This is a genomic window from Thalassolituus sp. UBA2009, assembly GCF_002335285.1.
Lineage (GTDB): Bacteria > Pseudomonadota > Gammaproteobacteria > Pseudomonadales > Oceanobacteraceae > Venatoribacter > Venatoribacter alkanivorans.
The window spans coordinates 19103-74760 of sequence record NZ_DDCJ01000141.1 but is presented as its reverse complement, the minus strand read 5'-3'; the positions used below and the strand labels follow the sequence as shown (position 1 = coordinate 74760).

61 protein-coding genes (1 of these 61 cut by a window edge) are annotated in these 55658 nt (G+C 53.4%); 28 read left to right on the top strand and 33 right to left on the bottom strand.

All coding sequences use genetic code 11. The features are described from left to right. Positions 1-537, top strand: the 3' end of a protein-coding gene (locus tag B3P58_RS17090) for a beta-ketoacyl synthase (RefSeq protein WP_286719271.1). The gene continues 1179 nt to the left of window position 1, outside the view; the window shows 537 of its 1716 coding nt (coding positions 1180-1716); the start codon falls outside the window, past its left edge; the stop codon is at positions 535-537. Between the two features lie 88 nt (positions 538-625). On the opposite strand, the gene B3P58_RS17085 is transcribed toward B3P58_RS17090, so the two are convergent. Next, entirely contained in the window at positions 626-1585 is a 960-nt protein-coding gene (locus tag B3P58_RS17085) for an NAD(P)/FAD-dependent oxidoreductase (RefSeq protein ID WP_286719269.1), read from the bottom strand. Between the two features lie 144 nt (positions 1586-1729). Between B3P58_RS17085 and B3P58_RS17080 the strand changes: the two genes are divergently transcribed. Continuing rightward, positions 1730-2200, top strand: a complete 471-nt coding sequence (locus tag B3P58_RS17080; protein WP_286719268.1) for an RrF2 family transcriptional regulator — start codon at positions 1730-1732, stop codon at positions 2198-2200. A gap of 15 nt (positions 2201-2215) precedes the next feature. On the opposite strand, the gene B3P58_RS17075 is transcribed toward B3P58_RS17080, so the two are convergent. The 14 genes from B3P58_RS17075 to B3P58_RS17010 all read right to left on the bottom strand — a co-directional run bounded on the left by B3P58_RS17075 (position 2216) and on the right by B3P58_RS17010 (position 18237). Beyond that, entirely contained in the window at positions 2216-3025 is an 810-nt protein-coding gene (locus B3P58_RS17075; RefSeq protein WP_286719266.1) for a glutathione S-transferase family protein, read from the bottom strand. Positions 3026-3246: 221 nt separating this feature from the next. Next, positions 3247-3636, bottom strand: coding sequence for a DUF3127 domain-containing protein (locus tag B3P58_RS17070; RefSeq protein WP_145468309.1), 390 nt, complete (start codon positions 3634-3636; stop codon positions 3247-3249). A 105-nt stretch (positions 3637-3741) separates the two neighbouring features. Further along, positions 3742-4158 carry a hypothetical protein gene (locus B3P58_RS17065; protein WP_286719264.1) on the bottom strand — a complete coding sequence of 139 codons (417 nt, stop codon included), beginning with the start codon at positions 4156-4158 and terminating at the stop codon, positions 3742-3744. Positions 4159-4183: 25 nt separating this feature from the next. Then, entirely contained in the window at positions 4184-4753 is a 570-nt protein-coding gene (locus B3P58_RS17060; RefSeq protein WP_286719263.1) for a nucleotidyltransferase domain-containing protein, read from the bottom strand. A 135-nt stretch (positions 4754-4888) separates the two neighbouring features. Further along, positions 4889-5446 (bottom strand): DUF6933 domain-containing protein, encoded by a 558-nt coding sequence (locus B3P58_RS17055; RefSeq protein ID WP_286719261.1) that lies wholly within the window; start codon positions 5444-5446, stop codon positions 4889-4891. Positions 5447-5598: 152 nt separating this feature from the next. Further along, entirely contained in the window at positions 5599-7455 is a 1857-nt protein-coding gene (locus tag B3P58_RS17050) for a 3'-5' exonuclease (RefSeq protein ID WP_286719259.1), read from the bottom strand. Positions 7456-7513: 58 nt separating this feature from the next. Beyond that, the gene (locus B3P58_RS17045) at positions 7514-8227 is read right to left on the bottom strand and encodes a M48 family metallopeptidase (RefSeq protein WP_286719257.1); all 714 of its coding nucleotides are present in this window, start codon (positions 8225-8227) and stop codon (positions 7514-7516) included. Then, positions 8227-11340: a type I restriction endonuclease subunit R gene (locus tag B3P58_RS17040; RefSeq protein WP_286719255.1), complete on the bottom strand. Its 3114-nt coding sequence runs from the start codon at positions 11338-11340 to the stop codon at positions 8227-8229. Before B3P58_RS17040 ends, B3P58_RS17045 begins: the two co-directional genes overlap by 1 nt. A gap of 191 nt (positions 11341-11531) precedes the next feature. Beyond that, positions 11532-12602, bottom strand: a complete 1071-nt coding sequence (darG, locus tag B3P58_RS17035) for a type II toxin-antitoxin system antitoxin DNA ADP-ribosyl glycohydrolase DarG (protein WP_286719253.1) — start codon at positions 12600-12602, stop codon at positions 11532-11534. Further along, positions 12602-13246, bottom strand: coding sequence for a type II toxin-antitoxin system toxin DNA ADP-ribosyl transferase DarT (gene darT / locus B3P58_RS17030; protein ID WP_286719251.1), 645 nt, complete (start codon positions 13244-13246; stop codon positions 12602-12604). The genes darG and darT overlap by 1 nt, the downstream gene beginning before the upstream one ends. Before the next feature lie 4 nt (positions 13247-13250). Then, positions 13251-13841, bottom strand: coding sequence for a DarT ssDNA thymidine ADP-ribosyltransferase family protein (locus B3P58_RS17025; protein ID WP_286719249.1), 591 nt, complete (start codon positions 13839-13841; stop codon positions 13251-13253). Between the two features lie 9 nt (positions 13842-13850). Then, entirely contained in the window at positions 13851-15323 is a 1473-nt protein-coding gene (locus B3P58_RS17020; RefSeq protein WP_286719247.1) for a restriction endonuclease subunit S, read from the bottom strand. Then, positions 15320-17830, bottom strand: coding sequence for a type I restriction-modification system subunit M (locus tag B3P58_RS17015; RefSeq protein ID WP_286719246.1), 2511 nt, complete (start codon positions 17828-17830; stop codon positions 15320-15322). Before B3P58_RS17015 ends, B3P58_RS17020 begins: the two co-directional genes overlap by 4 nt. A gap of 26 nt (positions 17831-17856) precedes the next feature. Further along, complete coding sequence (locus tag B3P58_RS17010; RefSeq protein WP_286719244.1) at positions 17857-18237, bottom strand: helix-turn-helix domain-containing protein; 381 nt, start codon at positions 18235-18237, stop codon at positions 17857-17859. A gap of 308 nt (positions 18238-18545) precedes the next feature. Between B3P58_RS17010 and B3P58_RS17005 the strand changes: the two genes are divergently transcribed. Beyond that, positions 18546-18743 carry a hypothetical protein gene (locus tag B3P58_RS17005; RefSeq protein ID WP_286719242.1) on the top strand — a complete coding sequence of 66 codons (198 nt, stop codon included), beginning with the start codon at positions 18546-18548 and terminating at the stop codon, positions 18741-18743. An 81-nt stretch (positions 18744-18824) separates the two neighbouring features. On the opposite strand, the gene B3P58_RS17000 is transcribed toward B3P58_RS17005, so the two are convergent. Further along, positions 18825-19724 (bottom strand): restriction endonuclease, encoded by a 900-nt coding sequence (locus B3P58_RS17000; protein WP_286719240.1) that lies wholly within the window; start codon positions 19722-19724, stop codon positions 18825-18827. 110 nt (positions 19725-19834) lie between these two features. Further along, positions 19835-20575: an SDR family NAD(P)-dependent oxidoreductase gene (locus B3P58_RS16995; RefSeq protein WP_286719239.1), complete on the bottom strand. Its 741-nt coding sequence runs from the start codon at positions 20573-20575 to the stop codon at positions 19835-19837. Positions 20576-20687: 112 nt separating this feature from the next. On the opposite strand from B3P58_RS16995, the gene B3P58_RS16990 reads away from it, so the two are divergent. Both B3P58_RS16990 and B3P58_RS16985 read left to right on the top strand, forming a co-directional pair. Then, entirely contained in the window at positions 20688-20969 is a 282-nt protein-coding gene (locus B3P58_RS16990) for an antibiotic biosynthesis monooxygenase family protein (protein WP_145468287.1), read from the top strand. Positions 20970-21522: 553 nt separating this feature from the next. Then, on the top strand, positions 21523-21990 hold the full coding sequence (locus B3P58_RS16985) for an REP-associated tyrosine transposase (protein ID WP_286719237.1): 468 nt from the start codon (positions 21523-21525) through the stop codon (positions 21988-21990). 122 nt (positions 21991-22112) lie between these two features. On the opposite strand, the gene B3P58_RS16980 is transcribed toward B3P58_RS16985, so the two are convergent. The 6 genes from B3P58_RS16980 to B3P58_RS16955 all read right to left on the bottom strand — a co-directional run bounded on the left by B3P58_RS16980 (position 22113) and on the right by B3P58_RS16955 (position 28895). Next, the gene (locus B3P58_RS16980) at positions 22113-23495 is read right to left on the bottom strand and encodes an NADPH cytochrome P450 oxidoreductase family protein (RefSeq protein WP_286719236.1); all 1383 of its coding nucleotides are present in this window, start codon (positions 23493-23495) and stop codon (positions 22113-22115) included. Between the two features lie 2 nt (positions 23496-23497). Then, entirely contained in the window at positions 23498-24325 is an 828-nt protein-coding gene (locus B3P58_RS16975) for a DUF4198 domain-containing protein (RefSeq protein WP_286719235.1), read from the bottom strand. 13 nt (positions 24326-24338) lie between these two features. After that, positions 24339-24878 carry a DUF2271 domain-containing protein gene (locus B3P58_RS16970; protein WP_286719233.1) on the bottom strand — a complete coding sequence of 180 codons (540 nt, stop codon included), beginning with the start codon at positions 24876-24878 and terminating at the stop codon, positions 24339-24341. Positions 24879-24888: 10 nt separating this feature from the next. Further along, positions 24889-25512: a PepSY-associated TM helix domain-containing protein gene (locus B3P58_RS16965; RefSeq protein ID WP_286719231.1), complete on the bottom strand. Its 624-nt coding sequence runs from the start codon at positions 25510-25512 to the stop codon at positions 24889-24891. 232 nt (positions 25513-25744) lie between these two features. Continuing rightward, positions 25745-28108: a TonB-dependent receptor domain-containing protein gene (locus B3P58_RS16960; protein ID WP_286719229.1), complete on the bottom strand. Its 2364-nt coding sequence runs from the start codon at positions 28106-28108 to the stop codon at positions 25745-25747. Between the two features lie 151 nt (positions 28109-28259). Beyond that, a complete protein-coding gene (locus B3P58_RS16955) occupies positions 28260-28895 on the bottom strand; it encodes an alpha/beta fold hydrolase (RefSeq protein WP_286719227.1) in 636 nt (211 codons plus the stop codon). Positions 28896-29266: 371 nt separating this feature from the next. On the opposite strand from B3P58_RS16955, the gene ccoN reads away from it, so the two are divergent. The 12 genes from ccoN to ttcA all read left to right on the top strand — a co-directional run bounded on the left by ccoN (position 29267) and on the right by ttcA (position 40576). Beyond that, positions 29267-30700 (top strand): cytochrome-c oxidase, cbb3-type subunit I, encoded by a 1434-nt coding sequence (ccoN, locus tag B3P58_RS16950; protein WP_145468273.1) that lies wholly within the window; start codon positions 29267-29269, stop codon positions 30698-30700. A 16-nt stretch (positions 30701-30716) separates the two neighbouring features. Beyond that, positions 30717-31322: a cytochrome-c oxidase, cbb3-type subunit II gene (gene ccoO / locus B3P58_RS16945; protein WP_222428554.1), complete on the top strand. Its 606-nt coding sequence runs from the start codon at positions 30717-30719 to the stop codon at positions 31320-31322. Positions 31323-31327: 5 nt separating this feature from the next. Next, positions 31328-31504 carry a cbb3-type cytochrome oxidase subunit 3 gene (locus B3P58_RS16940; protein ID WP_145468270.1) on the top strand — a complete coding sequence of 59 codons (177 nt, stop codon included), beginning with the start codon at positions 31328-31330 and terminating at the stop codon, positions 31502-31504. Positions 31505-31506: 2 nt separating this feature from the next. Beyond that, complete coding sequence (gene ccoP, locus B3P58_RS16935) at positions 31507-32430, top strand: cytochrome-c oxidase, cbb3-type subunit III (protein ID WP_230330925.1); 924 nt, start codon at positions 31507-31509, stop codon at positions 32428-32430. A gap of 209 nt (positions 32431-32639) precedes the next feature. After that, entirely contained in the window at positions 32640-34046 is a 1407-nt protein-coding gene (gene ccoG / locus B3P58_RS16930) for a cytochrome c oxidase accessory protein CcoG (protein WP_145468266.1), read from the top strand. Positions 34047-34182: 136 nt separating this feature from the next. Beyond that, positions 34183-34683 (top strand): FixH family protein, encoded by a 501-nt coding sequence (locus B3P58_RS16925; RefSeq protein ID WP_186435854.1) that lies wholly within the window; start codon positions 34183-34185, stop codon positions 34681-34683. Beyond that, on the top strand, positions 34680-37124 hold the full coding sequence (locus B3P58_RS16920; protein ID WP_286719223.1) for a heavy metal translocating P-type ATPase: 2445 nt from the start codon (positions 34680-34682) through the stop codon (positions 37122-37124). Before B3P58_RS16925 ends, B3P58_RS16920 begins: the two co-directional genes overlap by 4 nt. A 3-nt stretch (positions 37125-37127) precedes the next feature. Further along, complete coding sequence (gene ccoS / locus B3P58_RS16915; RefSeq protein ID WP_145468260.1) at positions 37128-37322, top strand: cbb3-type cytochrome oxidase assembly protein CcoS; 195 nt, start codon at positions 37128-37130, stop codon at positions 37320-37322. Beyond that, on the top strand, positions 37319-37981 hold the full coding sequence (locus B3P58_RS16910) for a sulfite exporter TauE/SafE family protein (RefSeq protein WP_225692545.1): 663 nt from the start codon (positions 37319-37321) through the stop codon (positions 37979-37981). Before ccoS ends, B3P58_RS16910 begins: the two co-directional genes overlap by 4 nt. A gap of 85 nt (positions 37982-38066) precedes the next feature. Further along, the gene (gene fnr, locus B3P58_RS16905) at positions 38067-38834 is read left to right on the top strand and encodes a fumarate/nitrate reduction transcriptional regulator Fnr (RefSeq protein WP_145468256.1); all 768 of its coding nucleotides are present in this window, start codon (positions 38067-38069) and stop codon (positions 38832-38834) included. 272 nt (positions 38835-39106) lie between these two features. Continuing rightward, positions 39107-39601: a hypothetical protein gene (locus B3P58_RS16900; RefSeq protein ID WP_145468254.1), complete on the top strand. Its 495-nt coding sequence runs from the start codon at positions 39107-39109 to the stop codon at positions 39599-39601. Positions 39602-39724: 123 nt separating this feature from the next. Further along, positions 39725-40576: a tRNA 2-thiocytidine(32) synthetase TtcA gene (gene ttcA, locus B3P58_RS16895; protein ID WP_286719219.1), complete on the top strand. Its 852-nt coding sequence runs from the start codon at positions 39725-39727 to the stop codon at positions 40574-40576. Positions 40577-40616: 40 nt separating this feature from the next. Here ttcA and B3P58_RS16890 read toward each other — a convergent pair whose 3' ends face one another. Further along, entirely contained in the window at positions 40617-41111 is a 495-nt protein-coding gene (locus tag B3P58_RS16890) for a hypothetical protein (RefSeq protein ID WP_286719217.1), read from the bottom strand. 65 nt (positions 41112-41176) lie between these two features. Continuing rightward, positions 41177-41725, bottom strand: a complete 549-nt coding sequence (gene greB / locus B3P58_RS16885; protein ID WP_230330919.1) for a transcription elongation factor GreB — start codon at positions 41723-41725, stop codon at positions 41177-41179. Positions 41726-41867: 142 nt separating this feature from the next. Here greB and B3P58_RS16880 point away from each other — a divergent pair, with 142 nt between their 5' ends. The 3 genes from B3P58_RS16880 to B3P58_RS16870 are packed head-to-tail and all read left to right on the top strand — an operon-like array spanning position 41868 to position 43833. After that, entirely contained in the window at positions 41868-42134 is a 267-nt protein-coding gene (locus B3P58_RS16880) for a PGPGW domain-containing protein (RefSeq protein ID WP_286719214.1), read from the top strand. A 38-nt stretch (positions 42135-42172) separates the two neighbouring features. After that, on the top strand, positions 42173-42793 hold the full coding sequence (locus B3P58_RS16875; RefSeq protein WP_286719212.1) for a DNA-J related domain-containing protein: 621 nt from the start codon (positions 42173-42175) through the stop codon (positions 42791-42793). Beyond that, positions 42790-43833, top strand: coding sequence for a polysaccharide deacetylase family protein (locus B3P58_RS16870; protein ID WP_260996528.1), 1044 nt, complete (start codon positions 42790-42792; stop codon positions 43831-43833). The genes B3P58_RS16875 and B3P58_RS16870 overlap by 4 nt, the downstream gene beginning before the upstream one ends. 266 nt (positions 43834-44099) lie before the next feature. Here B3P58_RS16870 and B3P58_RS16865 read toward each other — a convergent pair whose 3' ends face one another. Next, a complete protein-coding gene (locus B3P58_RS16865; protein ID WP_286719209.1) occupies positions 44100-44711 on the bottom strand; it encodes a M48 family metallopeptidase in 612 nt (203 codons plus the stop codon). Between the two features lie 131 nt (positions 44712-44842). On the opposite strand from B3P58_RS16865, the gene B3P58_RS16860 reads away from it, so the two are divergent. Beyond that, entirely contained in the window at positions 44843-45418 is a 576-nt protein-coding gene (locus tag B3P58_RS16860; RefSeq protein WP_260996530.1) for a YecA family protein, read from the top strand. A gap of 74 nt (positions 45419-45492) precedes the next feature. Here B3P58_RS16860 and B3P58_RS16855 read toward each other — a convergent pair whose 3' ends face one another. The 3 genes from B3P58_RS16855 to B3P58_RS16845 form a co-directional block, all read right to left on the bottom strand. Beyond that, positions 45493-46857, bottom strand: a complete 1365-nt coding sequence (locus tag B3P58_RS16855) for a phosphate ABC transporter substrate-binding/OmpA family protein (protein ID WP_286719207.1) — start codon at positions 46855-46857, stop codon at positions 45493-45495. Between the two features lie 113 nt (positions 46858-46970). Next, entirely contained in the window at positions 46971-47633 is a 663-nt protein-coding gene (locus tag B3P58_RS16850; RefSeq protein WP_286719205.1) for an START domain-containing protein, read from the bottom strand. Positions 47634-47791: 158 nt separating this feature from the next. Further along, on the bottom strand, positions 47792-48088 hold the full coding sequence (locus tag B3P58_RS16845; protein ID WP_260996533.1) for a BolA family protein: 297 nt from the start codon (positions 48086-48088) through the stop codon (positions 47792-47794). 122 nt (positions 48089-48210) lie between these two features. Here B3P58_RS16845 and B3P58_RS16840 point away from each other — a divergent pair, with 122 nt between their 5' ends. Beyond that, on the top strand, positions 48211-48834 hold the full coding sequence (locus B3P58_RS16840; RefSeq protein WP_286719203.1) for a hypothetical protein: 624 nt from the start codon (positions 48211-48213) through the stop codon (positions 48832-48834). Positions 48835-48921: 87 nt separating this feature from the next. Here B3P58_RS16840 and B3P58_RS16835 read toward each other — a convergent pair whose 3' ends face one another. Next, positions 48922-49113, bottom strand: coding sequence for a hypothetical protein (locus tag B3P58_RS16835; RefSeq protein ID WP_260996535.1), 192 nt, complete (start codon positions 49111-49113; stop codon positions 48922-48924). Positions 49114-49319: 206 nt separating this feature from the next. Here B3P58_RS16835 and ylqF point away from each other — a divergent pair, with 206 nt between their 5' ends. Beyond that, positions 49320-50231, top strand: a complete 912-nt coding sequence (gene ylqF, locus B3P58_RS16830) for a ribosome biogenesis GTPase YlqF (RefSeq protein ID WP_286719201.1) — start codon at positions 49320-49322, stop codon at positions 50229-50231. Here ylqF and B3P58_RS16825 read toward each other — a convergent pair. Together B3P58_RS16825 and B3P58_RS16820 are read right to left on the bottom strand one after the other, a co-directional pair. Further along, on the bottom strand, positions 50194-50631 hold the full coding sequence (locus B3P58_RS16825; protein WP_225692536.1) for a DUF695 domain-containing protein: 438 nt from the start codon (positions 50629-50631) through the stop codon (positions 50194-50196). The genes ylqF and B3P58_RS16825 overlap by 38 nt on opposite strands. An 82-nt stretch (positions 50632-50713) precedes the next feature. Further along, positions 50714-51601, bottom strand: a complete 888-nt coding sequence (locus tag B3P58_RS16820; RefSeq protein WP_286719199.1) for an MBL fold metallo-hydrolase — start codon at positions 51599-51601, stop codon at positions 50714-50716. Positions 51602-51701: 100 nt separating this feature from the next. Here B3P58_RS16820 and B3P58_RS16815 point away from each other — a divergent pair, with 100 nt between their 5' ends. The 5 genes from B3P58_RS16815 (at position 51702) to B3P58_RS16795 (ending at position 55131) form a co-directional block, all read left to right on the top strand. Then, positions 51702-52058, top strand: a complete 357-nt coding sequence (locus B3P58_RS16815; RefSeq protein WP_145468222.1) for an ArsR/SmtB family transcription factor — start codon at positions 51702-51704, stop codon at positions 52056-52058. Beyond that, positions 52045-53751: a SulP family inorganic anion transporter gene (locus B3P58_RS16810; protein WP_286719196.1), complete on the top strand. Its 1707-nt coding sequence runs from the start codon at positions 52045-52047 to the stop codon at positions 53749-53751. Before B3P58_RS16815 ends, B3P58_RS16810 begins: the two co-directional genes overlap by 14 nt. A 17-nt stretch (positions 53752-53768) precedes the next feature. After that, complete coding sequence (locus tag B3P58_RS16805) at positions 53769-53954, top strand: hypothetical protein (RefSeq protein WP_145468220.1); 186 nt, start codon at positions 53769-53771, stop codon at positions 53952-53954. Positions 53955-54030: 76 nt separating this feature from the next. After that, complete coding sequence (locus B3P58_RS16800) at positions 54031-54513, top strand: DUF2489 domain-containing protein (RefSeq protein WP_145468218.1); 483 nt, start codon at positions 54031-54033, stop codon at positions 54511-54513. 45 nt (positions 54514-54558) lie between these two features. Beyond that, positions 54559-55131, top strand: a complete 573-nt coding sequence (locus B3P58_RS16795) for a YceI family protein (protein ID WP_286719194.1) — start codon at positions 54559-54561, stop codon at positions 55129-55131. Between the two features lie 39 nt (positions 55132-55170). Here B3P58_RS16795 and B3P58_RS16790 read toward each other — a convergent pair whose 3' ends face one another. Then, a complete protein-coding gene (locus tag B3P58_RS16790) occupies positions 55171-55392 on the bottom strand; it encodes a phosphatase (RefSeq protein WP_145468215.1) in 222 nt (73 codons plus the stop codon). Positions 55393-55658 lie beyond the last annotated feature (266 nt).

Sequence of the window (55658 nt, the reverse complement as noted above, 5' to 3'; positions counted from 1 at the left end):
CATATTTTCAGCGAACTGGCCGGCGCCTTTAATATCCAGAACTGGCCGGTAACCGCCGTTAAAGCACACCTCGGCCACTCCATTGCCGCCGCCTCCGCCGACCAGTTATTGATGAGCCTCGGCAGCTGGGCTAACCATATGATTCCCGGCATTACCACGACCACCGAAATTGCCGACGATGTGCACCAGCAGGGGCTGAATATTCTGCTGCAGCACCAGCCGATTAATGCCGAAAAAATGCCGTTAGCCTTTATTAATGCCAAAGGTTTTGGCGGTAATAACGCCTCCGGATTTTTTGTCAGCCCGCAGCAAACGCATAAATTACTGGCACATAAGTACGGTCCGCAGCGCTGGAAAGACTATCTGTCACGCAATGAATTTATTCAGCAACAGGCGCAGGATTACGATCAGAATATGACCGCCGGGAAGATTAAACCGCGCTACTGCTTTGGTGAAAATGTATTGGAACCGCAAGATCTGCAGATTTCCGACAGCGAAATCCGTATTAAAGGCTGGGAGCAGGCCGTCAGTCTCTGACGGCTGCTCTGCTTTTAATCGTGCGGTATAAACTTTATTTAAATAACGGTGCACCGCTACTTTTTAAACATTAAGCAGCGACAAGCCGTTACTGGTTAAAAATTAAGTAGCGATGCGCCGCTACTCCGGCCATCACACCGGATGCGGAAGCCAGCGTGGCATTATGCATTGGCATTGCCGTATCACCGGCGGCAAACACACCTGGCACGCTGGTCTGGCGCATGGCATCGGCGCTGATCATCAGCCCGGTGGGTGCCTCTTCGGTAGCGAGCCCCAATTGCTCAACCAGTGCCTGCGCAATCTGAGTTTGCGGAGCAACATAAACGGCGCCGACCGCAATACGGCGACCATCGGCCAGACGTACAGCTGACACCGCATCACCCTCTCCTTCAATAGCAACGATCGGCGTGCGCTCAATGACGACGCCACGCCGTATCAGAACCGGCAGAAGGTCATCGTCCGGCTCGAAATCGCCCTGCGTGAAATACGTAGTCGGCCCCCAGTCCGGCAACATCGCGGCCTGCATCGCCGAATGCGCTGAACCGGCCAGAACGGCTATCGGCTGACCACGCAGTTCATAACCGTGGCAGTAGGGGCAGTGAATTACGCTTTTACCCCAGCGCTCTTTCAGGCCGGGAATATCCGGCAGCTGATCGGCCACACCCGTCGCCAGAATTAAGGTTCGCCCTTTTACCTCCTGGCCATCGTCACTTTGCAGCACAAAGCCCTCTTCGTTCTTGCGTGCCGCCGTGACGCGGGTCTGACGCAGGCTGACCGTTGGGTAGGCCAGCAAGGGTTCAAGCGCGCGCTGACGTACCTCGGCCGGAGAGACACCATCGAGGGTGAAAAAGCCGTGGGATGCTTCGGCAAAACGGTTGCGTGTTTCCCCGGCATCAAGAATCAGCACCTGACGCTGGCCGCGGGCCAGTTGCAGCGCCGCCGATAAACCGGCAAAGCTGCCGCCGATGATCAGGCAGTCATAGATGTCCGGCGTACGGGTCTGAATGTTAAAGGTATGGCTGTTTTGTGGGTGAGTTGCGTGCGTCATGACATTTCCTCCGTTTCATTCACTCACGAAACAATATAAGTTACTTAAGATGGAAAAATCAACTCATGATACTTTTAATGTGTCATGATAAAACCGCGTAGAATATGCGCCATCAGCCATCGCCACTCACATCACGGATACATCATGAGAAAAGACAGCCGCCTGTCACGCATGCTGCACGTACTGGTTCATATGCATTACCAGACCGCTCCGCTGACATCGGACCAGATTGCGCAGATGCTGCACACCAACCCGGTGGTGGTAAGGCGCACCATGGCGATTCTGAAAGCCGAAGGCTATGTAAGCTCGGGCAAAGGCCACGGTGGTGGCTGGCAACTGGCCACACCGCTGGCCGACATTACGCTGCAGGATATTCACCGCGCACTGAAAGAAAGCTCGTTATTTACCATCGGTCTGACCGACGAACACACCGCCTGCCCGATAGAACAGGCGGTAAACGGCGCGATTACCGATGTATTGCAGGAAGCCGAAGCGCTGGTACTGGAGCGCTTCAGCCAGGTGACACTGGATCAGCTGGCCGTGGGGTATTCGCCCGACGGGCGCTTGCCCGCAGCTACTGACAAAGCCACCGACAAAGCAGCCAACCCAGAGTGACAGAAGCAGTAAAACTTAAGCAGCCTTAGCCGGCAATTTTGCCCATACCTTACCGCGGTGTTCTGCATAGATATCACGCACCCACTGCAGCGCCGGACTGTCAGCCCATTGCTGTGCCGGCCCGGCCATTTTGGTGCGGAATTCTGCTTCACCGTAAATAGGATGTTCGCGCGGACACGCCAGTGGCGCCAGAATGGAGGCTGCGGCAATATCGGCAAATGAAAACGCATCGCCTACCAGATAACGAAATTTCCTTTCCTGCTCCCCTTGCTCCAGCTCCAGCTGCTGCAGCCGCTGCTCCAGCCAGCGGATTTCAGCGTCAATCAACTGCTCTGCCTGCGTCACCGCACGCGGATAAATACGCAATTTAATTCTGAATGCCGGTTTAATCAGCGGGTACGCCAGCGTAATAAAACGCCGCTCCCAGGGTTTTGCAAACTGCGTCCAGATGGTGCGAATTAAGGCATCATGGGCAAAACCCGGCAGATATAAATAACGCGCAATGGGCTTACCAATGGCATCAAAACGCTGCTGCACCGCCAGTATCTCCTGCTGTTTTTCGCTGGGCATACTGTCGAGCGGACTGTGATGCCCGGCCAGCCAGTTAACAATGCGCGGGCTGTCCTGAATGCAGGTTTTACCGCTTTGCAGTAACGGCACCGTGGTCTGCGCGCGCCGCCCTTTCAGCCACATCGGTACAGTATGCAGCGCCGGCGTCAGCGCAATTTCCTGATAGGGAATCTCTTCATAGTCGAGCAGCCAGCGGATTTTCTCGCTGTAATGCGACATATTAATGGTGAATAACGTCAGCGCCCTGTTTGCCATACAACCACTCCGGCAGAAAAGCGGCCATTGTGCGCACGCCCGTACACCGGGGTAAGGTTCAAACCGGAGAGAATAAAGGCCGGAAAACCCCTGTCGGTGGCGTAGTTGGCAAAAAACTGAAGGCTGACAGGCAATACACTGCCAACAGCAAGAGGTTAAAAAAAAGCGCAGCCAAATGGCTGCGCTTTTTCAGATTCGTTTATTCAGCGGGAGGCCGATACTCAGAACGGCACATCATCATCGTAGTTTGGCATGGTCTGCGCGAACTGATCATAATCTGCCCCAGCCGACGGAGCAGAACCTTCAGCACCGGCACGCTCAATACGCCATGCCTGCAGGCTGGTAAAGCATTTTTCCGGGTTACCCGGCTTGGCCCACAGACGACCGGACAGATTGAAATGCACCACCACCTCTTCGCCAACGCGGTAAGCATCCATCAGTGCACACTTGTCTTTCAGAAGCTCCAGCGCGACGTAATTAGGGTACTCCGGCTTCTCGCCATCGCCGGTCAGCTTGATCACAAACTCACGTTTGGTAAAACCATTGGCACCGTAAGAACGGGTTTCGTCGATGGAATGGATGATTCCCTGAGCTTCGAAGTTTTTGGACATGGGGGTTCCTGAATAATGAGTTAAATCAGATCTTGTATTGGGAGCGATCATAACATTGATGGTACAAGGGTTGGAGCCTGAAGCGACTCCGCACCTGCAATGCTTCTAGACGACCGGGGGTAAAGCTTTCACCAACCTCTGTAATGTCTGAGTAATGCTGATTAACTCCCGCAGAAGCTGAGGATTAACATCAAGATGCCCCTCATATTCGGCCAGATTCCGCATATTGTGGCATTTATCCAATACACGCCACTCAGCCATGCTGAGATTTACCGTATGTTGCAAACACTGAAAAACTAAATACCGGCTATCCGAGCGATAACCATGCCAGCGTAAAGCAGCCAATGAAAAAGCGTGAGCCGCACCATACGCCAGAGAAAACTGGCTGTCGTCGCTCAGCCCGTTGATCTGGCAATCTTTAAGCTTGATGTCACCCGCTTGCACCATGCCCGCAAATTCCTTTGCATCCACAGGTTCTTGTTTCAGCTTGTTGATTTTGACTAAATTATCCAGTTCTTTCATAACGCTTCCTGCGTTTATTAATCTATTAATCCAGTAAATTAATCCGGGGTTGCTCCATTACCTTAGTAAGAAAATTCTGACCTGTCGCCAGGCGTTCTGCAAACTCCTGTGGGGAATACAATGTTGGATTAATCGGACGCTGTAATTGCTGCTCCGCATCAGCGAATAATGCCATTGTCTCGCTGTAGCTCAGATCAGATCCGACCAGCATAACATCCACGTCACTGCCGCTGTGTTCTTCTCCTTTGGCGACCGAGCCATAAATAAAGGCTTTTTCCAAACCCGGCACCAAGGGGCGGATGGCCTCTTTGAGTACACCGGCAACGCCAAAGGTTTTTTTAACCAAACTCAGCAATTCTTCATAAACAGGCGATAACGCATTGGCCTGATAGTGGCTCTGATTCCCCTGTCTGACGACCGTCAGTAGCCCAGCTTCCGTCAACCTGGCGAGTTCACGGGAAATAACCCCCTTGCCCATATCGGCAATCCGGGCCACCTCGTTAAGATAAAAGCTCCTGTCCGGCTGACCAAACAACAAGGACAAAACCCTTTGCTGTGCCTTAGTAAACAAGGCATCACCCACACTGATCGTCATAGTTTTTACCCGCCCTGACCTCTGCGAAAACAGACTGCGCCAAAAGTCCCAAAAAGGGAACGATGAGACCCAATTTGGGAACTGTAGAGGGAAGAAGCCGTTATGTCCAGCACCTGAGGAATACCGCTGCAGCGGTCAGCCGCCTCGTTCCAGCAGCTCCAGCATCGCCCGATCCGGCCAGATCATGCCCTTGCCTTTAATATTACGCGGCGTATCCGACAGCCAGGCACCAACGCTGTAACCCGTGACTTCAGCTAAATCGACCGGCTCATCCTCCAGCATGCATTCAACCTCAAACTTCATCCGCTTAAGGGTGCCCTGCACCGAACGGTTGCACTGAGTATCGACCTGCAACGGGCGCAGGTACTGCTGTGCTGCGGTCATATGACGCTCATCGGCCCCGCACTTCAGCAAGGTATTCATAAATACATCGATAAAAAGATCATTCAGCTCAGCAAAATCAGGCTTGGTTAACGCCGGCAAAAACAGCGAGAAACGTGTTTCGTCATGAACAAAAAACACACAGTCATAACCATCAAAATCGACCAGATGACCATGCCAGCCACTTAACGGATTATTATCCAGCGCTGTCTGTTGATAGAGCGACTGAGTGTTTGGGGTCAGATAAAGCATACCGTCTTCGTTCAGCGGCAGCTTTTCAAACAGCTTTTTTGAGGCGTGGAGGCGGATCATTAAATTAACCTTAACAACAGCGTCACGCCGAAAAGCGCGGCTGAAAAACAGAATCAAGCATTCTGCCTGATGGGCAGCAAAGCCGCCAAATAGGCTGCATCAGAAACCGGCCAGGTATCTGCACCTTTCAGCACTTATCATGCACTCAACCATCATGCACTTTGCCATCGCAGGGTAAGCGGCGTTTCTTGCGATACCGTTAATTGCAAATATCGCTGCGCTCGGGTCATTCCTACATACAACAGCCGTACACTCTGCTCTAACTGCTCATCGGCATTCAGCGCATCGGCACCAGTAACGATCACCGCAGGAAATTCCAACCCTTTGCTGGAATGTATCGCCATAATGGCGACCTGATCTTTCAATGGATCGTAAGATTTTTTGTATTCCGAAGTACCCAGCCAATACGCCGGAATACACGCCTCTTTTAACACCCGCGCCAGCGCACCGCCCTGAAATTTATTGGCGTATAACACCGCCATTTCATTCCAGGCCATGCCCTGCTCATGCCAGGCTTTTAAAGCCGAAACCGTATAAGCAAGCTCATCGGCCCAGGCCGATACCCGAACCACTTTAGGCTCTGGCCCGTGATTTCCAGCCGACTCCGGCAGTAATAACGGAATATGGTCGTCGTCGCTGTCTGCCGCACCCAACACATCGGCCGCAAACTGATACGCAAACGCCAGAATTTCACGGGTATTGCGGTAATTCAGGCGTAAAATCGTAGTACGCCCCTGCGCTTTAATGCCCACACTCGACAATGAGAATCCCAGTCCGGAACGCCTGTTATAAATCGACTGTGCATCGTCGTACAGCAACAACAAAGAATCGGATTCGGGGTCGATCATTTGAGTAATCAGCTTCAGCCATTCCGCTTCAAAGTCATGGCCTTCATCAATCAACACCGCACCATATTGAGCGCGTGGAATATGCCCCGCTTCTACACCCTGAATAACCGACGTAACTTGCTTCTCCCAATGCGGTGCATCGCCCGGCACCAAATCCACGAAATAAGTTTTCAATTGCAATCCACACCAATCGTGAAAGTGCATAACAGAAACACGTTCGGCTAACCCCTTTGCATTGATAATGGCGATCAGTTTTCGCGCCAGCGAAATGTTGTAGCACAAAATCAGAATCGGCTTACTACAGGCAGCGGCTAACAACTCCGCACGATACCCCAGAATCAGCGTTTTTCCAGAACCCGCAACCCCATGAATAACCCGATGCCCCATTCCCAGGCTGCGCGCCAGTTGCTCCTGCTGCACGTCCATAATGCGGATAATATCGGGAAACTCTGTTACGGCCTCCTGAGCTGTACCATTATCGGAGCTGGCATCACCCCCAAATAAATCATCCTGCAACCGGATACGCACTTCAGGAAATAAATGCCAGCGGATACGATCAATCTGCGGCAGGCTGAGTTTTTCGCCGAAACGGAACTGGAACATATCCCACAGGCGTTGCTGAAAGGTTTCGGCATCGGCCGATTCGGTCATTTCGTCTTTGTAAATCACCTTAGTGTCGGGCAACACTAATTCCCGATTAGCATCACTGACGCCCGATTGAATCTGCTTGCGGGTGATATTGGTAAACACCGCGCCATAGCCATAGGGCATACAGATTTTACCGGCAAAGGGACTGCCCTCAGCAAACAGCATCTGCGGGTCTTGCTTCAGCCGGTTCACCACCTGAATCATACACTGACGCGCCTGCTCCAGCGGGTTAGCCACCTTTTTTAATCCATCCGCCACCTGCAGCTGTGCCTGATGTTTATCCAACCCGACCAGCGTTTCCGGCTTCCAGTCCTTCACCTCAATAAACAACAAGCCACGGGCCGGATGTAAAATAATAAAGTCCGGATAACGGCGCTCACGCCCTACAGGAATGTCATACCACACCAAATAATCGTCTTCGAGCAGGTCTTTTAAGCGCTGAGCAAAGCGCTTCTCACCCGCGGTCATGCGAGCGAGGACTTCTTTGGTTAAGGCGGGAATTATTTCAGCCATGCAAATTCCGTTTAATTCGTAATTACTGATCAGGTTGTCGCAATCGATCTCAGTATTGCTAATACGCCCAGGAGTCGTGAGCCAACGGTGAGCTGTTCAGCAAATTCCGGCGTTCACGCCAATCAGGTAGGTACTTATCCATAAGCATCATAAAACGCTCGTTATGATGCCGTTCATGCAGGTGCACCAGTTCGTGCACCACAATAAATTCCAGACATTCAGGTGCTTTGCGGGCAAGGTCGAGGTTCAGCCAGATACGGGCTGCTTTAATATTGCAGCTACCCCATTTGGTTTTCATGCGCTTAACGCCCCAGCCATCAGCCTGCACACCTAACACAGGTTGCCAGTATTCCATCAACCGGGCTGTCTCTTCTTTCATCTGCGCCCGGTAATACTCATTCAGCAGCACCATGCGGTTGTCGCGACTGGTACCGGGCTGAACAAATAAGGTGACTTTGGTTTTGCTGACCTTAACTTCGTGCTTGCCAGCACGTTCACGAATATCCAGCCGTAAGCGTTTACCCCAGAGGTAGTGAGTTTCGCCATTCACCATTTCGCGTTCGGACTGGCGCGGCTGGCTGGCAAAACTCTGCTGCTGCTTACGAATCCATGGAATACGTGAGATTACGGCCATACGAATGGCGGTATCGCTCATTTGCTGTGGTGCCGACACCCGCACCTTGCCGTCCGGCGGCAACACATTGATGTGCAGGTTCTTAATGGCTTTGCGCTGCAGAGTCAGCGTCAGCTCTCCGATGCGGAGTTCTGTCACTATTCGTATTCCTTCTGCGCTTTGGCTAAATCCATCACTTGCTGAATATCCACCTCATAACCCGCCGCTTCCTCGCGGATAGCATTGGCTATTTCACGCTCCTTAAAGCGGTCGCCTTTCCAGTCGGCTTTTTTTGTGTAACGAATGGCAGTATCAATACGGGCGGCCAGAACCTCGTCACGACCGAGGTTATCGTACAAAGCGCGCTTCGCTCCGGTATCCATGGTTGGTGGATAAGTGACAGCTGATGTGCCTTCCGGGCGTTTTACCATACGGGCTAGTTTGGCGATTTCTTCCAGATACTTTTTATACTCAATCGCCTTTTCACGGCGCAGAGTAATCAGCTCATCCAACAAGGCAGACATTTTTTCGTAGTAACGCGGGTTAACCGGGTTTTCATCAATGATGGTTTTACGCACGTTGTTTTCGATGGCTTCGGCCATGGCTTCGTCATTTTTGCGCATAGATTCCGGCAGCTGTTCCAGGCCATCCACGCCTTTCTGCACCACCAGTTCAATCAAGCCCAGCTCTTCGAAATCCATCAGCTTTTCGCTGTCATCAGCGCGGATGTACATATCCAGCAGATGACGCATAGCCGGCTCAAAGCGCTTCATTTCCAAATTATCGCGACTTGATAACTTAATTTCTTCGCGCAGCTTTTCGTAATGCGCCACTTCGGCGCGAATGGCGTCTATCTGTTCGCGTGTATAACCCGCATCCTGCATTTCGTTGGCGATATTGGCATAAGCACGGATCAGCTTGGCAACGGATTGATACAGGGTTAAGCGCAAGGCTTCGCGCTCAGTCAGTTCATCGGCATTGTTACCCGACTCACCGCAAAAATAATGCTGATATTCCAGTAAGCCACGCGGGGCTTTCACGTCTTCGCACAGCGCACGCACCACTTCCAGTGCGTTATCTAGGTCTTCTTTTGCCTGCACCAGGCGATCTTTCAGCAGGCCGGCAACGTCTTCCTGATCGTAGCCATCAAAGGCTCCGGCGGTGTAATCCTTAATGGCCTTATCCAGCGAGCGGAACAGGTCTTTATAGTCGATGATGTAGCCATATTCTTTATCGTCGCCATCCAGCCGGTTGACCCGGCAAATAGCCTGGAACAGGTTGTGGTCGGCCATCTGTTTGTCGATATACAGATACGTAGCCGAAGGCGCATCAAAGCCGGTCAGCAGTTTGTCTACAACAATCAGCAGGCGCATTTGCCCCGGCTCTTTGATAAAGCGTTTTTTAACGTCTATCTCAAACTCATCCACGCGGCTGGCGGCTTGTTCTTCCGTGGTTTCAAAATAATCGGCCAACATACGGCGATAAATATCGTACTTGAACAGTTTTTCCGTCAGGCCTTCACCGGTTTCTTCGCCTTTAATGCTGGCGGCCGTTGGCTGAAAGCTGGTAACAATAGCAACCTTGCCGGCCAGATCGGTCTGATTAAACATCTCATAGGCTTTGCACGCCTGATACACGCTGGCACACACCAGCATGGCATTACCACGACCATCCATTAAGCGCGGGCGGGTTTCCATATCCAGCAGAATATCGTTCACAATCTGCTGCAGACGCGACTTGCTCGACAGCACCTTCTGCATGGTGCCCCATTTCTGCTTTAGCTGGGTTTTGGCCAACCCGGACAGTTCGCGGGTTTTAGCCTCAAACCATTCGTCGATCTTTTTCTGCGAGGTAATGTGCTGGTCGATATCACGCGCTTCGTAGCGCAAATCCAGCACCACGCCATCGGCCACCGCCTGATCGAACTTATAGGTATGAATAAAGGGGCCGAACACTTCGATGGACTTTTTCTTGTCCTTCTTCATCAGCGGCGTGCCGGTAAAACCAATAAACATCGCCTGCGGCAGAATGGTTTTCATGGCGTCGTGCAATTTGCCCGACTGAGTACGGTGGCACTCGTCCACAAACACAAACAGGTTGCCCTTGGCCTGAAAATCAGCCGGTAGCGAGGCCTTCAGCTCGGCAATAAACTCGGCGGCGTGTTGTTCGTTGTCATCATCGTCATCACCAAAACGGCCAAACTTATGCACCAGCGAACACACCAGCCAGGGTGTGGGCTTATTCAGGCTATCAATCAGGTCAGCACCGCTTTTAGTGCGGTAAATCTGCTCCTGCACACCACTGAATACTTTCTCGATCTGCTCATCCAGCTCGCTGCGGTCGGTAATAATCAGCACGCGCGCATTGGGCTGATTTTCACGAATCCACTTCGCCAGCCACACCATGGTTAAACTTTTACCCGAACCCTGGGTGTGCCAGATAATGCCACCCTCGCGGCGGGCAATGTGCTTTTTAGCCGCCTGAATACCGAAATACTGGTTGTGCCGGCAGGTTTTCTTAACCCCGGCATCAAACACCATAAAATCGTGAATCACTTCCAGAAAGCGGGCTTTATGGCACAGGCGGGTTAAGTGGTAATCCAGCAGGTTGCCTTCCGGCAGGGTTTCGTCGTCTTTCCATTCCAGATAATGCTTTTCCGGGGTTTCGATGGTGCCGTAACGCAAGCCCTGAGTATCGTTTCCTGCCATCACCAGCTGCAGGGTGGTGAAGAAATTGCGGATAAAGTCTTTCTTCTGATTATCCAGATTCTGGTGAATACCCTCGGTCACACTGACTGACGAACGCTTGAGTTCAATCACGCCCAGCGCAATGCCGTTTACATACAACACCAAATCCGGGCGTTTGGTTTTGGCCGATTGCGCCGTGCCTTTTACCGTTACTTCTTCGGCAATGGCAAAGTCGTTGGCTTCGGGGTTTTTCCAGTCGATCAGCCATACCGTCTGGTTTTGCTCGCCCGCGCCTTCTTTGTCTTTCACGCCGTAACGCAGCAGGCTGTACACCTCCTGATTGGCGTAATACAGGGTTTTGCCTTCGCCCAGTGCGGCAGCGGTATCCAGCTGGCGCATCACACGCTTGATCAGCGCCTCACTGATGCCGCGCTTCTGCAGCCAGGGCACCAGCAAGTCAGGCACCACATTGCGGTTGTCGGACCGGTCGTTCCAGTCGCCCAGATAGCGATACCCCAGCTCATTGCGGAATAACTCCACCACCCGGTTCTGTGTTGCGCGTTCGCGCTGGCCTACTACCGACATACTTCAATCCCTTAAAAGCTATTCCAGTCCAATACCCATCAAACAACAAGCAAAGACCTTTACTGGCTGAAAACCGATTCCAGTCAACCAATTTAGTCCAATAAAATCAGGAACTTAGAGATAAAACCGAGAACAACCCCAGCCAAATACCTAAACTCAGTCAACGAAATATCAAACAACGATCAAACCAATCACGCTGCCTGGTACTGGGCCAGACGCTCAATCGCAATATGCAGGCTGTTGTCATCAAACAACTGATTCTTACGCTGCGCCCAACGCGCTCCCGCTGGCCAGTGCTGCAATGCCGCCCGCACATCGGCCACATTGGCATTAACACCCTCGCGGGTTAACAACCAATCGACGGTTGCCAGCAGCTCCATGCCATAAGGGCTTTCAAAGCCTTCAATCATGGCCGAAGCCATTTCCAGTGCGGGCACATAATCTTTGGCGGCCGAATTAAGATAGGCCTGCACCTTGTTGCGGGCTTCGTCACGAAACCAGATCACATCCAGAGGGTCGCTGTCGGGAATGCGCTTTTCGGCTTTCAGATAGCTGCCATCCAGCGCATTCAGCAGATGATCGAGGTTATTGGCGTAAGGGCCGTAGTTATTAGCAACAAAATTAAGCTGCAGCTTATCGGGCAGGCCCTGCAACTGAATGGCGCGTTGGAGGAACCAGGCCAGTTTCTGAATTTCCAGCAGGCTGCAATCAATACCCAGCAACCAGTAACGCCGCACCAGTTCAGCGACTAAGGCCCGTGCTTCGGTCAGGTTTTGCACGCCGGTACGCTTGGCCACGTTCAGGTAAGCAGCGGTTGGTTCGTACACCAGCACCTGCACACCGGGTATATCACCCAACGCCGCCTCGATACGGGGTTTTACATCCGCCCAGCTCAGGCCTCCATTGCCTGCTCCCAGCGGTGGAATGGCTATCGACTGCACCTGCTGCTCAACAATAAAGCGCCGTAAATCCTGCAGGCCAGACTCCACCCACTCCATGCGGGAGTTACCGCGCCAGTGCTGTTTGGTGGGAAAGTTAACAATCCAGCGCGGGCCCATCAGCTCACCGGTTTCGGTAATAAACATATGCCCGGTCTGAACCTGCTTTTGTTTACAGGCCTGAGCATAGGCCTGCATATTGGCCGGAAAGCGCTCTTTGAACATCAACGCAATGCCCTTACCCATAACACCCACGGTGTTAACGGTGTTTACCAGCGCCTCAACCGGCGCTTCCAGCAAGTTGCCCTGTGTGTATTCAATCATCAGAAGTACCATCCCGGCCGGGCTTCAACCTGAAGCCCCAGCCCTTGTGCTGTTACCTGAGCCTGAACATCGGCCCGGACTGTGTCGTTATGGGTGATGATACCGATCAGCGCTGTAACAGGACAATGCTGATAAACCAGCGCCTCGGCCTGATAACGCTCGATCTTGCCCGGATCATCGAAACTGCGTGCAAAGTCGCGCCGCTGCAGTAAAAGCCAGTCGATCTTATCCAGATGCGCGGCATCGCTATAAAAATTCGCCCATTGGTAATAGGCATGGCTGTCGGTAAAAACGTAGGGCAAGCCTGCCTGTTGCAAGCGATGAATGCTGGACACCAGAATCACAATCTCGTCATTGCTGCGGCGGGTAATGCCGCCCCAGCCGGTCTGAATATTGCGCAACATGGGCGAAAATGGCGTGAAGTAAAACGGCACATAATCATTTAACACGCCAAATGGCGACACCGGCACCGGATGACAGCCACGCTTAGTGATCAGCTCGGGGTTGCCAATGGATACCCAGCTGGCGGAGTGCTGCGCATGATTTCCGGCATACAAACCATTGGCCAGAATCCACGGCAAGTTGTCGCGATGCACAATACGCCAGATCAGGGCTTTCTGAGGATTCAGGCTGGTATATAGCATGGCATCACCTTGCAAACATCCGCGGAGCCACGTTGACATGAAGCGACAAACCAGCTTCTTTCAGGTGCGCCAGAACCGTCGCCCTGTCTGTGTCAGTTTTTACGTAGATAGAATGAAGTTTCGCAGCAGCAACAGTATCCGGCGACAGGCATTCCGCCATACAGGTCTGTTTGTAGTCCTGATCTGTCGCGTAACTATGTGTTTCGCTGTGCATTAAATCCCAGTTAACGGCATTAAAGCCCACGTCATAATCCATAATGTCCGGGGCGGCACCACACAACGGATGACTGGGCACAATCTTCCAGTTATTGGCTTTTGCCAACTCACGATGAACCGCTAAAACAACAAAGGGGGTCGTTGGGTGATTATGCATGACTGCATAGTCAAATGGGGTGCGTGAGAAAAAGTGAAACGGCACATGCTCTTCCAGCCCTTTGCTCTTACGTGACTCCAGAATGCTGTGATCCGCCACATCAGCAAAACCCGCACCCGACAACGCGGTACGTGACTGCAGCCCATTTTTTAAAATCGACGGCAAATTTTCCATTGCCGTGAGGTGATAGAGCAGCTTCTGATTTTTATAATTTTTTGCCATATTATGTCCTTATACCAATCGGGTTCTGCCGGTCAGCAGTTCCTGCATCATACCCTGTTTGATCTGACGGGTTTTGGTGAGGCGCTGCTCCAGTGCCTGCAGTTCTTCATCCATATCGGAGAGGATAGTGGCGATGGCTGTTTGTTCGTTGTATGAAGGAAATGGATATTTGAAATCTATCGCATCTGCAATATTGAAGCATTTTTGAGCTGTCCCATATTGAACGCTCTCTACCTGTGATCGTCCAATACGAGAGTTCATTGTGTAGCAAAGCCACTGACCAACAAATTTATCACCCTGGCGTACAATCATCATTGAGGCACAATTGCACCCATCAAGTTCATCTGGAATAACAGCTGTTACACCTGGCTCTCCAACGCGCACCATAACAATATCCCCAGCTCTTAATCTTGATGCAGGCAACTTGTTGTTACTTTCCGGCGTTATTCTATTTGCACCTTCGCAATCTATTCGATTTTCATATACATGCGAAGCGACTAGCATTGGAATCGTTCCTCTTGGAGAAAAATATGAGGAAGGATTGATAACCAAACCTACTCCTTGTTCGGGTGAGATTTTGCTAAGCTTCTTTAAATCCCAATCCTCCGGAATTTCTCCCAACTCACTTGGTTTGGTGCCTTTTTGGGTGCCGTCTTCACGCAGGGCGAACTGTGGCAGGCGGGTGCGGCCGGTGAGGAGTTGTTGCATGGTGGCGGTTTTGATGGCCTGTTTTTTGGCGATCAGTTTCTCCAGCTCGCTGATCAGGGCATCGACATCGGACAGGGTATTGGCAATGGCAGTTTGTTCTTGTTTTTTTGGCAAAAGAAATTTGAAGTTCTTTACCAGTTCGGTATCCAATACACCCGCACTATTTCCCGCAGAGCTGACAAGCTTTAACAACTCACCTTCCATAGCCAAAATATAAATTGTTAGATATTTCGGGATAACACTTTGATTAGGAATCAGCGCTTTAACATCCTGATTAAAGCATAGTGGGCTAACAACTAAGCCGGCTCTAATCTCTGAATGCAATGCACTTCCTCTAACCAAAAGTAAAGTAGAACCTAGCGGTGCCATTTTGCTTCCGGCATCGACACCTTCACTCGTCAAAAATTGATCGGAAGTCGTAAGCTCAAGCGTTTTTAAAGTAGATCCACTTATCCAGGGAATATTTCCCCGCCAATAATCTAAACGTTTACGATTTGGTGTACCGCCAGATAACCAGTTTGTAACCGCTCCAATAGATAGTGCTTGCCAGTCTTCAGGGATAACCCCCACTTCCGTTTGCTTAAAACCCGGCGGGCACGCTACTCCACCCGGCACAGGGTTATTAAGACTGGCGCTGGCAGTATTTACAAAATAACCCGCACTGGCGTCCGCTACTGTACTGGTACGTCGGCTATCCATGCCTCCGCCCTGCGGGCCGCCGCAAGCGGCGTTCGCTGTTTGTGAAGAAATAGGTTCTCCCGAAAAATTGGTCATACCGTCCACTCCAGCCCCATGGCTTTTAAGTGGCCTGCGACTTTATCGCTTAACGCATCGACCGATTGGGTAATGGCCGGCAGTGGTTCGGCGTAACGTTCTTCCAGTTCTTTGACACGGTTGGCCAGTTGCTGGGTCATGCGTTCAATTTCGGCCTGCAGGCCGGCTTGTAATGTGGCCAGCCATTTATCGTCTACCACCAGCGCTTTGATGTCGTCTTCATCCAGTGCACTGTATTGCTGGAATATGGCCAGGTCGAGTTCGTCCTGGGCTGTTTTTAAGGCCTTTTTGGCTTTGGTTTCAGCGTCCATCAGCTTGCTGCATTGCTGCAGAGCATTCCACTCTTCGTAAGCTTCCGGGTGTTCTGCCTCATAATTATCGTTTAACAACTCAGCGCCACCCAACGTAAGGGTCAATGCTTTAATACGAGCCTTAACCGTCGCAGCAGTGACTTTGTCTTTATCGTTCAGGGCATCGTTGAGCAGGCCGTATTCACCGCTGTTTTTCTCGATGAAGCTTTCCAGTTCCTGCGTGGCGCTGTCGAGGTTGGTTTGTAGTTGTTCGATATGCCGCAGCTGGCTACTGAAAAATCGCTCGGCTATTAACGCCGGCGGGATAAGTTCGGCTTTGTATTTACTTTTGCCAATCACCAGATCAGGCGTTTCTTTCAGCTTTTCGCCTTTTGATACGACCAGCTCACGCAGTTGGGCGGCGGCTTGCCAGCCGTCCTGGGTAATAAAGTACACATCGTCCTGCAATGTGTCGGCCCAGTAGTCCATTAAAATCTGGTACACGTCGTATTTGCTCAGCAGCGGCACGCTGCTGTAGCGGTTAAGCAGGTCTTCTGCAATACGATGGATAATGTCTTTGGGCTTTTCGCTCAGGGTAATTTCATCCAGTGCGGCGGCGCTGGCCCAGTCGTTAAAGGGCTGAGTGCTGGCGTTAGCGAAGGCGGTAAATTCCGGGTGCGCGAGAATACTGGCTTTTACCGCGGAGGCCTTCACCTGCGCAGTACTGTAACCGGGGCGACCCGGCGCAAACAGGCTGGCGCGGATGCTGGGGAATACCTGCCAGTAGCGTTCTAACGCGTCGATATCGCGGTTGGGAATGCCGCCCTGCAGGTGGGCGCTTAAATCGTGCAGGTCTTCGGCTTCGCTGCTGTCGATATAACGCGGAATATTCAGGTTGTAATCGTTAGCGGCAATTTCACTTAACGGCACCATGCGGCTGTAGCGCGGCAGTTGCAGTTGTTTGGTGAATACATCGACGATTTTGTGAATATCCTGCGAGCGCAGGCGGTTTTTATTGCCGTCTTTGGCGAAGCCTTTGCTGGCATCGACCATAAAGATGCCCTGTTTATCACTGGCTTCGCCCGTTGCGCTGAAGGCTCTTTGCGGCGCCTGTTCTTTGTCGATGACAATAATGCAGGCGGGAATGCCGGTGCCGTAAAACAGGTTGGCCGGCAGGCCGATAATGCCTTTGATGTACCCCTGTTTGATCAGGTTTTCGCGGATGCGGGCTTCGGCATTACCCCGGAACAATACACCATGGGGCAGAATCACCGCGCCTTTGCCGGTGCTGTTCAGGCTTTTGAGGATGTGCAGTAAAAAGGCGTAATCGCCGTTTTTTTCTGGCGGAATACCCCAGCTGAAGCGGCCAAATTCATCTTCTTGCGGGTTGATGCCGCTGGTCCAGTTTTTGTTGGAAAACGGCGGGTTGGCCACGGCAAAGTCGAAGGTTTTTAACTGGCCGCTAGCGTCTTTCCACTGCGGTGATGCCAGGGTGTTGCCCTTCCAGATTTTGGCGGTGGCGTTGTTGTGCAGAATCATGTTCATACGCGCCAGCGCACTGGTGGCGTTGTCCATTTCCTGGCCGAAAATCGACAAGCCGCGCGGGGCTTCGTCGCTGGCTTTTAACAACAGCGAGCCGGAACCACAGGTTGGGTCGTATACCGTGGCGTCTTGCGATGTATCGCTGGTAATGCCCACCACTTTGGCGAGAATGCGCGACACTTCGGCCGGGGTATAAAACTGGCCTTTGCTTTTACCCGATTCGGTCGCGAAGTGGCGCATCAGGTATTCGTAAGCATCGCCCAGCAGGTCGTCGCCGTCGGCGCGGTTGCCGGACAGATCGATGCCTTCAAAGATACCAATCAGGTTGGTGAGGCGATCGACCATTTCTTTGCCTTTGCCGAGCTTATCTTCATCGTTGAAGTCGGCAACGTCGATCACACCTTTCAGATCGTTGGCTTCGGCCAGCGCGCCGATGATTTTGTTGATTTTGTCGCCGATTTCTTTGTCGTTTTTGGCGGCGATCATATCGTCGAAGCTGGCACCGGCGGGCACTTCAATCATGCCGTAAGGGGCGTCTTTGTACTTGTCGGATACGTACTTCATAAACAACAGGGTGAGTACGTAATCTTTGTATTGCGAGGCATCCATACCGCCGCGCAGCTCATCGCAGCTGGACCAGAGGGATGAATAAAGCTGGGTTTTCTTAATGGCCATGGTGTTCCTGAATGATTTCTGTCCGCTTATTTACGCGTTAATGCCGACATAATGAGTGCGCCCAAAGCAGCGCCCGCGACGAAAGTGCCCAATCCGGCCCCTTCCTGTTCTTTTGCCTGACTGCTATTGGCGCGCACTGCAGGTTGCACCTGAACGTGCTCTCTCTGCAGCGATGCTTTGTAGCGATCAACTTCTTCCAATAGCTGTTGGGGCGTAACCCCCAGAATCTCAGCCACCTGATACAGATGTTCGATACTGAATACCGCCTTGCCACTTTCCAGTCTGCTGTAACTGGCCTGAGACAGGCCCATTCGGGCGGCAAAGGGGGCCTGGTCGATCATTTTCAGTTTGCGGTGATTGGCAATGACGACACCGAGAACTGCGCTGAATGAGGTCTGCTGGCTCATATCAAATCTTCACTTTTGCGGGTTGACGCATCATAACCGACTGAAGTAGTCTTGACGAGCTCATATAGAACTAACGAATTTAAAACACAAGGAACTATTCATATGAAATCTAACCTGGTACTATTTTGTGCCGAAACAAAGGCCCTGCAGTGCACTATGGCAACTACTTCAGTGACACTCATGTTTTACATACACGCCCCGGCTATGGCTGTGAAATCACTACTTTGGAGGAGTTTTCTGCTGGTCAAAACGTCTGGACTCTCGATACTCCGGTATCCGCTGGCTTTGAGGAGCGGGCTCAGGAAGTTATGAGCCGGAGCTATAGCCTGCTAACCGACAACTGCCAGCATATAGCCAACTATGTCGCCTCTGGTAAGTACTCCAGCCCACAGGTAACCGGAACGTTACTGGGTGCCGCTGCCCTTACCGCGCTTTCCGATAAGGGTGAATGGTGGCAACGTGCATTAGCAGGAGGTGTTATAGGGTTACTGCTGAGCAGAGCCTGAAGCTATTAAGTCCAACCTATCATCGTTAGCCTGCTCTTCCGGGTCTGCCGTGGCGTTCGTGGTTGTTTGTTATGCCTTGGGTCAGTCTTCATTGAAGTAGTCAGTATCCAGACTTTTGATTCTGTAGACTTCTTTGGTGTTGACTCCAAGGCCATACTGCACCATGAGTTCGGCCAATTGTTCACCGTTTATCAGCACAATATTCATGCTTAAGCCCGATGCAGCCTCCAGAGCGCCGCTGGAAAATTCCGACGTGGTAATAAACACGCCTTTGGTCGCCCCCTTGCGGGTAAGTGCACCGATAAACTTGTCTATTTCCGGGCGTTGAATATTGTTTTTCCACTTTTTGGCCTGCAGGTAAATTTTATCGAGGCCAAGAGGGTCTTCACTGATGATGCCGTCAATGCCGTCATCATTGGTGTACTGTGTTGGTTTTGCCGAGCCACCCAACGCACTGCCGTAACCCATGGCGCGCATAAGATCGACCACCAGTTTTTCAAAGAACTGCCAGGAGCTGTCGCACACTGTATCCAGCACTTCGGTGGTGAGACTGTCGTGGATTTCTTTGTACGCAAGTTGCAGACGTTCGCTTGGATCAATTGCATCGTCGCCGGACTCTATCTGTACAACTTCACTATCATTACCCTGCCGTGCTTTTGACCTGGACGCCGAAAATTCAACGAATTCTTCAGAAATATCCTTCAGGTACCGGACATTAATGTGCTCAGGGCGTTCTTTTAATGCTTCCAGACCACGAGTGGTAATCTGTAAATGCGCCCGTTGCGGATAGGTCAGCAAGCCTGCTTTCTTCAAATAAGTTCCGGCCCAGCCACAGCGGTTACGAATAACGGTTTGCTGACCAGAAGAAACACGCTCTGCTTTTTCTTCTGGTGTAACGGAAAAATAATTGCAAACGGCTTCGTATACATCGCTGAATTTATGCACTTGACCGTCACTGATAGCAGCCAGAACTGGGCGCATACATTGTTGGAAGTTTGGTATAGGCATTCCGTGTCCTTACAGGCGTTACTGCTTTTGGGCTGTGATTATACTGAGTGTTTCGTCAATGCCTATCCCTGATTTTGGGCGGGTTAATAAGGCAGCACACTACCATCCCAGTGCAGCAGGTGGCCGTGCTGTTCTGGTTGTAAATTAAGCAATACGTCGCTGATGCGCTGCGCGGTTTGTTGCGGGGTGTAGAGTTTGCCGGCGGCGATATTCTGCTGAAACGGTGCCGACAGGCCGGTGTTGGTGGTGCCGGGGTGTACGGCGGCAACCAGGCAGTTCGGCGCTTTGCGCTGCCATTCTATGCTGAGGTTTTTTATAAACATATTGAGCGCGGCCTTGCTCATGCGGTAGCTGTACCAGCCGCCCAGCTGGTTGTCGCTGATGCAGCCGACCATGGCCGATAACGATAACCAGCGCAGCTGGCTGCCGCGTTTAATAAAGGGAGCCAGCGCCTGAGCGGTGTGAATATGGCTTATCACGTTGCTTTGCAGGCTGTGCTGCAGCCAGTCGGCGCTGAGTTCTTGCAGGGATTTTTCCGGGCCGTTTTGCGGATTATGGAGTATGCCGTTGCAGACGATGACAGCATCGGGGGTGCCTTCACGGCGGATAAAGGCCTGCAGCTCGGCCACGCTGTGCGGCTCGCGGGTATCGGTCTGGCAATGGGCGCTGGCGGCGGAGTCTGGTCCGCGGCCACTGCTGATTACGCGCACGGTCTGGCCTGTCTGCCCTTGCCCTTGAACCTGTCCCTGATTCTGGTTCTGCCAGTGCTCAATTAAGGCTTTGGCAATTTCGCTGCCACTACCGGCAATCCACAATGTGCGCATGTTATGTCCTTTTTTATTTCTTTTTGCGGTTTAAAGCGGGCTGCCGCATTGCATTCAACCGGCAGCGACTCTACCTTATTGGAAACAGACACACAGAGTAAGGAACATCCGCATGATTAAGGTGATTATCGAGCGCAATATTGCCGAGGGTATGGAATCCACCTATGAGCAGATTATGAAAACCATGCTGCGCACGATGGTTGAAGCACCGGGCTATACCTCCGGTGTTAACTATATCGATATGAAAAACAGTGCCCACCGGGTGATTATTACTACCTGGCAGAGCGAACAGGCGTGGGATATGTGGAAGCATACCGAGCAGCGTGCGGCTCTGCTGGCGGCAATTAAACCGATTCTGGTAGATGAAGAGAAAATTACCCTGCTGACGGTGTGATGAACGATCTGTTTTTGTTCTGACATGCCCGGCCTGACAGCCAGCAGTGACACAGAGAGTAACCAGCAATGCCCGCCCTGTTTTCAGGGCGGGCATTGTTGTTTTAGGCATTGTTGTTTTAAAAGCCGCACTCTGCGAAAGCGAGAATTTTTTGGGGAATGAAGTGAGTGAGATGACGCGGCGAATAACCTTTGTGGAATAACACCTGTGGGAACGACTTTCAGTCGTGATGTTAGTTATCACTGCAAAAATGCCGTTCCCGCTGCAGTAATTTCGCGGGCAAGGCCCGCTCCTGCGGGAAAGACGACATTTCAGATATGCGCGGCGTTTTATTTCGCGGGCACGGCCCGCTCCTACGGGAAAGGCGACATTTTCAGATATGAGCGGTGTTTCATTTCGCGGGCATGGCCCGCTCCTGCGGGGTATATCGGTATATGCGTCGATTATTCTTTGGTTAATCGGAGCATATTCGTAGGAGCGGGCCATGCCCGCGAATTACGCCAGAGGTTATGTTATAGGTAGGTTGTTTAAGCTCAGCCACAAGGAGTGTGGTATGCCGCAATTCCATCCATTCACAGGCCATAAACAACTGCGTATCGGACGTTTTTCCGAGACAGGTCGTGTGTATCTGATCACCACCAGTACGTTTGATCGGGAACGTATTTTTTCTGAATGGCGTTATGCAAGAGCTGCTATTCAGGCATTTCTGCAGCCATCATTGTTGAAAAAATCCCGGGTAATGACCTGGGTATTAATGCCGGATCATGTTCATTGGTTACTACAGCCAGGTGATGATGCCGGGCTGTCCCGACTGGTAGGAGCGATGAAATCATCTTCGGCACGGGCAGTAAGGCAAGCCGGTTGTAAGCGGCGTGTCTGGGCACCGGCATTTCATGACCATGCTGTGCGCTGTGAAGACGATATTCTGCCACTGGCTCGATACGTTGTGGCAAATCCTCTGCGTGCAGGATTGGTACGCAGAGTTGGGGAGTATCCATTCTGGGATGCAATCTGGATGTGAATCACAGGCCGGGATTTTATTGCGGATTTTGCCCGAATCGCGGCATATGCATGATCGCGGGCATGGCCCGCTCCTACGAATATTTATCCGACCGCACCTGCATTTGCTGGTTTTAGTCTTTATCAATAGACGTCTTTACGGTAACGCCCCTGCTGTTGCAGGCGCTCGGTTGCACGTTTGCCGAGCCATTGTTGCAGCAGCTGATCGATATCGCTGGCCATGCCATCACGACTGCCGCAGATATAAATCGCCGCGTCTTGTTTCAGCCATTGCCGCAGGCGTTTTTGTTCACGTTGCAGCGCATGTTGCACATAGCCGCGGTGGCTTCGTCCGCACAGCGCGGGCAGTTCTGCAGCGCCGGAGGCGCGTGAGTAACAGCGGTCGAGCTCAGTAAGTACGCCGCTCTGATACCAGTGGTCGAGTTCCTGCTGCCAGATGCGGTCATGTTCCGGGCTGCGTTCACCAAACAGCAACCAGCAAGGGGCTTGTGAGTTTTGCAGGCTGCGCTGTTTGAGGTGGGCACGCAGTCCGGCCAGGCCGGTGCCATTGCCGATCAGTATCAGTGGCACAGCCGTTGGCGGCGCATGAAAAGCAGGGTTACTGCGCACGCTGAACAGGCTTGTGCTGCCGGGCTGCCATTGCTGGCACAACCAGCCGGAGCCCAGTCCGGGTTCGCCGTTATCGTGGTGCTGTTCACGCACCAGCAGGCGCAGATGATTCTCTTCTGGCAGGCTGGCAATGCTGTAGTCACGGTAACGGCCGGCCAGCCATAAGCGGGCAATATCTCCGGCCTGCCAGTGGCTGTGTTGCGGCTTACTCAGATGCAGTTCATACAAAGCAGCTCCCGGACTGCCGGGGTTTAACCACAGCCGTTGCTCCAGCGTCAGTTCTTCTTTGGCGCTATCACAGCCTTGCGCAGTATCAGCCACCGAGAATCCCTGCTCTGCCAGTTGCTGCTGCCATTGCTCAATAGACCGGCGCTCAAGACGGTTAACGCACAGTGGCGCAAACATGGGTTGCGCACCGCCCTGTTGCAGCTGTTTGTGCAGCTGCAGACCAAAAGCGCAGAACTGTGGGTAGTCGTCGTCGCCCAGAGCCAGCACGGCGTAGCGTACATCCTGCACAACATGCTGGCCCTGCCGCTGACTGTGCTGCAGACGGCGGATAAAATGCTGGCCGTTGGCCGGCGCTTCACCATCGCCACAGGTGCTGGCAATGATCAGTAAGCGACGGCTGACAGCCAGTTGCTGCCGGCTCAGCTGGTTAAGAGGCAGCAGGCTAACTGCCTCACCACCCTGCTCTAACTGCTGCGCTAAATCCCCGGCCAGTGCGGCTGCCGTGCCGCCTTCGCTGGCATAGGCAACAAGGGTTGCAGGCAAATCAGAATGAGCAGCGCGGCGGTTGTGCCAGCGCTGCCGCAGGGAAGCGCGAAAACACCAGAGGGCGAGCAGGCACCAGCCAAGTATCAGCAGGCTGGCCTGCCCCCAGGGTTGCAGAGAGATCATGATCAGTCCGGCAGAACCTCAAGCACGGCCACATAGCTGCCGCTGCGTTCGGTGGCGGGTTTTTGCGCTTTATTGTCTTTGTATTCGGCTTCCAGAAAGTAACGTCCGGCGCCGTTCCAGCGTACGGTGATTTCACCTTTGCTGTTGGTTTTCAGGGTGATTGCTTCCTGCGCATTGCGGTAGCGGGTGCCTTCGCGGATCAGGGTAACGTCGGCACCCTGCGCGGCTTCACCGTCGATCAGAAAACGGAAGCTGGCCTCTTCGCTGGCAAACAAATCGTTCGGATGCGTGACGGCCACCAGCTCCAGTCCCTGCCCGCTGGCTGCCAGTGCGTTGCGGGATGGCGCGCCCAGGGTGACAAAGGTTTCCATACGGCGGGACGCCTGCGATACCACTAATTTGTCGGCGTTTTCCGGGACAGCTTTGGCAAAACCTTCGGCGCTGTATTGCTCACCACGGCCCGGATACATGCGGCGCTGCCCGTCTTCTTCCCACAAGGCACGCAGACCGGATGAGGCGATAAACAGGCGATAGGTGCCTTCCTGTGTTAACGGCAGATCAAACACGCTGCGGTATTTGCCGGTGTGCAGGTTTTCAACCTGACCGGCGCTGCCGTCGGGGTTGAGCACCTGCACGCCAGCGAAGCGGCCGGGGTTGTAGTTGGCCAGGAAGATGTCGTTGGAAACCGCGGCATCAAAGCTGACCCAGCGGTTTTCGCCGGACAGTACGGTTTCCTGCGGTACGATCCAGGCGCGGTGTGCCTGTACGGCCACACTGCCCAACACCAACGCGGCGACAAAGAATGGTTTGAATGGGGTTTTATTCAACATGTTGGTGTCCTGTTCAGGGTTTAATGCTTACAGCCACAGCACCCAGTTCGGTGCTGCCGCTGGCGGTGAAAGTAGCGGCTTTGGTTGGCGGCCAGCTGAACGGAATATCGACCACTTCGCGCCCGCCCACTTCACGCGCGGCTTCTATCCGCAGGGTGTAATCACCTTCGGCCAGTTCATGCAGAGGCGCGCTGCCGAAGTGGAATTGCAGATGATGCTGACCCGGCCCTTTGGTCGCGCCGGTAACACCATCCACCGGCATCTGCAGTGTGCGGCCGCTGCGACGCCACCACTGGCGCATATCTTTCAGCCATTTTTCGCCTTCGTTATTGCGCATTTCTGCGTCGTACCAAACGGCCAGATTAGTGACGGCTCTGGTGCTGTTGTTTTCAATCCAGATGGCAACATAGGGTTTGTGATATTCAGCGACGTTCAGTTGCGGTATTTCGACCGCGAGGCTCAGCTCGGCGGCGCTTGCCGATTGCACAGTCACGCATTGTGTTGCGGCCAGCAGCAACGCCGGCAGCAGCGAACGCGGTATCGGGTTCTTCATATTCATTCCTTTAATGCACGCTCAAAATAATGATCAGCAGCGGGATAACCACGCCCAGTGCCACCAACGGCCAGGTGGATGGGCGCTGGCGGGCGTAACGCACCAGCAGCCATAAACCGCTGAGTGAGAAAATCAGACACAGCAGCGAAAAAATATCGATAAACCATGACCACAGAGGGCCGGTATTGCGGCCTTTATGCAGGTCGTTCAGGTACGAAATCCAGCCGCGTTCGGTGCGCTCGTAAAGCAGCACTCCGCTGTCGGTTTCAATGCTCAACCAGGCATCACCGCCGGGTCTGGGCATGCCCAGATACACTTCATTGCCCTGCCATTCGGCGTCCGCCGCAGGCACGCTGATGCCGTGTTCCTGCAGCAGCCATTGGCGCAGCGCCAGCGGTAATGGCCCGGCACTGCGCCCGGACAGGGTTTTCAGCAAGGTGGCAGACAGCTCGGTTTCCAGCGTTACCGTCACCGGTTCCGCCTTGATGTCCGCCGCGTGGTTTAACGTGATGCCGGTAAAGGCAAACAGAATCATGCCCACCAGACAGAGGGCGGAGCTGATCCAGTGCCACTGGCGCAGGCTGCCAAAAACGATGCCCGATACCGGCAGGCGGGCAGATAAAGATCGGATCATCCGGGATACATCACAGGCAGGGCTCAGACGGCGTTAGATGGGCAGCATTCTAGCAGGAAAGCCGCAAATACGAACAATTAGCATTAGCGAATTTACATTTCTATTCACTTATCACTCAATAATATTTCTTACCTCCCGGCAGAAGCAGCCAGAAGCCAGCGAAACAAAAACGACACAAGCATACGGCCCCGAATGGGGCCGTATGCTTACGCAGGCGGTGGCGGTAATAGCATCAGAAGCGGTAGTTCACGCCCAGCCACAGGTTGCGGCGTTTGTCTTTGTTGTTGTAATCGTCGATGTAGGTGATTTCACCGTCGTCATCGTAATCACCGTCGGCGGCATCACCCTCAACCCCATCCTGAAAACGGGTCTGATAAGTGGTGAAGTCTTCGTCCAGCAGGTTGTTGATACGACCGTTAACGCTCAGGTTGGTGCTGATTTCATACGACGCACCGAGGTGCAGTACGTTGTAGTTTTTGAAGTACAGCGCGTTGCCGTCTTCATCCACATCACGGAAGCGTGACGAGCGGGTTTCGCTGGTCAGATAAACGTTGGCTTTGTCGCTGATGTCCCAGCCCAGCGTCAGGTTCGACATGTGCTTGGCACTGTTGGTCAGCGGCTGGCCTTGTTCATTACCGGACAGCTGTTTGCTGTCGGTGTAGGTGTAGTTGGCACGCAATGACAGCGCTTCACTCATTTGCCAGCGGGCCGCTACTTCAGCGCCACGCACCAGCGCTTCGTCGATATTGATTTTCTGGCTGTAGGTGGTGTAGTTCAGCGTTTCGTACTCACCCAGATTCACACACGGCTTGGCGCCGTTCGTGCTGGCACAGGTTGGTACCCGGTCGCCGCTGGCGATCTTATCTTTGAACTTGTTATGGAAGGCGGTGATATTGAAGTTATGGCCACCTTCGGTCGCTTCCCAGTAGAGCGCCAGCTCGCTGTTGACGCTTTTCTCCGGCTCCAGATCCGGGTTACCGGCAAACGGACTGGTGCCCTGCCCGCCAAAACCGGTGATGCCGTTAAACAAGTCGGTGGTTTTCGGGGTTTTATAACCGGTCGATACGCCACCTTTGACGGTCCAGCTCAGATCAAGATTGTATACACCGTACAGGCGCGGGCTGACATTACTGCCGAAGACATCGTGGTTGTCGTAACGCACACCGGTGGTCAGGGTGAAATCATTCAGCATCGACCAGTTATCTTCAGCAAACAGCGAGTACATGGTGAAGTCGGAGGTTTCGCTGCCGGCATCGCCCCCTTCCAGACCAAACACACCGTCTTTCAGTTCTGCGACAATCACCTGACCGCCAACCACGACCTGGTGATGGCCATAGAAATCGTTGACTGGCATATCCACCTTGGCATCCAGGGTGTACTGGCTGCTTTCCATGGTGCGTTTCGGACGCGGCAGGAAAGTCTCAGCCGCGATGGTTTTGCGCTCATCGACGCTCAGGCCGGTATAAGCGCCGGTGCCGTCGTAGATCTGTTGAAGCAGTTCACGCTCAGCGACCGAGAAAGGCACCGTGCGCCCTTCATTAGAGGTGGCGATATGCTGCAGCGACACCCAGCTGCTGCCGAATGACCATTCGCCTTCATGGGCAATGGCCCACTGATCACGGGTAAATTCCTGATCTTTGGCGTAACCGACCCGTGGCTGCACCTGACCACCGCGCGCACGCCAGATGGTGTCAATGCTGTCGACCGTGCCCAGCGGGAAGGTGCCATCCGCCAGCGGTTTGTTGTCGTAGGTCTGTTTTGACTGATCGATATCCAGCGTCAGGGTCTGATTGGCGGCCGGTTTCCAGTTCACGCCAAAGCCCAGATTGGTGTTGGTGTTATCGGTGGTTTTGCCGCCGGAACCAAAGCCCAGGGTACGCTTACGGCTGACGCCGGCAGGATCGGTGACATCCTCATATTCAGGTTCGGAGGCGTCACGCTGGTACAGACTGCCGCGCAGCTCAATACCCAGTACATCTTTGATCGCCGGACCCATCAGACTGAAATCGGCAGTGGTGTCATTACCGTATTCGTCCTGCTCCTGAAATGAGCGCCCGATCGTGACAGAACCCGCCCACTCGTCAGTGACTTTTTTGGTGATGATGTTAATCACGCCACCCAGCGCATCGGCACCGTAGAGGGTTGAAGCCGGGCCACGGATAACTTCGATACGTTCAATCGCATCCAGTGGCGGAACATGGTTGAACTGATTACCGCCGAAATTATTCGGGTAAATATCGCCGTGGTTGTTCTGGCGGCGGCCATCGATCAGCAGCAGAGTGTAATCCGCTCCCATGCCACGGATACTGACCGAACCCTGGCCGGTTTTATCGCGGGTTTCACCAATATCCACACCTTCCAGTTCGCGCACGGCATCCAGCAGAGTCATATAAGGACGGGAGCGCAGATCTTCCTGAGTAATCACAGAAATACTGGCCGGTGCTTCAACGACCTTCTGCTCAAAACCAGCGGCTGATACCACCATTTTGCTGAGGTCTACCGGATTTTTTTCTGCCTGTTCCGCTTGCGCAGAAAAACCGGCCAAGGCAATCGCGGCTGGCAAAACGGCCTGGCGCCAGAGAGTCGGTCTGATCATTGTGCTATCCCCTGTTAAAACATGCTGGTCATAAATCAGGCTTTTCTGACAAGCCCATCAAAAACGCCGGCATGCTAACAAGAACAAAACACATTTACGAATAGTTTTTATTTAGATAAGAAATTAAATCTCATTTGTGTTGTCTGGCCGGTTATTGCACCCGGGAACGAACAAAGGCCGCCACCGCTGCCGCAGCGTGCTGCATATGCTGTTCATGGCTATAGCCGGATTTTTTACGCGGTTTTAAGTCATGGTCGCCGTCTTCCAGCCACAACAACTGCAGTGCAGCATCAAGGGCATAGCCGTCCACTTCTTCTTTATCGCCCAATGCGTCACGCGTGCCCTGCACAATCAGCAGAGGTTGCTGCAACTGTTGCAGATGATCTGTGCGCAGCGACTCAGGTTTACCCGGCGGATGAAACGGATACCCCAGACAGGCGCAACCGCGGATATCGGTGCCGGCATTTTTTTCTGCTTCCTGTATTAATAAAGAAGCAACCCGCCCGCCCATGGATTTTCCGCCAATGATACAAGGACGATCCAACTGGCGGATTAATGCGCGGTAATCGTCCAGCAGTGCCGGCATACGCTGTGGCGGGCGGCGTTTACCGTCAATGGCACGCTGTTCCATATAAGGAAAATCAAAACGCACGACATAGATTTCCTGCGCGGCAATCAATTCTGCCATCCGTTGCATAAATTCGCTGTCACTGCCGGCACCGGCGCCATGGGCGAAAATAAATAACGGATCACGCGAATTACCATTTTCTGTGTATTTTTTGTTCATTTAAATTCCGTTCAGACATGGCCTTCAGGGAAAATTGTCGCATGACTTGCAATTGTATTTCCCGTCCCCAGTGCTTCTTGCGCTATATCAAGATTCACGGTTGCCACTTCCTTATGATTTGCTCAACCGTTATCAGGATAACTTACAGCTATTCTGTAGCGGCAGAGAGTGTGGGCTGTTTGCTGGAGCAAACCATCAGCACGATGGTGAGAGACGTTCTCAGTTAGCTGTTCATAAGCTCCATAAAAGCAGGATAACCTGCTGTAAAATCTGGTGTTTTTCCGGTGTTTGATTGCAAATAACAGCATCAAACACCATAATTGCGCCGATTTTTTTAACCCTCAATCCTCGCTGTTAAATGGAATCTGATCATGAGCACAGCATTTGACCATCCCGAGTACAACTACAAGGTGGTAAGACAATTTGCCATCATGACCGTAGTTTGGGGCATTGTTGGCATGGCGGTCGGTGTACTTATCGCTGCCCAGCTGGCTTGGCCTGCACTGAACTTTGATACCCCTTGGCTGTCTTTCGGTCGTTTACGTCCGCTGCACACCAATGCGGTTATTTTTGCTTTCGGTGGTTCTGCACTGTTTGCAACTTCTTACTACATTGTGCAGCGCACCTGCCGTACGCGTCTGTTCTCAGACACCCTGGCAAGCTTCACCTTCTGGGGCTGGAATGCCGTGATCGTTGCAGCGGCTATTACTCTGCCAATGGGTCTGACCTCTACCAAGGAATACGCTGAGCTGGAATGGCCAATCGATATTCTGGTAACTCTGGTATGGGTTTCTTATGTTGTGAACTTCCTCGGCACGCTGGCTATCCGTAAAGAAAGCCACATCTATGTTGCCAACTGGTTCTTCGCAGCCTTCATGATCATGATTGCGATCCTGTACGTGGGTAACAACCTGGCCGTACCGGTATCCCTGACCAAATCTTACTCCATCTGGGCCGGTACTATTGACGCCATGATCCAGTGGTGGTGGGGCCATAATGCGGTAGGTTTCTTCCTGACTGCAGGCTTCCTGGGGATTATGTACTACTTCGTGCCTAAGCAGGCTGGCCGTCCGGTTTACTCTTACCGTCTGTCCATCGTGCACTTCTGGGCCCTGATCTCTATCTACGTATGGGCCGGTGCTCACCACCTGCACTACTCTGCTCTGCCTGACTGGGCTCAGACTTCCGGTATGGTTATGTCTCTGATCCTGCTGGCACCAAGCTGGGGCGGTATGATCAACGGTATGATGACGCTGTCTGGTGCATGGCACAAACTGCGTAACGACCCTATCCTGCGCTTCCTGGTTGTATCTCTGTCTTTCTACGGTATGTCTACCTTCGAAGGCCCGATGATGTCGATCAAGACCGTAAACGCGCTGTCTCACAACACTGACTGGACCATTGGTCACGTTCACTCCGGTGCTCTGGGCTGGGTTGCCATGGTATCTATCGGTGCCCTGTACCACCTGATCCCAATCATGTTCGGCCGCAAAGCCGGTGACATGCACTCCATCAAACTGATCAACGTTCACTTCTGGCTGTCCACCATTGGTACCGTACTGTACATCGCTGCGATGTGGGTAAACGGCATCATGCAGGGTCTGATGTGGCGTGCAGTTAACGCTGACGGCACCCTGACCTACAGCTTCGTTGAATCCGTAGAAGCCTCTCATGGCGGCTATGTGGTTCGTGTACTGGGTGGCGCACTGTTCCTGACCGGTATGCTGATCATGGCTTACAACGTGTTCATGACTGTTCGCGCGGCCAAGAAAGAAGCTGGCAACGCAGTCGCAGCACAGGCTTAAGGAGTACTGAAACATGATTAAGCACGACAATATTGAGAAAAGCCTGCCGTTGATGGTGGTGATGATTGTCATCGCACTGAGCTGGGGCGGCATGGCGGAAATTGTTCCACTGTTCTGGCACAACGACACCAACAAGCCGGTTGAAGGCCTGGAACCTTACACTGCTCTGCAGCTGGAAGGTCGTGACATCTACATCCGTGAAGGTTGCCACGTATGTCACACCCAGATGGTTCGTCCGTTCCGTGCAGAAACCGAGCGTTACGGCCCATACTCCACTGCTGGTGAATCGGTATACGAGCACCCGTTCCTGTGGGGTTCCAAGCGTACCGGTCCTGACCTGGCACGTGTTGGTGGCCGTTACTCTGATGAGTGGCACCGTGCACACATGTACAACCCACGTGACGTTGTACCTGAGTCCATCATGCCGTCTTATCCATGGTTGTTTGAAGATAAGGTCGATGGCCGCCTGACTCCGAAGAAAATGGAAGCTCTGCGTATGGTCGGCGTACCGTACACCGATGCTGACATCGAAGGTGCCAAAGAGGCCGTTGATGGCAAACGTGAAATCGAAGCTCTGGTTGCTTATCTGCAGCACCTGGGCACTGTAGTCACTAAACGGTAAATCCCATGGATATTAACGACGTGCGCGGTTTGGGCAGCGTTTTCGCCCTGATAGCTTTTCTCGGCATACTCTGGTGGGCCTATGGCTCCAGCCGTAAAAAGCGTTTTGACAACGACGCTCAGATTCCATTTCTCGAAAACGAAGAAATGCCGGCGCACGACGATAAAGATCGGAGTAAATAAATATGTTAAGCACTTTCTGGCAAGTGTGGGTCGCGGTCATCGTACTGGGATCCATGATTGGTTGCGGCGTACTGATCATGTACACCAGCCGCGGCCAGCGTAAAGATGAAACTGACCAGACTACTGGTCATGATTACGACGGTATTCAGGAACTGGACAACCCGCTGCCACGCTGGTGGGTATTTATGTTCTGGGCAACCATCGTGTTTGGTTTTGGCTATCTGGGCGTGTACGGCCTGGGCAACGTTAACGGCCTGCTGACTGTTGAAGTCGACGGCGAACAGGTTGCCTGGTCTTCTACCAACCAGTGGAAAGCTGAAGTACAGAAGTTCGATGCTGACATCGCACCACTGTACTCCAAGTACACCGCTACTCCGGTTGAAGAACTGGTCAAAGACGCAGACGCCCTGCAAACCGGCCAGCGCCTGTTCAAGAGCAACTGTGCTGTGTGCCACGGCTCTACCGCCAAAGGTGCTCAGGGCTTCCCTAACCTGACCGATAACGATTGGTTGTACGGTGGCGCTCCTGAGAACATCAAGCACACCCTGACTTACGGTCGTCAGGGCGCGATGCCTGCATGGGGTGCAGTACTGGGTGAAGAAGGTACCACTGACATGGTGAACTACGTTCGCAGCCTGTCTGGCCTGAAGCACGATGCAGAAGCCGCTGAAAAAGCAGCGCCTAAATTCCAGCAACTGTGTATGGCTTGTCACGGTGCAGATGGTAAAGGCAGCCAGCTGGTTGGTGCACCAAACCTGACTGACGATATCTGGTTATATGGCGGTTCTTCCAAGCAGATTGAGTTCACTCTGAAGCATGGTCGTAACGGTAAAATGCCAGCGCATCTGGAAATTCTTGGCAACAACGCTGAAGCCAAGATCCACCTGCTGACCACTTACGTTTACTCGCTGTCTCATCAGCAGTAAGCGCAGCAAGACCCCGGTCAGGCAAAACTAACCGGGGTTGAGCTAAGGCAATAAAAACAGAAAAAAGCGGCTTAAAGCCGCTTTTTTCGTTATAGCGACAGGCAACAAGCTATATAATTGCCGCGTTATATAGAGCGCTGTGGGGCCCTGCTCCGTCTCTGGTTTCGCAAAGCGCCGTCATGCACATCCAACCAAGGTGATTTGCCGTTATGAGTAATATTCCGGTCAAAGATGTCACACCAAAAACCCAAAGCATGTATGAAAAACGTAAGAAAATTTACGTTCGTGAAATTGAGGGTTTTTTCCAGAAATTACGTACATGGTCGCTGTGGGCGTTAATGCTCGGCTATTTCGGCAGTGCCTGGCTTAACTGGGAAGGCCGACAGGCCATTCTGTTCGATCTGCCGGCGCGCCAGTTTCATATTTTTGGTATTACCTTCTGGCCGCAGGATTTTATGCTGCTGTCGTGGCTGTTAATTATCTGCGCTTTTGGCCTGTTCACTATTACTAACCTTGCCGGTCGTATCTGGTGTGGTTACACCTGCCCGCAGTCGGCCTGGTCATTTATTTTTATGTGGATTGAAGAGCGTACCGAAGGTACCCGCAACGCCCGCATGAAACTCGACAAAGAACCGATGAGCGCGAGCAAATTCCGCAAAAAAGCCCTGAAGCATACTTTGTGGATGATTATCGCCATCTGGACCGGCATAACCTTCGTCGGTTACTTCACCCCGATCCGCGAACTGGTACCGGATTTCTTCACCCTGAACATCGGTGGCTGGGGTTTATTCTGGATTGCGTTTTTTACCGCGGCCACCTACATCAATGCCGGCTGGATGCGTGAGCAGGTCTGTATTTATATGTGCCCTTATGCACGTTTCCAGTCGGTTATGTACGATCCGGATACCCTGGCTGTTTCCTACGATGTTAACCGTGGTGAACCACGTGGCAAACGCAGCAAAAAAGCCAAGGAAGAAAGCGACACAACCCAGCTTGGTGACTGTGTTGACTGCTCCCTGTGCGTGCAGGTATGTCCGACCGGTATCGATATCCGTGATGGTCTGCAATACCAGTGTATCGGCTGCGCTCTGTGCATCGATGCCTGTGACTCCATTATGGAAAAACTGGATAAGCCGAAGGGTCTGATCCGTTACACCACCGAAAATGAGCTGGAAGGTAAAAAGACTCACTTCTTCCGTCCGCGTCTGGTCGGTTATGCCGCACTGCTGCTGATTATGATGGGCGCATTCATGTACGCCATCGGCACCCGCACACCGTTCAAGCTGGATATTGAACGTGACCGCAGCGCGCTCTATCAGATGACCGCCAACGACACCGTAACCAATGCGTATACGCTGAAGCTGATCAACATGTCGCAAAGCCCAAAAACCTACACTCTGAGCCTGGATGGTCTGGAAGGTATGAAGATGGATGCGCCAACCACTCAGTTTCTGCGTGTGAACGAGCTGAAAGAAGTGCTTCTGACCATCGAAATTGATCCGGAAGAAGTGCATATGCCAGCCAGTAAAGTGGATATTGAATTCGTCATCACCGATGCCGATACCGGTGAAGAAGTGGCACGCGAAGAAAGCCGCTTTATTGCCCCACGCAATTAATCTGAGGAAAAGATTCGCCTCCGCGAAACCATGACCCGTGTCAGCGAATCTGACAAATCCAAACTGGAGACTGACCGCCCAAGTGGTTAAACTTGGGCGGTTTTTTTTATCCCGCCCGATGCCGATTGAGAAGTCTATGAACACCGAATCCAAAGAACACGCTCCCTGGTACAAAGAACCCATGGTGTGGCTGGTTGCGGGCCTTCCGCTATTGGCTATCTGCTGGGGTTTTGTGATGCTGACACTGGCCCTTGAATCCAAGGATTCCCTCGTCAGCGACAGCTACTACAAAGACGGCGTCAGCTACACCGAAAACGTCGAAGCCGATGCCCATGCTGCCCGCCTGCAGATCAAGGCCGATCTGACGTTCAGCGAAAACGAAATCCACCTGGCCCTGAACGGCTATCTGGATGAAGAACCTGCAACCCTGCAACTGCAACTGATTCACCCTACCCTGCAGGAACGTGACCTGACCGTGCTGCTGCAACGCCTGGGCGATGGCCACTATGCCGGTGTCAATGAACTGGTATTGCCGGAACGCCGCCATATCTGGCTGCTCAGCCACGAACAGCAGTGGCGTATCCGTGGTACCGAACTGATTGAAGCTGACAAGGTTATTAACTTACACGCCAAATGAATGCCCATTCAGCCCAAGAGCGCTGTTTTCACTGTGGTGAAGCCACCACCGAAGGTGAGCGCTGGTCAACCCTGATTGATGGCCAACGGCAGCCGATGTGCTGCCCGGGCTGCAAAGCCATTGCCGAAACCATCGTCGCCAGTGGCCTGAAAGACTATTACCGCCACCGCACCGAACTGCCGGAACTGTCGCCGGCTGAACTGGAAGACAGCGATCTTTCGGCGCGCGAATCCCTCACCCTGTATGACAGCGAAGCCCTGCAGCGGCGCTTTGTCGCCCATCTGAGCGGCAACCAGCAAGGCGAAGCGGAAGCCACGTTTATCATCGACGGCATCAGCTGTGCCGCCTGTGCCTGGCTGATTGAGCACCGTATCAGCCAGTTGCCGGGCGTAAAAAACGCTGTACTTAACCTGTCCAACCACCGCCTGGTGGTACGCTGGCAGTACGACCAGATTGCCGTATCCAGTATTGCCGAGGCGATTTACCGCCTGGGCTACAAAGCCTCGCCGTTTTCTGCCACTGAACAGGAAGAGCAGCGCCATCGCGAGGGTAAACTGGCGATCCGCCGTCTCGCGGTTGCCGGTATCGGCACCATGCAGGTGATGATGCTCGCGGTGCCTCTGTATGTGGGCATGGCTGAGCAATACGAATTTTTTATGCGCCTGGCCTCAATGGTCATGACCCTGCCGGTGGTGCTGTTCAGCGCCCGGCCGTTCTTTACTGCCGCCCTGCGTGATCTGCGCACCCGCCATCTGACCATGGATGTGCCCGTATCGCTGGCCATTGTGCTGGCATTCTGTTCGAGCATCTGGAGCACCATGAATCAGGGCGTCGAGGTGTATTTTGACTCGGTCTGTATGTTCACTTTCTTCCTGCTGCTTGGCCGTTTTCTCGAAATGCGCGCCCGTCACCGGATGGGGAAAGCCGGTAATAATCTGCTGACGCTGCTGCCCAATATTGCGTTAAAGGTTGGTGACGACGGTGTTGAGCAGGTTATTGCCAGTGAAGACATCCGTATTGGTGACATGCTGCGCCTGAAACCCGGCCATGCCATTCCCGCTGACGGAGTGGTGATCGAAGGCCGCAGCTCGGTTGATGAAGCCGCACTGACCGGTGAATACCTGCCGATCAGCAAGAAAGCCGGTGATCGCCTGATCGGCGGTACGTTTAACGTTGAAAGCCCGCTGCTGATGAAGGTCACCGCGACCGGCGCCGAAGCGCAGTTATCGACCATCATGCGTCTGATGGACCGCGCCCAGCAGGAAAAACCGCGCGCTGCGCTGCTGGCCGACAAAATTGCCAGCCACTTTGTTGCGGCGGTGCTGATCATCTCCAGCTCGGTCTTTACCTTCTGGTGGCTGCAAGGCGATGAACACGCCTTTTTCATCGCCCTCAGCGTGCTGGTTGTAACCTGCCCCTGCGCCCTGTCACTGGCTACGCCAACGGCTCTGACAGCCGCCACGGCCGCACTGCGCGAACGCGGATTGTTAATCAGCAAAGGCCATGTGCTGGAAGTTCTGCCACAGATTAACCGTGTGGTGTTCGATAAAACCGGCACCCTGACCCAGGGCAAATTAACCCTGGAGCAGGTCGAACCTCTGGCGGATCTGGATGAAGCTCAGCTGCTGACCCTGATCGCCGGCCTTGAGAAACACTCAACCCATCCGATTGCCCGTGCCTTCCGCACCATCAAAGCGGCTGCCGTAGAGAACACAGAACAAACCGCCGGCCAGGGCATCAGCGGCCAGTGGAACGGGCACACTCTGCGCTTTGGCCGCGCCGATTATGCCTGGCCAGCTGCCCCCCTGACGGAGCCCGACAACAAGGCCGCTGGCCAGTGGCTGCTGCTCGCCAGTGATCAGCAACCGCTGGCCTGGGTGCGCCTGAATGACAGCCTGCGCCGCAACGCCGCGTCGATTGTCAGCGGACTTCAACAACGCGGTATCGCCGTGTCTCTGCTGACCGGCGACCCCGGCGCATCCGGTCAGGTGGTGGCGGATGCACTGGCCATTACCGACCTGCAGACCGGCGTCTCGCCAGAACAGAAACTGGCCGCAGTGCGCGCCTGGCAGCAGGCCGGTGAGCGGGTCATGATGGTCGGCGACGGCATTAACGATGTGCCGGTACTGGCCGGTGCTGATATTGCTCTGGCCGTTAACGAAGCCACCGATCTGGCTAAGACCAACGCCGATGCCATGCTTACCAACGGTCGTCTGGAAACCTTACTGACCGCTCTGGATGGTGCCACCAAGACACGCCGTATTATTGCTCAGAACATCGGCTGGGCTTTGCTGTACAATCTCATCGCATTACCGGTGGCAGCGGCAGGTTTTGTTCCGCCCTGGGCCGCTGCGATTGGCATGTCATTCAGTTCGTTACTGGTGGTCACCAACGCCCTGCGCCTGAATCGCCTGCCGGCTCCTGACTCCTCTGAGGTTTGATCGATGGATATCATTTACATCCTGGTACCGCTGTCTTTACTGCTGATCGGCATTGCCGTGCTGATCTTTTTCTGGGCGGTGAAGAGCGGCCAGTTTGAAGACATGGAATCCCCCGCCCACCGCATTCTGTTTGATGACGATGAGCCGATAAATCGCCGTCAGGACGACAGTGATCAAACCCCTTCTGACAAGCCATGATTGAGCCCCTGTCGCTGCTGACCGCCTTTCTGCTGGGGTTGTTTGGTTCCAGCCACTGTTTGGTGATGTGCGGTGGTATTGCTGCGGCTATTGGCAGCAGCGCCGGAACTCAGCGTGTCCGGGTGACGCTGCTGTTTAACACCGGGCGCATACTGAGCTACAGCATCGCCGGGCTGATAGTCGCCAGCGCAGGTCTGTGGCTGCAGAGCCAGCACCAGTGGCTGATGCTGATCTTGCGGACACTGGCCGCGCTGATGCTGATACTGATGGGGCTCTATATTGCCCGCTGGTCACTGATGCTGACCCGTATTGAGCAACTGGGCCAGGGAATCTGGAAATACCTGCAGCCTCTGACCCGCCGTTTTATGCAATCTCCGCGTGCGATAGATCGTCTGTGGCTGGGCATGCTCTGGGGCTGGTTGCCCTGCGGCCTGATTTACAGCACGCTGAGCTGGGTTGCCGCAAATGGCCAGCCTTTGCTGGGAGCCGCCGCGATGTTCGCCTTTGGTCTGGGTACCCTGCCAGCCCTGTTTGCCAGCACACTGGCGGCCAATGTACTGACGCCGTTTCTGAGCAACAACCGCGTGCGTCAGGTTGCCGGGGGATTACTGATCGGATTTGGTTTGTGGACGGCAGCATCGGTCTGGTTACTTTCTTGACAGATCGCGCGCTAATGCCGAACATAGCCGCAACTGCTGCACTTGTTACTTACTCCGACACCGGGGTTTCACTCAGGAATCAGTCATGAAAACGACACATGTTGCGCCTGCTCCACTGCGGGGCACTCAACCACACTGCCAGACCTGCTCACTGAATGCGTTGTGTCTGCCATTGTCCCTGAACGATTCCGATATGGAGCGCCTCGACGATATCATCCGCCGTGGCCGTCCGATCCAGAAAGGTCAGCTGCTGTTCCAGCAGGGCGAAGCGTTTCAATCCGTATTTGCCGTACGCACCGGTGCCCTGAAAACCTACACTCTGGCGAGTAACGGCGAAGAACAGATTACCGGTTTTCATCTGGCCTCTGAGCTGGTTGGTCTGGCCGGTTATGATAACGGCAACTATCCGTTAACCGCTAAAGCGCTGGAAACCACCACCGTCTGTGAAATTCCGCTGCAGCAACTCGACAGTCTGGCCGATGACCTGCCGGATCTGCGTAAGCAGCTGATGCGTACCATGGGCACCGAAATCCGTCATGATCAGAACATGATGCTGCTGCTCAGCAAGAAAAACGCCGAAGAACGCGTGGCCTCTTTCCTGATTGATATTTCCCAGCGTTATTCCCGTCGTGGTTTCTCGGCCAGTCATTTCCGCCTGCCGATGTCGCGGGTGGATATCAGTAACTATCTGGGCCTCGCGGTAGAAACCATCAGCCGCGTGTTTACCCGCTTCCAGAAAAACGGTCTGATCGAGACCCAGGGGAAAGAAGTGATTCTGCAGGACCCCGATATGCTGTATGAACTGGCCGGTCTGAATACTGAAAAAGAGTGTGCCGCTCACCCGCAAGAGTAAGCCGCTCACCCGTAAGCAAAAAAACCGGCCAGAGGCCGGTTTTTTTATGCCTGCCCTCTTATGCCTGTTTTCTGCTTATGAACACTCATGCAACGCCCTCTGGTACGGGAAATGCTTTTACCAGAATAAAGGCTGAACAGACGTTATTTTTCTGGCGCCGGTATCCAGGCTATCTATTGGCAATTGGTATAAAACCGCAGCAGATAAAATAATCTGATCTAAGATTGCAGAAACAGCGTCATTCAGCCGATATGACGTATAAGGAGGTGATCATGGGCATCTGCGCAAATGAACTGACCCGCTGGGTAATCCAGCCAACCCTGCAACGCATCGGGGTTAGTAACCCGATGGCCAGCACCCTGCTGCTGGCAACTGCGGCTCAGGAATCGGCTCTTGGATCGCACCTCAAAGCCGCCGGTCAACGGGCTCTCGGCATTTACCGCATTCACAGCCTGACCCACCGCCATGTATGGGACGCTTATCTGGCGCAACAGCCGGAACTGGCCAGCACCGTGCGCGGCCTTGCCAGCCAGCATGATTTTCTCAGTCACCCTCATGCCGAGCTGACCACCAACCTGTCTTATGCCACCGCCATTGCCTGGTTTATCTATGCCCGCAATGATGATTTTGTTCTGCCCGCCGATGCAACCGCAGAACAGCTCGCACGTCTGTGGAAGCGTTTTTACCATCCCCGCAGCGGCGTCAGTATTGAAGAGTTCTGCGCCAGCCTCGGTGCGGCCACTGCCCTGCTCGACCGTGCCGCCTGAGCAGGCGTACTTCCTCTCAAACGCTCTGAGCGACGTTCCTTTTTAACTGCCTGACCTGCGCAGGCGGTTCCTTCACCCGATGCATTCTGTTATAAAGCGGGCGCAATTATTCAGGGTGTTTTTATGATCGAATCCGCTGCCGAGCGCAAAGAGCAACTCGAGTTCAACAAACTGCAGAAACGCCTGCGCCGCAATGTCGGCAAGGCCATCGAAGACTACCGCATGATCGAAGACGGCGATAAGGTCATGGTTTGCCTGTCCGGCGGTAAAGATTCGTACACCATGCTCGACATTCTGCTGAGTCTGCAGAAAAGCGCACCGATTCACTTTGATATCGTGGCAGTGAATATGGATCAGAAACAACCCGGATTTCCTGAGCATGTACTGCCGGAATACCTGGATCAGCTCGGCATTGAGTATCATATCGTCGAAAAAGACACCTACAGCGTGGTGAAAGAAATTATTCCGGAAGGTAAAACCACCTGCAGTCTGTGCTCCCGCCTGCGTCGCGGCACCCTGTATGGCTTTGCCGAGAGTATTGGCGCCAACAAAATCGCTCTTGGTCACCATCGTGATGACATCATCGAAACCCTGTTCCTCAATATGTTCCATGGCGGCAAGCTCAAAGCTATGCCACCCAAGCTGCTGAGCGATGATCAGAAACACGTGCTGATCCGTCCGCTGGCTTATTGCAAAGAAAAAGACATCGAGAAATTTTCCCAGACACGGGGCTTCCCGATCATTCCGTGCAACCTGTGTGGCTCACAGGAAAACCTGCAACGTCAGAATATTAAGATGATGCTGGAACAGTGGGACAAAGAGCAGCCGGGACGCAGTGAGAATATCTTTGCCGCCATCTGTAATGTGGCACCGTCACAGTTAGGCGATACCCAGTTGTTTGATTTTGTCACCCTGCAGGACAAGCAGGATAAAGGCCATCTGTTTACCCGTCTGGATGTGGTTCAGATCGACTGATCTGAAGCTGATACCGGGCGCAGCCAAAAGAAAAAGGCGGTCACAGACCGCCTTGCAACAGACTGGTGACCAGCAGCTGATATTCTCCCGGCCCCTTCACAACAAGCTCCATTTTATAACGCCGGTCGGTAATAATGGATTCGGCCATTGCCGTCAGGTGACAGGCATCAGGACTCAGTTGCGGCTGTGGCATCTGCAGATGAACCTGATACTGTCCTTCCAGCTCTTCTACCCGCACCGTTGAGATCGCCTGAGTTTCACTGCCGGCAATGCCTTTACGTATCCACTGCAGATAAATGCCATGCGGGCCTTTCACATTAGTACGGACAACGCGGATGTACCCCTCTCCGGCGTCAGACTTCCACGGGCAGACCCGCTGTACCTGATCAATCCAGACCGGCATTTTATAAACGCCGGCAAAGGGCCAGGTTTCGCCTTCGGCGGCTGCTTCGTTCTGCATCCCAGCGTCGGTGGCCAAGACTGTCAACGTCAGAAAAGCCAACAGCAAAGCCATGATCGTGCGTACTGATATCATAATGATCCTCCTGCCATTAAGCCTAGCAGAGGTCAGCTTTCATGCTGTTTCAGAAGGCAGATACATCAGGCGGAGAAAACGGCCTGATTACTGCCGCCGGCATCCCATTCAGGGCGCTGGTAAGACACGCTGAGGATGTAAAACGTTTCTTCTCCTTTCGGCAGGCGTACGGTCACTTCATCATCGACACGTTTTCCCAGTAATCCCCGCGCCAACGGCGCATCAACGCTGATATAGCCGCGTTTGAGATCAATTTCATCCTCGCCCACCAGACGGTAGCGATGGATTTCAGCATCATCGTCTTCAAGTTCCAGCCAGGCGCCAAAAAAGACTTTCTGCGGATCAGCCGGCAGACGATCGACCACCGTCAGAATCTCCAAACGCTTCAGCAGGAAACGGACGCGACTGTCGATCTGGCGTAATCGGCGTTTACCATAGATGTATTCCGCATTTTCCGAGCGATCCCCCAGCTTGGCGGCATCTGAAACTTCCTGCGTCACTTTTGGACGCTCAGTGCGCCACAGGTAATCATATTCCCGGCGTAAGGCCTGCTCCCCTTCTGGGGTAATCAGATGGCTGCGTTTCGGCAGCGGCTTTTTTTCCTTCTCACTCATAAACAACGGCCTGTACCAAAAGATTTCATGGTTTCGCAACACAGTCATGTCAGGGTGTCAGCATGGGCATGCCTGAACAACAACGTACAGCATTCCTCCAGAACCGGGAAAACCGGCACAAACATCCGGATGATGATGCAGAATGATCAAACGCAGTTTTAAAATGATGACCGGTATTCTGCTGTTGCTGCTGGGAATTATTATTACGCCAATGCCGATTCCGCTTGGCATTATCCTGATCATTCTGGGCCTGTCTATGCTGGTATCGACTATCCCCAGAGTGCGCACATTTCTGCAGTTTCTGCGCCGTCGTTATCACGTGTTTTCGCACAAGCTGAACAGCATTAAACATCGCCTGCCGGCATTTGCGCGCCAGCTGATTGAAGATACCGACCCGGACCAGCCCTGAGGCCTCCCCTGTAAACCACCCTGTGCTAGCATAAGAGCATGAACTCAGATGCCCTCTCTTCTCTGGCGGCCAGTGACAGCGCCACCGACGACTTCGCTCCTCTGCTCGAACTGCTGAACCTGTATCTGGCCGACGGCCAGAGCCACACTGAATACGATGTGCTGTGCTGGCTGCAGGCGTCCGAACAGGGAGTCTTCCGCGCCGATGCCCTGCGCGATTCACTCACCATGTTTCGCAGCCATTTTATTCTGATGCATTGCCTCTACCGTCTGCAGCAGCAATGGGCTGCTGAACAAACTGCCCTGCTGGAAATCAGCGCACTCAGAATTTGCCGCTCACCCTGGCCGGATAACGCCCACAACCGTGGACTGACAGAACATAGTCCGCTGGCACAGTATTACCTCGACCTCAGCCAGCTGAATACCGCTCAGGAAGAGGTGGATGATCTGCTGCGCAGCTTCTGGCAGAAAATGCTGCAGCCGGAACAGGAGGATCAGGACATTGCTGAACTGGAACTCAGTAAGCCCGTGACAGGGGCAGAGATTCGATTACAATATCGTCGTCTGGCGATGCAACACCATCCCGACCGCGGTGGTGATGAAAACCGCTTCCGCACCATTCAGGCTGCCTTTCAACGACTCAAGCACCGGTATTCATGATTAAATTTTCTTTCCCGCTCATTCTCTTCACGCTGCTTTTCTCTGCCTCGGTACGCGCTCAGCTGGTGATACTGCAATATCACCATGTGTCGACCGACACTCCCGCGTCGACCAGTATCAGTCCGGAAGGTTTTGCCAGCCATCTGCAGTTGCTGGAGCAGGAAAATATGCATGTGATTGATCTTGGCCAGGCGCTGGCCAAGATTCGCGCAGGTGAGTCCTTACCGGAAAAATCCGTCGCCATTACTTTCGATGATGCCTACCGCTCGGTGTATGAAAACGCTTATCCATTGCTGAAACAGCGCCAGTGGCCGTTTACCGTATTTGTAAATACCAATGCCGTAGATGAACAGCATGGCGTAGTGATGGACTGGCAGCAGCTGAAAGAACTGCAGGATAACGGCGCTCTGATTGCCAACCACAGTGCGGATCATCCTTATCTGATTGAGCGCCCGGATGGCATGACACTGGATGCCTGGCTGACACAGGAAGTGGCTAAGCCGGAAGCGCGCCTGCAAAAAGAGCTGGGCACCAGTCATAAACTGCTGGCCTACCCGTATGGCGAATTTGATCTGGAGATTATCGATTGGCTGGCAGCGAACGGTTACCTTGCTTTTGGTCAGCAATCCGGACCGGTAGGCCCCATGTCTCATCCGCAGGCTCTGCCGCGCTTCCCGGCCTCCGGTATTTATGCCAACGTCAAAACCCTGAAAACCAAGCTGTATACCCTTGCCCTGCCGGTGCCGCCAACCCAGCTGATCGAACCCGTGCTGGCCGCAGAGAATCCGCCAACCCTGGCCATTCATTTCCCGGAAGTGGATTTGCGTCCGCGCCAGATCCAGTGTTTTGCCAGCGGTGAAGGCGCTATCAGCACACAAACCGAAGCAACCAATGGCATGGTCAATCTGGTTGCCCGTGCAGAAAAAGCGATCCGCGGTGGCCGCAGCCGTTACAACTGTACCGCCCCCAGCGTACGTCATCCGGGTTGGTATTACTGGTATTCGCAGTTATGGATTAACAGCGCAGTGAAATCGCGCTGACAGGCCCTAGAGCAAACGGCGCGACAGCTGATTTAACTGTTGNNGCGCCAGATCCAGTGTTTTGCCAGTGGTGAAGGTGCAATCAGCACTCAGACAGAAGCCGATAACGGCGTGGTCAACCTGACCGCCCGTGCAGAAAACCCTATTCGTGGCGGCCGCAGCCGTTACAACTGTACCNNNNTTTAGCCCGCTAATATCAGTCCTCACTCCTTGTTCTGAGAAAAACTGGCTCTCAGCAGGCCGGATTTACTTAGTGTCGACAGGCCCTAGAGCAAACAGCGCGACAGCTGATTTAACTGTTGCTCGCGCTGCTTCCAGTCCGGCAGACACTGAGTCATCAGCGCTTTAAAGCCCGCGCCATGATCAAAGTGGCGCAGATGACACAACTCATGCACCACCACCAACTCCATCAGCTCCGTTGGCAGCTGCATTAACGCCAGGTTCAGATTGATATAACCGCGCTGCGACAGACTGCCCCAGCGGGTACGCATCTTTTTAATGCGCAGCTGCGGGCGGCGCACATCAAACTGGCTGAAGAACGGCCACCAGCGTTCGATCATCTGCGGATATTCATGCCGTGCCTGCCCGCGCAGCCAGTTATCCAGTGCCTGCTGCGTCTGCGCCGGCGTCCAGCCCTCTGGTACCCAGACCGCCTGTTCGGCGACCATAAATTCATCCAGCGCACTGCTTTTAAACGGTAATTCGCGTCCGCGGATCAGGACACTTTGCCGGGCTTCCTGCTGTCGTGCCAGCACCTCGCTGCGACGCTTCAGCAGCCAGTCATGATTGGCATTCACAAACGCCAGCACCTCCGCCTTCGGATAACCCAGCGGGATGCGCAGATCTACCTCACCCTCGGCATTCACCAGCATACGCATGCTCTTACGCCGCATAGCTGAGAGATGTACAGCGACCTGCTCGCCGCCAACAGTCAGCCAGAATTGTTGTTTGTAAGATTTCCGCACGGTCTCAAGCCTGTTAGGATTAGCGCCAAATTCAGGAGTAGCGTATGTCCGACCTCAATAGTATCCCATCCCTTAATGAAGACGAACTGGAAACCCTGGGCGTACTGCTCGAAGACGAAGCCGAACGCCAGGACAGTTTCGATTTTTTCGCCGTACACGGCCTGATTACCGCGTTAATCGCAGGCCCGGTAGAGTTCAGTGTTCAACAGGTGTGGGACTGCGCCTTTGATGAACAGCTGGGTTTCAGCAAAGCGGAGAAAGAACAGGTAAATGCCCTGTTCCTGAAGCTCGCCAAAGAGATTCAGGCATGGCTCGACTCCGGCCAGGATTTTCCGGTTCCGGCCGACCTGACACTGGTTGACGAAGAAGAAGAGCCGCCACTGGAAAGCTGGGCCATGGGCTTTATGACCGGTGTGCTGCTGCAGGAAGAACAATGGTACGCGCGCGATGAAGAAACCGTTGCCCAGCACCTGTTCCCGATCATGTATGCCTCGGGTCTGTTTATGGACGAGCCGGAAATGGAAGACATCGACGACGACATCGACCTGTCGAATCAGATGTGCAGCAATATTCCTGCGGCCGTTGTTGAGCTGTATCTGCTGCTGCACGCCGAGAATTAATCCGGCGCTCAAGAGCAGGTATAAAAAAGCCCGGATTTAACCGGGCTTTTTTATGTGTCCGAATAATCAGGGCATCAGGCCCCGGCTTTACGCACCCAGACTTCCACCCGGCGGTTTTTATTACGTCCTTCCATACCATTAACGGAAGCAACCGGCAGGTTTTCGCCGTAACCAACGGAATTTTTCGGATAAATACCGTAACGTACCAGCTCACGACGTACGGCCATGGCGCGCAATTTGGACAATAATTGCGACCGTTTTTCGGTTTTCTTTTTATCACCAAAACCAATCAGCACAACTTCAGCCGAACCGTTAGCGTGCAGAAAATCAGCCAGACGCTCAAGATCCTTCAGGGCTTTATTATCCAGCTTGGCACTGCCTTCCTGAAAGCGGAAGTTAATGGTCAGACGCTTGGCATCGGAAGTCAGCTGGCGGAAATCTTCAGGCAATTCATTGTAAAACTCCGGAATAACGGCTTTTAATTCCTGTGAAATAAAGCCGGTATCGGCAACGATTTTCTGGCCCGCATCCTGTAACGCGAAATCAATAAATTCTTTTACATACTCATTAGCCGGTTCGTCGTCGGTGTACATAAAGAGACGACGTGCCAGAGCATAGTCTTCAGTTGCTACCGTCAGTTTATTCGGCAGTAACGACTTAGCGCTGCCATCGGATACCGACAAAAGGCGTGCTGAGCGCACGGAAGACAGCCCGACAAAACCAATACCGGCGGCATCTGCTGCAACCCGGTCGGATAACTCCGCATTGGATTCAAAACGTTCGGCACCGGCGAGTAACGTACGGTCGCCTAATACCATGCCGCTGAAGCTGTCCCAGGTGCCGGACTTGTCATCACGGGCATACACATGAATCGGGCCGGGTTTACCACCGACCTCTGACCAGTCGCTGTAACCGCCGGAAAATATTTCCGCAATTTCTTCAACGCTCAGATCGCTGACCGGATTATCGGGATGAACAATAATTGCCAGGCCGTCAATACCAATAATATGCTCGCTGCCCGGACTGCGCATATTCGCCAGCGGCTGCAGCAGGTTGAATTCTTTATCTTTAATCGGGCGGGATGCCGCAGCAATATCGGCACTGCCTGCTGCCAGGCCTTTAAAACCGGTACCGGAGCCGTGTGCTGCAATTTTTACCGTTACACGGGTACGGGTCGCCGGGTAAAAACCGCTGACTTCGACCTCATTTTCAATGCCTGAGTTTTGCACCTCAATATTTTCAGCGCCCTTTTCCTGCAACCAGGCTTTTACCAGATTAGGGGCAAGTTCGGCACCGATGGTGTTCGATCCCTGTACAGAGAAAAGGTTAATGTCACCATCAACAGGTAACCCTGTAAAAGGAGCAACCTGCCCGGCATTAACCGCTGCAGCAAAAATAAAAGTCAGTACTGAAAGAGAGAAATTGCGCCAGAAATTCATAGGAGTTACTTCTGAGTTTAAATTTGGGCGCGATTGTATGACGCTTTTATGACAATGCAATGACAAATAGCATGAGTTGCAGAACAGCCACCAGCAGTATCCAACAGAAACGGTTACTGCCCGGTAGCAATATCGTGAATATGGGACGGCCGGGAGCTGAGATAAGGCTCTTTAGCCACCATTTTGCGCATATTTTTCAAGGTGTAGTATGGTGAATCCACCACCATACTGTTCGCCAGCCAAGCAGGAATTCCGCCCGCCGGATCGGCGTGGACCTGATAGATCACGGTCACCCAGCCATCGTCCTCAGGGCGGAACTCCCAGAATCCTTTCATATCCTTGATGCGCACCAGATCATCACTGGCAGGAAATACGTCGTTACGCACCTGCATATCAATATGTACCGTTCCGCTCACCTCATCCTGACTAAGGACACTGTAAACAACACTATCACGGTCTTTTACTGGCCACGGGGCTTCAGTAACCATGTAAAACAAGCGTTCATGCTCAGAAATCTGCTCAATGACTTCAAGGGCACGGCAGTGGTGAATCCACTCTGGGCCGGATTTATTATCTTCGATCAATGCGACCAGTGCCGACAAGGTAGTCTGTAAACGCATTTCCCCCCGGAACTCACGCAGGTCAGACTGTTCAGCTTCACGGGTGAACACCCGGATCTGACGCTTATCGTCTTCTTTGGCTAACTCCCAGCCAGCCAGGCAAACCTGCGCCATCATCAGAGACATCATCACCAGCAAACGAACGGTCAAACACATAAACAAGATCCTGCTATTTATCATTACAGGCGGAGCATGCCTGCAGTTTTATGGTCCCAGTAGGTGTACTTCAGCCAAAATAGCGGCCTGGTGTCGGCAGAAATGCTGCAAAAACAGGAACTGAGTAGAAGGACATGATGCCCTGTGGCCAGCTGCGGTCAATGACCGCCCTGACACTGAGGGGATGGCGGAACGGTCGCATCCTGCCATTCCTGCGGAGAATAAAGATGCAAAGCCAGAGCGTGTACCGGCCCGGCCAGTTCTTCAGCCAGCAACTGATACACACGCTGATGGCGGGCCACCGGGCGCTTACCATCAAACTCCGCACTGACCACAACCAGCTTGAAATGTGATTCGGTCGCAGGCCCGGCATGCATGTGGCTTTCGTTCAGGATATCGAGGTGCAGAGGAGATAAAACGGCGAGTTTAGCAGCGATGGAATCAGCAGTGTTCATAATCAGCCCATAAGAAAAATGACAATAATGGCTACTATAAAACAACCACCGACAGTTGCACAAAACCTATGTAAACATATACAGTACCGGACTGAATTTGAACCACCAGACGGAAGCTAATCATGCAGGATATCGATACCACCAGCACCCAATCTCTTGTTGACCGTTACTACGAAGAAGAGAAAGCAAAACGTGAACGCGAACAGACTCTGGCCGCCTTCACCATGCGCCTGGACGCCAACGATCTGGCCATGCTTAACGTTATTGCCCGCCGCTTCCGTAAAAACCGCGATGAAATTGCTCAGGAAGTGCTGTCCAACGCACTGATCGATCTGTTTGCCCGCCTTGATGCCAGCGAACGCAAACTGCTGGCCCGTGATGCCGACGAAGCTGCCCGCTCGCTGGCCGATGAAATCGCCGAAGAAAATGGCATTCACAGCGTTGAGATTAAAACCGGTGTCTGGGCCAACCATGACCGTCAGATCACCAAGATCGAACGCAAAAAAGCCAAAATGCAGGAATCCGGTAACCGTGCGCAAAACAACAGTACCGATAACGATGATTCGGATGCTGATGATGAAGCCGCACAGGCTGACGCTCAGACCAGTAATCAGCCAATGACGGCACAGAACGACAGCACTCCGGCCGAAAGCATGACAACTGAGCAGGAAAGCTCTGATCAGAGTGCAGAAGAAACGGTCGAACAGAAAGAAGAAAATCAGCCAATGTCGATGTTCGGCAGCTGATCAGTACAGAAGCCAGAGCTGCCCAGCAGCTCTGGTGTACGTTAGATGACCCTGTCCGGGTCAGGACGAAAGCGTCAATCAGGGCAGCTATTTACGCCACAGACGCAACTCGCGAAACTCGCCCGGTCCCGCTTCCACCCAGACCACCTCGGCCTGATCTGAAAAAACAAACTTATTACCGAGCAGAAAGCCTGCCCGCCGCCGACCGGACACCGTTGCCGAGGCCTGCCGCCCCTGCTTCTTGGCACTCCGGGCAAAATCTTCTGGTAAGACATCCATAGTTGTCTCCAATCCGATCAATTTCACCTTGCCGAATGGGGTTAAAGTAACCCGCAATTATGACAGTCCAGTGTCGGAGATTTTCACCGGTAACGCAGTAATCGGTCATACTCAGGCCACTGCGTACAAGTGAGCAGTTGCTCTCCACTGGCCTTGCTTTACAATGTGCCGCCCTTTTAATCACTCGTCAATTGGAAAGCGTCACTATGGCAATTCAATGGTTCCCAGGGCACATGAACAAAGCCCGCAAGAAAATCAGCGAAGCGATGCCGGACATCGATATCGTGGTCGAAGTTCTTGACGCCCGCCTGCCCTACTCCAGCACCAACCCGATGGTTGATGAGCTGCGTCGTGATAAAACCTGCATCAAAGTACTGAATAAGGCCGATCTGGCAGACCCTGAGGTCACTCAGCAATGGGTCGAATACTTTGGCAAGCAGCACAATACCCAAGCCATTCCGCTGGTTGCGGAAGACCGTAATCAGGTTAAAAAGCTGATTGCGCTGTGTAAAAAACTGGGAGCAGCACGGCTGGAGAAAAAGCTCTCCGTGCGGGTGATGATTATGGGCATTCCCAATGTCGGCAAGTCCACCCTGATCAACGCACTGGCCGGACGCTATATCGCCAAAACCGGTAACGAGCCGGCGGTGACCAAAGCCAACCAGATGATCGATCTGAAAAACGGCATCGTGCTGTCCGACACTCCGGGGATTCTCTGGCCCAAGTTTGAGAACGAACACAGCGGCTATCGTCTGGCCGCCAGTGGCGCGGTCAAAGACACGGCGATGGAATACACCGACGTTGCCACCTATGCCCTGGGTTATCTGCTTGATCAGTACGCCACCGAGTTGTCAGCCCGTTTCCGCTTTAAGGAATTACCGGCCAGCGCAGCCGACGCACTGAACACCATTGCCGCCAAGCGCGGTTGCCTGAAGCCCGGCGGTATTGCCGATCTGCATAAAGCGGCGGAATTATGTCTGCATGAACTGCGGGCGGGGAAAATAGGCCGGATCACGCTGGAAAACCCGGCCATTGTCGAAGCGGAGCTGGCGGAGATTGAAGAACGCCGGCTGGAAGCGCTCAGGCTTCTGGACGAATCGCCTGATACACCTGCGTAAAAGTCTGCCACTGAGGGTCTTCATCGGCCACCACCTCAATCGGGTACAAGCCCTCTCCGGTGGGAATGCGGTCAAGACCTTCTTTTAACAGCTCAATATCTTTGCAGTAGATAATCCACTGGCACACCCCGTCATGGGTAATCACCATAGTGACCAGTGCATTTTCTGCCGGTTCAAGATGTTGCTGCAGGTGCTCACCGAAGGTCAGGATTTTGCTTTGTTCAGCCAGACCGGGAAAGCCGGTGCTGTCATCGACGCTGCCGGCGTTCCAGGCAATCTGCACGCACAACGGATAGCTTTCCGATTGGCGGGCAAGCTCCCAGTCTTCGCGGTACTGAATACTGATGGGCTTGTCATTCAGACTACCGGTAGCCCTGACCCAACGGTTGTTCGCCAGCATGGCTTATTCCTTTTTGTTTGGTTGCATTCAGACTAATAGAAATCGGTGCAAATGCCAAAAAGTCATTGCCATACAAGCCCCGTCAGAGCAGGTTTAACGGCAGCTTCAGGTAAGACACACCATTATCTTCCGCCTGCGGAAACGCCCCGGCGCGGATATTCACCTGCAGCGATGGCAGAATCAGCCGCGGCATATCCAGCCCGGCATCACGTTCCGTGCGCATTGTGATAAAGGAAGCTTCACTGACACCGGCTTTTACATGGATATTTGCCGCCCGCTGCTCCGCAACGGTTACGGCCGAGCAAACCGGCCGCTCAGACGGCGGATAGTCATGGCATAAATGCAGTACAGTCTCTTCCGGTAAGGCCAGTAAACGCTGTACCGACTTATATAAAGTCGCAGCATCACCACCGGGGAAATCACAGCGGGCCGTACCGACATCCGGCATAAACAGAGTATCGCCGACAAACACATCGCGCTGATTCACCTGATAGCTGACACAGGCCGGGGTGTGTCCCGGAGTGGCCATTACATCAATGCGGCTGTCGCCAAGCTGCAGGCTATCCCCATCACTGACCAGCAGGTCAAACTGATGGCCATCGGCGATAAAGCCCTCCCCCTCATTGAAGATCTTCTTAAAGGTGCCCTGTACCTGACAGATCGCGGCACCGATAACGATGCGCGCACCGCTTTGGCTGCGGATGTAATCCGCCGCGGTCAGGTGGTCGGCATGGGCATGGGTTTCCAGTACATAATCCAGCGTCAGAGACTGCTCCCTGACCTCGGCGAGAATGGCGTCAATAAAAGCCGTACTGGTACGTCCGGATTTCTGATCAAAGTCCAGTACCGGGTCGATAATGGCCGCACGGGCAGTACTTTTATCGACCAGCAGATGGGTAAAGGTGAAAGTATCTTCGTGGAAAAATGTCTCGATGCTGATCACTGCGGCATCAGTTGGCTGGCGGGTCATTACGGCCTCCGGCGATAAAATTTAAAGTGATTATATTAGCATATTCTTATTTAGCAATATTTGATATACACTTTAAGGAGCGCTGTCCGGAACACACATCATGATTAATCACGACGCCCTTGATCACCACCGCCAGGATGCTGTCCGCCTGCTGAAGGCTCTGGCCAACGAGCACCGCCTGACCATTCTCTGTTGCCTGCGCCATGGTGAAATTTCGGTCAGCGAACTGATCAGCCGTCTGCCGCTGAGCCAGTCTGCCCTGTCCCAGCATCTGGCCTGGCTGCGCAGCGAGCATCTGGTGCATACCCGCCGCAGCGCCCAGAACGTCTATTATCAGCTCAGCGATGATAAAGCCGAACGCATCATCAATGTTCTGAACAGCCTTTATTGCGATATCCAGCCAGAAACAACAGCGCCAATGCCACACCGGGAGATCAATCCGCATGCACCTGACTAACACCTTCTCCGGATATCAGCGGCGCTGGCTGATGCCGGATATTACCGCCGGGCTGGTTGTCGCTGCACTGATCACACCGCAAGCCATGGCCTACGCCCTGTTGGCCGGCATGCCGCCACAGGCCGGACTTTATGCTGCGCTGCTGCCGGTACTGGCTTATGCCCTGCTGGGCAGCAGCCCGGTGTTAGCCGTTGGTCCGGTGGCTGTTATTTCTCTGATGACCTTTGAAGCCTTACATACGCTGGCAACTCCGGGCAGTGCGGATTATCTGCATATGGCCAGTGCTCTGGCATTGCTGACCGGGCTCTGGCTGCTGCTGTTTTACCTGATTGATCTGGGGCGCTGGACAACCTTTATCAGCCACTCGGTAATCTCTGCATTTACCAGCGCAACCGCCATTCTGATTGTAATCAGCCAGCTGAAATACATAACCGGTATTCCCCTTCCCGGTGGCGGCTCGCTGTGGCAAACACTGACACACCTCAGCCGTGATTACCCGCAGGCACAGGCCGGTGCGTTGCTGATGGCGCTGGCCGCGGTCACCCTGCTGTATGGCTGGCAGTGGCTGATGCCCAAAGCGACCCGCCGCCTGCCAACCTGGCTCAGCAGTCTGCTGAATAAAGCTGGTCCACTGGCGGCTGTTGCCCTGGGGATTGCCACAGTACAAACGGCGGGACTTACGATCACCACCATCGGTGAGCTTCCTGCCGGACTACCCGCACCTGCGCTGCCATCGCTGTCTGTGGAACAGTGGCAGGCATTATTACCAGCCGCTGCCATCATCGCGCTGATTGGTTATCTGTCCAGCCTGTCGGTGGCCGAGGCTCTGGCACCGCGCCAGTTATCAGACTCCGGCCACACACCCGCTCCGCGTCTGCGCACTAATCAGGAGTTACTGGCTCTTGGTATCGCTAACCTCAGCGCGGCTGTCAGCCAGGCATTTCCTGTGGCAGGCGGTTTCGGCCGCAGTGTGGTTAACCGCGCAGCCGGTGCCCGCACGCAGCTGGCTTCCGTGGTGACCGTCATACTGGTGGCACTCGTCTGTCTGTTTGCCAGCCGCTTATTTGTCGATCTGCCCTATGCTGTACTGGCCGTGATTATTGTCAGTGCAGTCTTGCCGCTGATCAGTTTCAGTGACGCCCGCCGTGCCTGGCGCTTCCAGAGAAGTGATGGTCTGGTATGGCTGATAACATTTATCGCCGTACTGGCTGCCGGCGCGGTGGATGGCATCCTGCTCGGCATGGTGCTCTCTCTGGCACTGTATCTTCGCCGCTCCAGCGAACCACACATTGCCGAAATCGGCCGGGTCGGAGACAGCGATCATTTCCGTAACGTCAAACGCCATCAGGTTATTACCTGTCCGCAGGTGCTGATGATCCGCGTTGATGAGAACCTGTATTTTGCCAACAGTCAGTATCTGGAGGATGTCATCTGCCAGCGCCTGCAGAGCAGTCAGGATATCCGCCACGTGGTGCTGGTCGGCAGCGCCATTAACCATATCGACTTTAGCGGTTTTGAAACCCTGCAGCATTTGCTGAACACATTACGTGCTCAGAATATTCAGCTGCATCTGGCCGAAGTCAAAGGTCCGGTGATGGATCAACTGGGTAAAACCAGCCTGCTGGACGACCTGTCTCCCGGAAAGATTTTTTTCACCGCCAGCGAAGCGTTACGCACCCTTGGCCACTGCTGATCCTTTCGGAGCAAACGATGATTAACAAAACAGATAGCAGTGCAGATCCTGCGGCAACGAAAGATTGCAGTGCTGATGATACGAACAAACAGCGCAGCGACGGCCGTTTCTATCAGGTTCAGCCACAACGGGGAGCGGCACGTTTGCGTGTGCGCTACCGTGAAGGCACGACCCGCGACTCCGGTTGCCGTCTGTGTCGCTAATCCCCCAGTAACTGCAGGTTAATTTCTCCACCACGACAGGCTATGATGCCCGGCCTGCTATGTGACGGAGCCTTTCATGATTCTGACTTACAGCCTGATTATTCTGGGTCTGTTAATTATCGCCCTGCTGGCCGGTTACGCCTGGCGCCTGACCCGTCAGGTTAAGGTTGTTGAACAACGTCAACAGGAAGAAGAAGCTCAGGCGGCCATGCAGTTGCGTAACCGCCAGCTGGAATTGCTGCAGGATATCCGTTTTATCGCCCGTGCAGTCCTCGACGAACAGTGCGAAATTACCGAAGGCGTGTTACGCATCCAATACCTGATGTCTGCGCTGGACCCCGCAGTATGGGAACAGGATGAACTGTGCACAGTACGCAGCCATTATCAGTCAACATCATCAATGCCGATTCTGGATGCTTACAAACAGCTGTCCCGTAAAGAGCAGTTCAAACTGGATCAGCAACGCTGGACACTGGAAAACGAAAACAAAACCGGTATTGAACGCGAACTGCGCTGGCTGGTCAGTTATTCTTTCCCGGCGGTTACTCTTATTCAGTAAGCGCCAGTCCGCTAACCCGTCGATAACAAAGACAAGGAAAACATCATGCGCCCTATACTATTTGCTTCTGCCCTGCTGTTCAGCGCTTTTACTCAGGCTGAGTGGACATTGCAGTCCCCCTCGACCCTCACCTTTCTGACCACCAAAAATACTCATCTGACCGAAGTACACCACTTCCGCAAAATCAGCGGCAAAGTGACCGATCAGGGGATGGCTGAGCTGAATATCGATCTGACCAGCATTGATTCCGGCATTCCGATCCGCGATGAACGCATGCAGGAATTCCTGTTTGAAACCAACAGTTTCAGCAGCGCAACCTTCAGCGCTGTCATCCCGGCCGATGCCATGAAAAAAGCGCGCGGCGGTATCAGTCAGACACTGGATCTGAAAGGTAAACTGATGCTGCATGGCAGCGAAGAAGAAATCAGCGTGCCGGTAATGATTGTTCCGGCACAGGACAAACAAGTGGTGATCACCAGCCTGCAGCCAGTACTGGTGCATGCTGACAGCTTCGCCCTGACCGCCGGTATTCAGAAACTGCGTGACATTGCCAAGCTGGAACGCATTGCCGAAGTGGTACCCGTCAGCTTCACCCTGACCTTCAGCCCGGCTCAATAAATCAGACCGGACTGCAGGCAACAATACCTGCAGTCCGTTTCAGCCTTTGGCGCGCTTCTGTGCCAGCTTCAGTAACTGCTCAATATCGGTGACAGTGTCGTTCATTGCGCTCATCACCACAGTATTCAGTGCCGACTCGATCAGCACCTCAAGGCTGCCAAAATGGTAGTCACCAATCTTGTCGGACAGATCCTGTCCCAGTTCGTTACGGAAATTCTGCACAATTCTCTGCGCGTGCTTACGATGAGGTCTGTCCTGCATGTTATGTCCTAGGGCCTGTTAACACTAATTAAACAGGCCTGTTATTGGCTAAAAATTTCTCAAACAAGGCGCTGAGAGTGTGGGATGTTCAGCACATCACTGTGCTTCACCCCTTCGGGGTTGGCACGCCAATCTGCTCCAGACAGATTGGTTACGGGTTAAGCGAGCGAACAGCAACGCAGGATGAGGGATTTTTAGCCATAACCCTTCGGGCTGAGGCCAGTTTTCCCCATTAACTTCGTCGCTCGTCATTCATTTAGCCCGCT

Excerpts from the sequence above, each read along its gene's own strand:
- B3P58_RS17010 (WP_286719244.1), bottom strand. The coding sequence starts at position 18,237 with ATGAGCCAGCAGACCTCATTCAGCGCAGTTCTCGGTGTCGTCATTGCC.
- greB (WP_230330919.1), bottom strand. The coding sequence starts at position 41,725 with ATGAGTGAGAAGGAAAAAAAGCCGCTGCCGAAACGCAGCCATCTGATT.
- B3P58_RS17070 (WP_145468309.1), bottom strand. The coding sequence starts at position 3,636 with ATGTCCAAAAACTTCGAAGCTCAGGGAATCATCCATTCCATCGACGAA.
- B3P58_RS16870 (WP_260996528.1), top strand. The coding sequence starts at position 42,790 with ATGATTAAATTTTCTTTCCCGCTCATTCTCTTCACGCTGCTTTTCTCT.
- B3P58_RS17085 (WP_286719269.1), bottom strand. The coding sequence starts at position 1,585 with ATGACGCACGCAACTCACCCACAAAACAGCCATACCTTTAACATTCAG.
- B3P58_RS16835 (WP_260996535.1), bottom strand. The coding sequence starts at position 49,113 with ATGGATGTCTTACCAGAAGATTTTGCCCGGAGTGCCAAGAAGCAGGGG.
- B3P58_RS16795 (WP_286719194.1), top strand. The coding sequence starts at position 54,559 with ATGCGCCCTATACTATTTGCTTCTGCCCTGCTGTTCAGCGCTTTTACT.
- B3P58_RS16960 (WP_286719229.1), bottom strand. The coding sequence starts at position 28,108 with ATGATCAGACCGACTCTCTGGCGCCAGGCCGTTTTGCCAGCCGCGATT.
- B3P58_RS16940 (WP_145468270.1), top strand. The coding sequence starts at position 31,328 with ATGGATATTAACGACGTGCGCGGTTTGGGCAGCGTTTTCGCCCTGATA.
- ttcA (WP_286719219.1), top strand. The coding sequence starts at position 39,725 with ATGATCGAATCCGCTGCCGAGCGCAAAGAGCAACTCGAGTTCAACAAA.
- B3P58_RS16875 (WP_286719212.1), top strand. The coding sequence starts at position 42,173 with ATGAACTCAGATGCCCTCTCTTCTCTGGCGGCCAGTGACAGCGCCACC.
- ccoN (WP_145468273.1), top strand. The coding sequence starts at position 29,267 with ATGAGCACAGCATTTGACCATCCCGAGTACAACTACAAGGTGGTAAGA.
- B3P58_RS17075 (WP_286719266.1), bottom strand. The coding sequence starts at position 3,025 with ATGGCAAACAGGGCGCTGACGTTATTCACCATTAATATGTCGCATTAC.
- B3P58_RS17005 (WP_286719242.1), top strand. The coding sequence starts at position 18,546 with ATGAGCCGGAGCTATAGCCTGCTAACCGACAACTGCCAGCATATAGCC.
- B3P58_RS16840 (WP_286719203.1), top strand. The coding sequence starts at position 48,211 with ATGCAGGATATCGATACCACCAGCACCCAATCTCTTGTTGACCGTTAC.
- B3P58_RS16825 (WP_225692536.1), bottom strand. The coding sequence starts at position 50,631 with ATGCTGGCGAACAACCGTTGGGTCAGGGCTACCGGTAGTCTGAATGAC.
- B3P58_RS16985 (WP_286719237.1), top strand. The coding sequence starts at position 21,523 with ATGCCGCAATTCCATCCATTCACAGGCCATAAACAACTGCGTATCGGA.
- B3P58_RS16860 (WP_260996530.1), top strand. The coding sequence starts at position 44,843 with ATGTCCGACCTCAATAGTATCCCATCCCTTAATGAAGACGAACTGGAA.
- darT (WP_286719251.1), bottom strand. The coding sequence starts at position 13,246 with ATGCTATATACCAGCCTGAATCCTCAGAAAGCCCTGATCTGGCGTATT.
- B3P58_RS16970 (WP_286719233.1), bottom strand. The coding sequence starts at position 24,878 with ATGAAGAACCCGATACCGCGTTCGCTGCTGCCGGCGTTGCTGCTGGCC.
- B3P58_RS16955 (WP_286719227.1), bottom strand. The coding sequence starts at position 28,895 with ATGAACAAAAAATACACAGAAAATGGTAATTCGCGTGATCCGTTATTT.
- B3P58_RS17050 (WP_286719259.1), bottom strand. The coding sequence starts at position 7,455 with ATGGCTGAAATAATTCCCGCCTTAACCAAAGAAGTCCTCGCTCGCATG.
- B3P58_RS16810 (WP_286719196.1), top strand. The coding sequence starts at position 52,045 with ATGCACCTGACTAACACCTTCTCCGGATATCAGCGGCGCTGGCTGATG.
- B3P58_RS16815 (WP_145468222.1), top strand. The coding sequence starts at position 51,702 with ATGATTAATCACGACGCCCTTGATCACCACCGCCAGGATGCTGTCCGC.
- B3P58_RS16980 (WP_286719236.1), bottom strand. The coding sequence starts at position 23,495 with ATGATCTCTCTGCAACCCTGGGGGCAGGCCAGCCTGCTGATACTTGGC.
- B3P58_RS16790 (WP_145468215.1), bottom strand. The coding sequence starts at position 55,392 with ATGCAGGACAGACCTCATCGTAAGCACGCGCAGAGAATTGTGCAGAAT.
- fnr (WP_145468256.1), top strand. The coding sequence starts at position 38,067 with ATGAAAACGACACATGTTGCGCCTGCTCCACTGCGGGGCACTCAACCA.
- B3P58_RS16800 (WP_145468218.1), top strand. The coding sequence starts at position 54,031 with ATGATTCTGACTTACAGCCTGATTATTCTGGGTCTGTTAATTATCGCC.
- B3P58_RS16820 (WP_286719199.1), bottom strand. The coding sequence starts at position 51,601 with ATGACCCGCCAGCCAACTGATGCCGCAGTGATCAGCATCGAGACATTT.
- B3P58_RS17060 (WP_286719263.1), bottom strand. The coding sequence starts at position 4,753 with ATGACGATCAGTGTGGGTGATGCCTTGTTTACTAAGGCACAGCAAAGG.
- B3P58_RS16865 (WP_286719209.1), bottom strand. The coding sequence starts at position 44,711 with ATGCGTATGCTGGTGAATGCCGAGGGTGAGGTAGATCTGCGCATCCCG.
- B3P58_RS17040 (WP_286719255.1), bottom strand. The coding sequence starts at position 11,340 with ATGTCGGTAGTAGGCCAGCGCGAACGCGCAACACAGAACCGGGTGGTG.
- B3P58_RS16920 (WP_286719223.1), top strand. The coding sequence starts at position 34,680 with ATGAATGCCCATTCAGCCCAAGAGCGCTGTTTTCACTGTGGTGAAGCC.
- B3P58_RS16805 (WP_145468220.1), top strand. The coding sequence starts at position 53,769 with ATGATTAACAAAACAGATAGCAGTGCAGATCCTGCGGCAACGAAAGAT.
- B3P58_RS17025 (WP_286719249.1), bottom strand. The coding sequence starts at position 13,841 with ATGGCAAAAAATTATAAAAATCAGAAGCTGCTCTATCACCTCACGGCA.
- B3P58_RS16990 (WP_145468287.1), top strand. The coding sequence starts at position 20,688 with ATGATTAAGGTGATTATCGAGCGCAATATTGCCGAGGGTATGGAATCC.
- B3P58_RS16975 (WP_286719235.1), bottom strand. The coding sequence starts at position 24,325 with ATGTTGAATAAAACCCCATTCAAACCATTCTTTGTCGCCGCGTTGGTG.
- B3P58_RS16900 (WP_145468254.1), top strand. The coding sequence starts at position 39,107 with ATGGGCATCTGCGCAAATGAACTGACCCGCTGGGTAATCCAGCCAACC.
- B3P58_RS16910 (WP_225692545.1), top strand. The coding sequence starts at position 37,319 with ATGATTGAGCCCCTGTCGCTGCTGACCGCCTTTCTGCTGGGGTTGTTT.
- B3P58_RS16995 (WP_286719239.1), bottom strand. The coding sequence starts at position 20,575 with ATGCGCACATTGTGGATTGCCGGTAGTGGCAGCGAAATTGCCAAAGCC.
- B3P58_RS16845 (WP_260996533.1), bottom strand. The coding sequence starts at position 48,088 with ATGAACACTGCTGATTCCATCGCTGCTAAACTCGCCGTTTTATCTCCT.
- B3P58_RS16965 (WP_286719231.1), bottom strand. The coding sequence starts at position 25,512 with ATGATCCGATCTTTATCTGCCCGCCTGCCGGTATCGGGCATCGTTTTT.
- B3P58_RS17080 (WP_286719268.1), top strand. The coding sequence starts at position 1,730 with ATGAGAAAAGACAGCCGCCTGTCACGCATGCTGCACGTACTGGTTCAT.
- B3P58_RS17020 (WP_286719247.1), bottom strand. The coding sequence starts at position 15,323 with ATGACCAATTTTTCGGGAGAACCTATTTCTTCACAAACAGCGAACGCC.
- B3P58_RS17015 (WP_286719246.1), bottom strand. The coding sequence starts at position 17,830 with ATGGCCATTAAGAAAACCCAGCTTTATTCATCCCTCTGGTCCAGCTGC.
- B3P58_RS16855 (WP_286719207.1), bottom strand. The coding sequence starts at position 46,857 with ATGAATTTCTGGCGCAATTTCTCTCTTTCAGTACTGACTTTTATTTTT.
- darG (WP_286719253.1), bottom strand. The coding sequence starts at position 12,602 with ATGATTGAATACACACAGGGCAACTTGCTGGAAGCGCCGGTTGAGGCG.
- ccoG (WP_145468266.1), top strand. The coding sequence starts at position 32,640 with ATGAGTAATATTCCGGTCAAAGATGTCACACCAAAAACCCAAAGCATG.
- B3P58_RS16850 (WP_286719205.1), bottom strand. The coding sequence starts at position 47,633 with ATGTGTTTGACCGTTCGTTTGCTGGTGATGATGTCTCTGATGATGGCG.
- B3P58_RS16925 (WP_186435854.1), top strand. The coding sequence starts at position 34,183 with ATGAACACCGAATCCAAAGAACACGCTCCCTGGTACAAAGAACCCATG.
- B3P58_RS17000 (WP_286719240.1), bottom strand. The coding sequence starts at position 19,724 with ATGCGCCCAGTTCTGGCTGCTATCAGTGACGGTCAAGTGCATAAATTC.
- ccoS (WP_145468260.1), top strand. The coding sequence starts at position 37,128 with ATGGATATCATTTACATCCTGGTACCGCTGTCTTTACTGCTGATCGGC.
- B3P58_RS17065 (WP_286719264.1), bottom strand. The coding sequence starts at position 4,158 with ATGAAAGAACTGGATAATTTAGTCAAAATCAACAAGCTGAAACAAGAA.
- B3P58_RS16880 (WP_286719214.1), top strand. The coding sequence starts at position 41,868 with ATGATCAAACGCAGTTTTAAAATGATGACCGGTATTCTGCTGTTGCTG.
- ccoP (WP_230330925.1), top strand. The coding sequence starts at position 31,507 with ATGTTAAGCACTTTCTGGCAAGTGTGGGTCGCGGTCATCGTACTGGGA.
- B3P58_RS16890 (WP_286719217.1), bottom strand. The coding sequence starts at position 41,111 with ATGATATCAGTACGCACGATCATGGCTTTGCTGTTGGCTTTTCTGACG.
- ylqF (WP_286719201.1), top strand. The coding sequence starts at position 49,320 with ATGGCAATTCAATGGTTCCCAGGGCACATGAACAAAGCCCGCAAGAAA.
- B3P58_RS17055 (WP_286719261.1), bottom strand. The coding sequence starts at position 5,446 with ATGATCCGCCTCCACGCCTCAAAAAAGCTGTTTGAAAAGCTGCCGCTG.